The 40624-nt window shown below is 48.7% G+C and carries 13 protein-coding genes (1 of these 13 running past the window's edge); 4 read left to right on the forward strand and 9 right to left on the reverse strand.

All coding sequences use genetic code 11. The annotated features are described in order from the left end of the window. The 3 genes in view from BTA51_RS26100 to BTA51_RS26110 are tightly spaced (at most 45 nt apart) and all read right to left on the reverse strand, a layout consistent with a single transcriptional unit that may run on beyond the window. Window positions 1-2984, reverse strand: partial view of an alpha/beta fold hydrolase gene (locus BTA51_RS26100; protein WP_094712022.1) — the 5' end (the start) only. The gene continues 4669 nt to the left of window position 1, outside the view; only the first 2984 of its 7653 coding nucleotides appear in the window; it begins with the start codon at window positions 2982-2984; its stop codon lies off the left edge, out of view. A 20-nt stretch (window positions 2985-3004) separates the two neighbouring features. Continuing rightward, the gene (locus BTA51_RS26105; RefSeq protein ID WP_094712023.1) at window positions 3005-9064 is read right to left on the reverse strand and encodes a beta-ketoacyl synthase N-terminal-like domain-containing protein; all 6060 of its coding nucleotides are present in this window, start codon (window positions 9062-9064) and stop codon (window positions 3005-3007) included. Between the two features lie 45 nt (window positions 9065-9109). Continuing rightward, entirely contained in the window at window positions 9110-25756 is a 16647-nt protein-coding gene (locus tag BTA51_RS26110) for an SDR family NAD(P)-dependent oxidoreductase (protein WP_168188293.1), read from the reverse strand. 203 nt (window positions 25757-25959) lie between these two features. Between BTA51_RS26110 and BTA51_RS30285 the strand changes: the two genes are divergently transcribed. Beyond that, on the forward strand, window positions 25960-26124 hold the full coding sequence (locus BTA51_RS30285; protein WP_168188294.1) for a hypothetical protein: 165 nt from the start codon (window positions 25960-25962) through the stop codon (window positions 26122-26124). A 492-nt stretch (window positions 26125-26616) separates the two neighbouring features. Continuing rightward, a complete protein-coding gene (locus BTA51_RS26115) occupies window positions 26617-27291 on the forward strand; it encodes a hypothetical protein (protein WP_094712025.1) in 675 nt (224 codons plus the stop codon). A 107-nt stretch (window positions 27292-27398) separates the two neighbouring features. Here BTA51_RS26115 and BTA51_RS26120 read toward each other — a convergent pair whose 3' ends face one another. The 4 genes from BTA51_RS26120 to BTA51_RS26135 are packed head-to-tail and all read right to left on the reverse strand — an operon-like array spanning window position 27399 to window position 37581. Continuing rightward, the gene (locus BTA51_RS26120) at window positions 27399-28778 is read right to left on the reverse strand and encodes a hypothetical protein (protein ID WP_094712026.1); all 1380 of its coding nucleotides are present in this window, start codon (window positions 28776-28778) and stop codon (window positions 27399-27401) included. Next, window positions 28775-35095: an AAA domain-containing protein gene (locus BTA51_RS26125; protein ID WP_094712027.1), complete on the reverse strand. Its 6321-nt coding sequence runs from the start codon at window positions 35093-35095 to the stop codon at window positions 28775-28777. The genes BTA51_RS26120 and BTA51_RS26125 overlap by 4 nt, the downstream gene beginning before the upstream one ends. Beyond that, entirely contained in the window at window positions 35095-35736 is a 642-nt protein-coding gene (locus BTA51_RS26130; RefSeq protein ID WP_094712028.1) for a 4Fe-4S single cluster domain-containing protein, read from the reverse strand. Before BTA51_RS26130 ends, BTA51_RS26125 begins: the two co-directional genes overlap by 1 nt. A 24-nt stretch (window positions 35737-35760) precedes the next feature. Then, a complete protein-coding gene (locus BTA51_RS26135) occupies window positions 35761-37581 on the reverse strand; it encodes an AAA family ATPase (RefSeq protein ID WP_210404927.1) in 1821 nt (606 codons plus the stop codon). 469 nt (window positions 37582-38050) lie between these two features. Between BTA51_RS26135 and BTA51_RS30710 the strand changes: the two genes are divergently transcribed. Then, on the forward strand, window positions 38051-38365 hold the full coding sequence (locus tag BTA51_RS30710) for an NlpC/P60 family protein (protein WP_246841202.1): 315 nt from the start codon (window positions 38051-38053) through the stop codon (window positions 38363-38365). Window positions 38366-38462: 97 nt separating this feature from the next. Beyond that, on the forward strand, window positions 38463-39371 hold the full coding sequence (locus tag BTA51_RS26145) for a transporter substrate-binding domain-containing protein (protein WP_094712031.1): 909 nt from the start codon (window positions 38463-38465) through the stop codon (window positions 39369-39371). Window positions 39372-39412: 41 nt separating this feature from the next. Here the strand turns inward: BTA51_RS26145 and BTA51_RS26150 are convergent, their stop codons facing one another. Further along, window positions 39413-39907 (reverse strand): hypothetical protein, encoded by a 495-nt coding sequence (locus BTA51_RS26150; protein WP_094712032.1) that lies wholly within the window; start codon window positions 39905-39907, stop codon window positions 39413-39415. After that, window positions 39904-40467 (reverse strand): hypothetical protein, encoded by a 564-nt coding sequence (locus BTA51_RS26155; protein ID WP_094712033.1) that lies wholly within the window; start codon window positions 40465-40467, stop codon window positions 39904-39906. Before BTA51_RS26155 ends, BTA51_RS26150 begins: the two co-directional genes overlap by 4 nt. Window positions 40468-40624 lie beyond the last annotated feature (157 nt).

The raw sequence follows: 40624 nt of genomic DNA on the forward strand, positions 1-40624 counted from the left end.
CCTTCTCCACTCAGATAACCGCTAGCCTTCTGGTCAAAAGAGCGAACGCTGCTCTCGTTGCTAAGAAGCCCCATTTTTCGATTTGATATAAATGTGGTTGGGCTGAGAATCAGGTTAACGCCACCTGCCACTGCCTGCTCACATTCGCCCGATGAAATAGCTCTGACTGCCTTATGTATCGCCAGGGATGAGCTTGAACAGGCACAGTCAATGGCCAGACTTTCTCCTGTCCAACCATATATGTACGAGACACGGTTAGCCAAGATTGCATGAGTATTTCCCGTATTGGCATAACCATGAGTTCGGTCGTTGCTGTCTGTAATGAGACCAGCGTAGTCAAGGCGGGCGACACCGACATACACCCCGGTATGGCTACCATTCATGGCTTCTCGACTATACCCGGCATTTTGCAGGCACAGCTCAACGACTTCGAGAAAGATCCGCTGTTGGGGATCCATCAGTCTGGCTTCACTGGGAGAAATATTGAAATATAGCGGATCAAATAACGCTGCATCCCTGATGAAGCCCCCATAGTTGCAATCGGTTTTGCCGCTATGAGCCAAAGGGGCTCCGTAGATCTTCTTCCAGTCCCAGCGGTCCTGCGGCACCAGATTGATCATGCTATGACCTTCTTTTAATTGGCGCCAAAACTCGCCAATGTCTTCACTACCGGGAAAGCGACCGGCGATACCTACTATGGCAATGTCGTCAATCTGTCCATTCCGGGTTGGTCTTTGCTTCTGCGGGTTCGTCTGCTCCGCTTTTTGGTACTCTCGTCTTTCCTGTTCTTTCTGTTCTTCCCGGTTGTCTTGGGTATGCGCCAATTCTTGTGCGAAATCTTGTGATAAATAGGCAGACAGGGCGGAAACGGTTGGATATTCAATAAAGATTGACGGGGCGACGGCCAGATCCTTGTATCGCCGGTTGATTTCGTTGGCCAAACGAGTCAGCGATATAGAATCAAATCCAAGCGCCACAAGAGGCGTATCCAGGTTTTCTTCAGTGATATCAACCTTGAGAAGCTCATATATCTTATTGCCCAGCCAGGATAAAAAATTCGGATCATTCTCAATATTCGATCCGCTTACTTCCGCTTGGCTTTCTGTTTTATTGGAGCCTGTTGACGGTAAACCATGGTCGGATTCCGGCTCTTGGTGCTTTGCGGCGATTTCTACGACCAGTTCGTCAAGTGTAGCGTGCTGCAAAAACGCCGCTGGGCTCAGTTTAACGCAGGGAAAGCATTGATTGATCTGGTTGGCCAGCCTGGTCAATGTGATCGAATCGAACCCCATGGATAACCAGGGCTGCTGTGAGCTTATTGTGTCTGGTTCGATTTTCAGAATATCAAAGATTAGCTCTTTTAAATCTGATTTTACTTTTTTGGCGACATCACCGCTCTGCTGCCTTTCAGCTGCCTGACTTGGTTCGCCGTTGCTTACAGACAGGGCAAGATTCAGCTCGTTTTCATCAATCTGATGTGTATTGAACAAGTGTTCCAAGGTCGACTTGCCCAGTCTGCTGAGCAAGACATATTTGTATTGCTCGATCTCAGGCGTTATGAAGTTCGGTGGGCAGGTTTTTGCCTTTACTGCATCGATATGTTGTCTTGCCTGAGGCCAGGGATTAGGGCCCTGCAAGCGAAACAAGGAAGGGTAAGAAGGCATATTGAGGAGCTCCCAGTAGAGGGACCAATTCTCCCGGGGATCAGGAAACGCGCCGAACTTTTCAGCAAGAGATATAGGATAAAGTTCATCAATATTGACTCCCTCCCAACGTTCCAGAGCGTCTAACATAACGCTACGTAATGGCGGCTCCAGCTCTCCACTGAGGATATGGCTGAACCATCTGGACTGTAACTCAGTGACTGGAAAGATATTGGTCGTAGCTCTTCTGACCGGTTTGCAGACATTTCCGATATAAGCCAGTTTTGGAAGGTCTGGGTGAAAGACTCCTTCGTATAAGCCATTCTCAATTGACAACTCGGGAAGGAAATCCGGGGAGGAAAAGTGATAGCCAGTACAGAAGACAATTGCGTCAACAGCCTGACTGGATCCATCAACATAGTGAACCATGTCGCCTTCAATACGACTCACCGCTGGCTTGATATCAATGTCTCCCTTTGCAACCTTACTGACGACATTGTCATTGATATGCAGCACGCTATTCTGATGTGAGTGTTCCGGCAATAATCCACTATCTTCAAAATCCCGCATGAAGTCAGGCATGCTGGCACGCCACTTTTCCAGAACTTGATTCCGTGGAACTTTGCTCAACACTGCCCGCCTGATAGGGCTGACAGTGCAATCGTTGGGTATGAAGCCGACGATACGGGGCATGATCCAGTTTTTCTTGCGCAGGCTCCAACTAACTTGCTCAGATGTCTCGGCTACTTCAGCGACAATATCCATGCCACTGACACCGTTACCAACGATAAGAACGCGCTTTCCTTTCAGGATCTCCGTATCGTGATAATTACTTGAGTGGACGATCTCTCCGGTAAAGCTCTCCAAACCGCTGACTTCAGGTAACAAGGGCGACCAGTAGCAACCGGAACAAATGGCTACCGCATCATACGTCTCCGTTAATTCAGAGCCGGAGTCCGAACTAAATACCACCTCCCATTGAGTTCCGTCATAGGCCAGTCGACTCACTTCATGGCGATATCGTATTAACGGCTTCAGTTCAAAGGTTTCTGCATAACGATGGAGATAGCGGTTAACGTCTTTGACCGTTGGAAACGTATCAGCCTCCTCCTCAAACGGAAAATCCGAGAAGTGACTGGTAAATTTTGAGCTTTGAAAACGTGTATTTTTATAGGCACCACCGTAATGTCCGGGGCGAAAAACCCAAATTCCTCCAAGCTCATCCGTCTTTTCAAAGACTGTCACCCGATGTCCATTTTCGGTCAGACATTTAGCGGCTGCCAGGCCGGCAGGGCCCGCGCCAATGACCAATACACTGCACGATTGTCTGCTTGATTCCATGATGACTCACTCCTTTTGAACTACAGATCGGCCAGCAAAGCGGCAGTTGTTATCGATTTTTCGGACGGGACATTCTGAACTGCTTGTGTGCTTTCAGTAGCTGGAGGCTGCTGCATTTCTTTCTGTACTTTCTCCTTCTGTGCCTTCCGGTCCTTTGGTGCTGACGGCCAGAGTTCCCTGGTGGTAAAAGGATAGGTTGGCAGAGGTACCCTGTGACATTGCTCATTGCCATACAGAGCCGACCATTGGGGCAAATGCCCACTCAAGTAGTGGTTTACAAATCCTTCAATTTTCCCTGCATGATCAGCCTTCTCCAGTTCTGACGGTAAAGTGCGGGTTTGTTGTGGCTTGGCACTTGTTTCCGTGGCTCCAGTCCGACCGTCATTGATCATCAGAAGAAGCGTTTCTTTGAGTTCATCCAGACTGCTGACGACCAAAACCCGTCGGAGTGCAAAGTGACTACGACCAATTTGCAGCGTGTAGGCAATATCCTCCAGGTTGGTTTCTACCGAGCTTTGTTCAAGCCAATGAAACAGATCTTTCATTTTTTGCATTAGAGCGGTTTCGTTTCTGGCTGAGAGGGGAATAATCTGCGCCCTTCCCTGTCTGGATTTTGATTGCCTTTTGGAAGGGGCCTCTTCAACAACCACATGAGAGTTGGTTCCGCTAAAACCGAATGAGCTGATAGCTGCCCGGCGCTTTTGGTCGTTATTAGCCGGCCAGTCCTTCAGGGTCTTGTTGATATAAAACGGACTGTCATCAAGATTGAGGTGCTCGTTTTCTTCTTCGGCATTCAGAGACGGTGGGATTTGCTGATGAGCGAAGCTTAACAGTACCTTGATAAGACTCGTAATCCCGGCCGCCATTGTCGTATGTCCGACATTGCCTTTGACAGATCCAATCGCACAGAAGTGACGGCGCGAGGTAAATTCGGCAAATGCTTTGCGCAAAGCGTTGATTTCGACGGGGTCACCTAGTGCAGTGCCGGTACCATGCGCCTCTACCAGGGATATGGTGTCTGGATCGATCCCTGATTTGTTGTAAACATCAATTTCCAACTGCCTTTGGGCGTTTACGCTTGGCGCCGTAATGCCATTGGTTGCTCCATCCTGATTTACTCCGCTTCCTTTGATGACACCATAGATGTGGTCGTTATCAGCGATTGCCTGAGTCAGTCGTTTAAGCAACACAACTCCGACGCCTTCGCTGACCACAATGCCATCAGCTCCGGCGCCAAATGGCCTGCACTTTCCTGTCGGCGAGAGCATGTTCGACTGGCTTCCCTGAATATGCATTCGAGGTGAGTACATCATATATACACCGCCAGCCAGCGCCATATCGCAGTCGCCGTTGAGAATGCTCTGACACCCTGAATGGACTGCCACCAATGAAGAGGAGCACGCAGTATCAATCGCCAGGCAGGGACCTTTAAGGTTGAGATGATATGCCATTCTTGCCGCCAGTATAGAGGGAGCCAGGCCGGTAAAGGCGTGAGAAGTACGATCCAGTGATGCCGATGTAAGCACCTCGTCGTAATCACTGAAAGTTGCACCTACATAGATTCCGCAACGGGAGCCTGCCAAATCCGTGTCACTGTACCCTGCATCCTCGAAAGTTTTATAGGCTTCCTGCAAGAACAGCCTCTGCTGAGGGTCCATGATTTCACCTTCCAAGGGCGAAACATTGAAGAACTGGTGGTCGAATTGGCCGGGGCTATTTATAAATCCGCCCCATTTGCTATAGCTCCTACCATCTGCGTTCGTGTCTGAGCTAAAGGTTTCCCGATAGTCCCATCGACTAAAAGGAATTTCGGTGATACTGGCTGTGCCGGAGGCAAGATTGCCCCAGAACTCTTCTATGTTGTTCGCTCCGGGGAACCGGCCTGACATCCCAATAATGGCAATATCATTAGAGTCTTGTTTCGGAGCTTGGAACGGGTCGATGGATTGTTCCGGGGATGCCGCTTTACCCGTCGGTCTCAGCCTGACCCTAGAGGCCTTCGGAGTCTCATCAATCAGTATAGTGTCCCCTTTCTTTCGTTTTCCCCGTAACCGAATAGTGCCGGTGTTGGAGCTTGCTCTCACCGCCACAAATTCTGTGGCTGTGCTTTCTCTATTTAATGTCTCGCTCTTGTATTCAACAGGCTTTTCTACTGCAGCAGCTTCAACTTTTACCGGGGGCTCTACATCGATTTCAATAGGTGCGGGCGGCACGACATCAAGGACGTGCTGGGCTAACTTGGATATGCTTGGATAGTCATAGAGAGACGTTACCTCCAGAGTTGCATTTAGATGTTTATTCAAATCCCGGATAATTTCGACTCCGGAAATTGAGTCAACGCCCAGACTGGAGAAGTTCTCTTCAAGATCTTCCTGGCTGATGTTTTCATGCAATATCCGACTGACGATTGCCCTGATCTGTTCGATAAATCCATGGAGGTCGCCGGACCTGCTACCAGCTTTAGGTTCTGCAATCAGATTTTTCTGGTCGACCGTTTCTTTCGAATTGTTGCGTTCTTTCGGGGAAACTGAATGCAAAAGATGTTCTGCCAGCTTATCTAGCGTTGGGTAGTCATATAACGCTGTGACCTCCAACTGAGTCTGCAACGTTTTATTGATATCGCGAATGATTTCAACTCCGTTGATGGAGTCCATTCCCAAAGCATGGAAATTCTCGTACAGGTCATCGTCATTTATCTGTACCTGAATAATACGCTCAAGTATTTCTCCAAGTTGTTTGCTCAGCTGATCTTTGTCTCCCCCAAAAGAAACTGACAGATAATCTTCCGCCGGTTGCGGGTGATGGGACCGCACGTCAGAGTGGTCCTCTCTATATGAAAGCTCTTTATATGACGACTCCTTATTGGAGGTTATAATAGGCGAAGTTGACACTTGAGTTGAGACTCTTAACGGTTGCTGTACTCTCCCCTGGTTAAACTTTTTCAGGCTTTCGAAGTGAGCCTGAAGGCGGGCTTTTACCTCTGGCTGTGAGAAAGTCTGTCGATGCATCTCTAGCTCAAGGGCAATGACGTCCGGGAGTTGAGCGTTAATTTCCCTGGTTAAGCCTTTCTTCAGTGTCTCCAGAGTCAACTGTGGTTTGTCGGCAATCTGAGTGGCGATCGCGATTGCCTCAGGCAATACTTTCTCTGTAGAAAAGTACAGCAGCTCGGGAGCCATGGACCTTAACTCTTCCCCCCGATAGCTGTTTGCCGTGTACATCATCCTGGCGGACAGATTCTCACCGAATCGCCTTTTCAGGATAAGTGTCGCTCCCATTCCAGGTGTGAAACCATATTTTGTGAAGTTGGCACTATAGACCCCCTGCTCGGCCAGAATCACGATATCGCCATACAAACCGAATGCCAGCCCTCCGCCGGAGGCGTGCCCCTGAATGGCTGAAATCACCGGCACTTTACAGTCGAGCAGGCCTCGATAGACAAATGGATTGTCTGCAAAAGTGCCTTTATTCTCTGACAGATCGTTGAGCATTTCCGCAGTGCCGCCCATACAAAACACATTATCGTAACCTGTCAGTACAACCACTTTGACATTGTTGCTTTGGTTTATTTGCTGAAATATGTGGCGTAATCCAGCCAATAGTTTATCGGTTAACATATTGCGATTGACTCGATCATGCATTTTCACCAAGGCAATACCGAGAGCGTTGATTTCTACCGAAACCTCTGCGCTTTGATTATCGAACATCGGCTTTGTTGCGGTACTATTTTCCGGAGCCGGAGCCGGAGCCGGAGCCGGAGCCGTAGAGGGGATCGCAGAAGCTTCTATACGTCCTTCCGATCGTGTTGCGGGCAGCTGATCATACCAGTGACGCTTACGCTCAAATGGATACGTCGGTAACGAAATCGTGCAAGCTCCCCCGGTTTCGTACCAATGCTCCCAGGCAGTGGAATCGTGACCTTGTTCAAAGCAAGCGGCCAACCATTGAAGACGTACAAGCCCCCCTTCATCGTCCGTCTCTGTGTTTTCAACTAACAGCCGCAGTTGTTCCTCCATCATGGCTTGCACATTCTCACCCTGTTGAGCTCCTTTCAGTGCGACGTCAAAGCTGGAGACTCCATCCGGTGTTATGGCTTTTAATTGACCTGATTCGAGACATTCAGATAGCTTTTGTCTAAGCTCAGGAACGCTATTAACAACCATTCCCAAGCGTTTTTTGAAGTGCTGTCTTCCAACCATCAATGTATAAGCAATATCGATCAGCCTGTTTTGATCACCGTTATCTTCCAACCATTGGTGGAGATTCCTGATAGCGGTCATTAATCCAGTGTCTGTTCGGGCAGACAGAGATATCATCTGTGGTTTATTGACCAAAGGACTGTCTGCCGGCGATCGGCTCGGTGCTTCATCAATCACCACATGTGCATTGGTTCCACTAAATCCGAAACTGCTGATGGCAGCCCTCCTGACAGCATTGTTCTGCGGATGCCAGGGGGCCAGTGTGGTATTGACGTAGAAAGGTGTTGAGTCAAAATCGATTTCGGGATTGGCGCGCACAAAGTTCAGGGAAGGCGGCAAGGCTTTATGCTTCAATGACATCAATACCTTGAGCACACCTGCAATTCCTGCGGCGGTTACTGTATGACCAATATTGGTTTTGACTGAGCCAATCGGACACATCCCCGACTCGCCTTGTGCCCCATAGCTTTGGCTTAACGCATCGATTTCTATGGGATCGCCGAGCTTGGTTCCGGTGCCGTGGGTTTCAACATAGTTTATAGAACCAGGGAGAATGCCGAATCGCTGGTACAGTCCCTTTTGCAGTTCGGCTTGTGACTTTACGCTAGGGGCTGTTATGCCATTGGTTCTTCCGTCCTGGTTGGTCGCGGAACCTTTGATCACACCATGGATGTTGTCTCTGTCTGCGATGGCCTGGTCCAGCGGCTTCAACATGATCACCCCGACCCCTTCACCAGGGGTAAACCCATCAGCCCGGGCATCGAACGCGTAGCTACCACCGGTCGGAGATAGCATGCCAGCTTTGCTGGCATAGATGAAAAAGTCTGGTAGCGTACGGATAAATACGCCACCGGCTAAAGCATAATCACTTTCACCACTCCAGATACTCTGGCAGGCGAGGTGGACGGCTACCAGGGATGATGAGCAGGCGGTGTCCACTGCCAGGCAAGGGCCTTTGAGGTCCAACAGATATGCGACCCTGGAAGCAAGGATCGCATTCTCATTTCCCATAAATGCCTGGGCTGCATGGCTTACATTTGCCTGATGCATTTGGGTCTGATAATCACCATTCCCTACCCCGGCAAATACCCCACAACGGCGATTACCGATGCGATGACTGGCATAGCCTGCGTCTTCCATGGCTTCCCAGGCCTGCTCAAGGAACAAGCGTTGTTGAGGATCGGTCAGTTTGGCTTCCTTTCCGGATATATTGAAAAATCGCTCGTCGAACTGATCTATCTTGTCGAGAAAAGCCCCCCACCGGCTATAGCTTCTGTTTTCAATACTGTGGTCAGCATCAAAGAATTCTTCGATGCTCCAACGATCAGGGGGAACTTCCCCGATCTTTCCGGTTCCGGAGGCAAGCATGTCCCAGAACTCATTGACATTATCAGCGCCGGGAAAGCGGCCAGACATACCTATTACGGCAATATCCCGGGATTGCTGAGAAACGACGGACGTTCCTCCTGTATCCCTTGAAGTCTCTTGAAAAATGGGTAGATCAACCTGATCGGCGACATATGGTGCAAGCGCTTTAATTGAGGGATAGTCGAACATCCTGTTGGGTTTAAGCTTGATCGATAGCGCTTTATTGATTGCCTCAACCAACTTGACGAGAGTAATAGAATCAACTCCCAACTCGGAAAAGGATTTATCCAGATCATCAGCCGTCAGCTTTCGCTGCAGCACCCGCTCAAAACAAGCTTTCAGGTGGTATTCAGCCTCTTCGGACCTGTCTTGAACGCTTTCTATATCCTGGCTGTTCCCTTCTTTGGAGGTTTGTCGTGCCAGCTCCTTTAATTTTAGTGCAGCTTGTTGCGGGTCGAGTTTCTTTGTCTTTACCAGGTTCAGTACGTCCTGTGCACTCATGCGATTGCCAGTCATTGCTCACTTCCTTTTCTTTTTATTCCGTAATTTAAGTCAAACGACTTAATCAATAACCAATGTATCGAGTTGGGATAACGCATCCTCTAGAGACAGCTCATCGTTACCCAGCTCGGTCAGAAGGCGAATCAATTGAGAATCTTCTGCAACAGACTCAGGTGCTGAGACCTCTTCCGCGAATCGACTTTCTGCTGCAATATATTCAGGGAGGCTAGCTTCCGTAAAAGGGTCGTCCTGTTCAAAATTTTTTCCTGGCCAGTATTCCTTTCCGTTAAATGGATAACCGGGCAACGCGATTTTTTCGGGCGCATCCGCAGGATAAAGTTTGTTCCAGTCCATGACGGCACCCTCCAGCCAACGGGTTGCAAGCTCTAAAAGCTGTCTTTCTCCCAAAAACATGGTGGTATCCTGGCGGACCCAATCACTCTTAACCATCACTTCGCTGTTGTGGCCGCTGGCATAAGCAGATAGTTCTTTCTCCAGCTGATCTACCGACGAGACGATCACTGCAAGCCTCTCCGGCATCTGCTGACGGTTCACCTGTAAGGTGTAAGCCAGGCTATCCAACCGAAATTTCCGTTCATTGTGCCTTGCAGAATGGATATAAGTGACCAGATTTTTCGCCTGTTGCCTAAGCTGCACCGGGCCTCTGGCTGAGAGGACAATCAAGTGCTGAGGCCGCTCTTGGTATCTGGTTCTTGATATTGCCTCATACTGTTCCAATACAAGGTGTGCATTACTACCATTGAATCCAAATGCGCTGATTGCAGCTCTTCTGGGACAGCCGGGCTTGGTTTCCCATTCCCTTAGCTCTTGATTAACCGAAAATGGACTTCCGGCGAAGTCGATAAGACTGTTCGCTTCGCTGAAATGTATAGTGGGAGGGAGCTGCCGGTGCTCCATTGCCAATAATATCTTGATGAAGCTGGCCATGCCGGCAGCGATAGCCGCATGTCCAATATTGCTTTTTACAGAGCCGATTGAGCAGCTACCGGGTGGCAGGTCACCAAAAGCAGAAATCAGAGCTTCAACTTCCAGGGAATCTCCAAATCGGGTACCTGCACCATGGGTTTCCACGTATCCGATTGTGGCGGGGTCAATGTTGTGTCTGGCATAGACAGCGTTCAGCAAGTTGGCCTGGGCCTTGGCGTTCGGCGCGGTTATCCCGTTGGAGCGACCATTCTGATTTAATCCGCTGCCCTGGATAACGGCAATAATTCTGTCGCCGTCTGCGATCGCCTGCGACTTTCGCTTCAGTACAACGGCACCGACACCTTCGCCGGGGACAAAGCCATCCGCACTATTGTCGAATGGGCGACATCTTCCTTGCTTTGACAATAGCCCGGCAGCATCACACTTTTCATAAAACTCACCAGTATGGGAAAGGAATACTCCTCCGGCCAGCGACATATCGCATTGGCCGTTACGAATGCTCTGACAGGCAAGATGAATTGCCGCCAACGAAGACGCACAGGCTGCATCTATTGCCAGACAGGGACCCGAAAGATTCAGGTGGTAAGCAATGCGTGACGGTGCGACTGACGTTTCGTTCCCCCAAAAAGAAGCGGCTGACATCGGTTCCGTTCCGGCTTTCAGAAGATCGTCATAATCCCCCCCCGTTATTCCTACGAACACTCCACAGGAAAGAGCCTCTTCAGCAGTCTTGGCATATCCGGCCTGTTCCAGTGCCAGGTAGGACTGTTGCAGGAAAAGTCTCTGTTGTGGGTCTGTCTGCAGCGCATCCTGAGGAGACATATTAAAAAACTCTGCATCGAAAACAGCAGCGTTATCGATAATTCCACCATTCCTGGCGGGAGGAGACGCAAGACTACCTTCTCGCCAATGCTTAATCTCTCTTACCGAATCCACTCCTTGCGCTAGATTCCTCCAGAACTGCTCAGCATCCCGGGCTCCCGGAAACTGGCAGGCAAAGCCTATAACCGCGACTTCATCGTCGCCGGATACCCCTGAAAGTCCGGTTGTATCGCTGAATTCTGCTAAAGGCCGAGCTAGTATCGGCTGACAGCGGACAACCGCCTTGCCAATGTTTTCCCGGTTTTCAAGATAGCGATAGGCCTGTTTAATCTTTTCGAAATCAAACACCTGGCTAACGGTAGGGGTAATCCTGCTTTCCCTCAGATATTGCGACATTTCATCCAGGTATCCGGGGATTGCTGTTGAGCCCCTAAGCAGCATTTTCCGAAGATCGATGCTATGAAACGACTGGTTATCGTTCATCTTCGACAAGTCTATGGAAGTCGCCCCCCTGAGACCGGTCATGGCAATTTCGACATAACGGCCACCGTATGCCAGGCAGTTAATACCCTTTTGTATGGCATCTCCGGCGAGGGTGTTAATGACGATATCGACGCCCTTTCCAGCGGTCATTTCCATAACCTGTTCAGCAAAATCTGTTTCACGGTAGTTAATCACCCGTGAGACTCCCATTTTTTTGAGATAGTCGAGTTTGGCGACCGATCCGGCTGTGGCATATACCTCAAGACCTGCCTGCAACGCGAGCTGTACGGCAATTAAGCCGGTGCCCCCTGTCGCTGTCTGAATAAGGATTTTCTCTCCTGGATGCATCATCACGGATTTAAATATGTGATGAATGGTCAAAAAGACCACAGGAAAAGCGCAGGCTTCCTCGAAGGACACCTCTTCCGGCTTGGAGACCACAAGTGAAGCCGGGCTGTTAACCAAGTGCGCATGCCCACCTAATTCACTTCCGGTTAAAGCGATGACTGCATCCCCAATACTTACATTGGAAACATTTTCGCCAATCTTACGGACTACTCCCGCGACTTCGAAACCTGGTGTGAAAGGGTATTCCGGCATCGTAGGATATAGCCCCCTCACGCACAGCAAATCGCCGAAATTCAATGAGAATGCTCTGACTTCTACCTGAACCTCCTCCGGCCCGGGTTCGCCTATAGACAGAGGAGCCAGTGAGATGTTGGCGATATTCCCCGGTCGGGTGATCAGCACTCTACTGTTACCATTAACCGGCAGGATTGTCTCCTCAAGATTTGTCTCATTAATGACCGATGTCGATACCTTATTAGCGACGGAAGATTCAATGGGGGCGGATTGACGGCCAGGTTGCAGCGTACTCAGTGGACTGGATGGATTAGGCGGCTTGGTTGGCTTTTGAGGTGTTATTTCCTCCGTGGACAACAGGTGTCCGGCTAGTCTCCGGATGTCTGGATAGTCAAATATCGCGGTAGTCTTGAGGCTTACCCCAAACTCATCGTTTACCCGGTTCACCAATTCCACACCAGTAATAGAATCTACGCCATAGTCAGCAAACCCTTTATCTTCCGATACGTCCTGTGTCGACATCTCCATGGCGGATGCGACCAGTGCCTTGAGTTTCTGAACTATTTCATGCGAATCTGAAGTCGAAGGTACCTGCTCCCCTATTACGTCTCCCTCAGAGGAGGCAAAATCCGCAATGTTCTCGGTCACCAGATAATGTGCCAGCCCACGGATGTTGGGGTAATCGAAAATAACAGTGGTCTTCAGGTTGATGCCAAAGGCATCATTTATCTGATTGACCAATTCAACGCCGATAATCGAATCGACACCATAGTCCGCAAAACCCTTATCATCCGAGAGGTCATCTTCTTTCAACTCCAGCACGGCGGCTGTAAGCTGCTTCAACCGTGTAGCCACATCGCTGATGCCAGTGCTAGCATCTCCGGCATATGTAGTTTTTGAATAATCACGGGGTGTATGTGATGAGGCTTGGAATATTGGTCGCCCACTGATTGTGATGCTCGAGTTTTCAGCAATGATGACATTTTGGCCAAAGTCCTCGCCGCTCGAGGGCAGTGGTTGCACGACAACTGAGTCTTTGAAGCCCGCCAACTCCAATTGATGTCGCCAGCCGGCGCTACTCAATAGTGGTGAACCAGGTATCCTCGCCTGCTTGTCGTCAAACAGCCACCAGCCGGGCAAAAGTCCGAAAGTCATGGTATATGGACTTTGTGCTGCGGTCAGTTCATTCAATATCAACCAGCCGTCACTCAGCAGTAATGACTTGATATGCACAAGTGAACGGCCAATATTACGAGTGGCATGAATCACATTCGTAGCCAATATCAAGTCCAGGGTTCCAGGCTCTATGCCCTGTCCGTCTATCGGTTGATCGACATTAAACAGGGAGAATTCGACAAAGGAATATTGATCCCCAAAAGTCTTGCGACCATGTTTAGTGAACGCCAACGAAATATCGGTGTAGAAATACTGAATATGCTCGCTAAAGGGCGCAATGGCCTCCAGCACTGACCGGCTTGTACCACCTGTGCCGGCGCCTATTTCCAGAATTCTGATTTTCGGCCCACTGTCCCGACTATCTAGCCTGCCCTTCAAATAACGAACAACGGATGCTGCGACCAGTTGATTACAATGATCAGCCTGCTGGTTTCCGTTATAGATTCCTTCGACCAGGTGAAGAGAGGCGTTGGGGAACATCACATTGCTTGCCGCTACCCTGCCGGTTAATATTTCCGGGTATTGTGAAAGACAATGCTTGAGCAGTTTAACGTGCGGAATCAGGTCTGGGTAGCTCGTCAGCAGCTTGTCCAGGGCGCTGACTTCAGTCTTCTGAAGATTACTGTCGGCCACTAAAGCCGAGGTTGTGAAACCCGCTGATGTCCTTTCCAGATAACCGCCCTGAACAAGAATGTTCAGTAATTCGCCAAACAGCTGCCCATGATCAGAACTTAGTTCAAGTCTCTGTGTTAATTCGACCATCGACCATGTCTGTTCAGCCACCTGGAATACCCCCATTGACTGAAATACACTCAACAATACCGGAGGCAACGCAGAAATAAGGGCCTTGTCCTGGAGGGTCTGACGCTGCACAAATAATGTATCCGCCCTGGTTGTCAAAAGGTCCGGCGAAAGTACACGCAGCAATGATTGCTCGTCCGAAATGGAGTCTGGCTCCGGAGGTGAAGCACTGGACACTGTCCCCAAACCAGTTATCAGCGGACTTAAGAACTTCTCGGTTGCATTGATCGCCACAACCTGGCTGTGTGCACAGGCCAGAACTCTCGATATAGCTCGAATTCCATCCGGTGTACTGATGGAGAGTATACCCTGAGCAGCCAGCCGATCACGATAAGCCTGGGTGGATACGATTCCCACCTCGCCCCAGTATCCCCAATTGATAACCTTGACGGGATAAGGCTCCAGATCGTTAAGATAGTTACTGTAAGCATCTTTAAAGGCGCACCCGGCAGCATAATTACTCTGCCCTGCATTGCCCCAGAATGACTGGGCGGACGAAAAAATCAGCATGAAATCCAGCTGATGGGCGACCAGCGCCTGGTGAAGTATTCCCAACCCTTTTACCTTAGGATCCAGGGCCGAAAGTAGCTGTTCTTCGTCCATGCTAACCACAGACCTGTCCTGCAGGACGATAGCTGAGTGTACTGCGCCGTTGATGTTCCCAAAATGACCAGCCGCTTTTGCCACAGCTGCTTTCATGCTGTATTCGTCACATGCATCTGCCTGTAGATACAGGACCTCAGCACCCAGTTTTTCTAATTCGGCGACGGCTTCCTGTTTCTCCCCAGACAAGGGGGAGCGTCCTATCAATATCAGTCGTGCGGAAAAGTGTTGCGCCAGGTATCGGCTGAAAGCCAGTCCTATACCGCCAAGCCCTCCAAGGATCAAATATACTCCACGGTGTTTGTACTGGTGCATCTCACCGGAATCGCCAGGAAGTGGTGAGGGAATCAGATGTTGCTCGAACTTTGTTCCCTGGCGAAATGCTACAAGCTTTCCTGAGTAAGCGTTGTCTTCTTTAACCTGGCGAGCAATGCCTTCTGTACTGCCAGCATCAAGATCAGTGTCGATGATGCTGAGTCGCCATCTTGGAAATTCTCGACTCAGGCTACGGGCAAATCCATGGCAACTCGCGCCATAAGGATTCGAACTGAATTCTTCCGCCACTTTTATGGAATTGCCGGTAATCACTTTCAGAGAAAGTGGCACCTGCGAGTGATGCCGCCCCAGGAATCCAGCGACTCTATACAGCATGCGTACACCAAAACGCTGGCTTAGTTCAATTTTTTCTATTTCATTCAAGGTATCTTTCGGGCTGTTCCAGCATCCTCCCAGAAAATAGATCATCTCCGGGCTGTCGATTTCGCTTAACAGCAGTTCCAGGGAAACTGGATCGTTGACTCCCAGTAACCAGGTATTTTCATCTAAACGACTCGACTGATCAGACAGTTGTATCCTGGACACTCTATCGTCTTGATGCTGTCGAGCTATCGATTCTGCCAGGCCTGCAGCATTCTCCGGATAGATAAGCCATACATTTTGATGAGAGGTCGTTTGTATTCCTCTATCAGCCGGTTCCGAATGATGAGCTGCGGGTCTCCAATGTGGGGAATAGAAAAACTTCGACAGTTTGTCTTTGGATTTCCGTAAGCAAATATCAGTGATGCGTACACACAATTGACCGGCTTGATCAAGCAGGAAGGCGGTATACTGGCCGCTACCATCTTCCCTGACATAGCCGATACAACTTGAATTCAGGGATTTGAACTGCTTGATACCGCCAATAGAAAATGGCAACAGGGGGCCTTTCTGTTGGTCCTGCATGCCGGCAATCATCTGGAGAGCGCCATCCAGCAATGACGGAGACAGTTGATAATCCCCGGAATGGCCTTCTGCATCTTCGGGTACCGTCAGCACGGCCAGGGCTTCTTGATCAGAAGATGCAAGACTCTCAATGGTGGAGAATAGCGGACCGTATTCCAACCCGTTTGAGGCAAACTGCGGATATAGAAGACTTGGATCTATAACATTCGATAGTCTCCGGCGGATTTCTTCGATATCGAAATGGGAAATGTCTTGCTCAGAGACGATATTGGCCTGAAGCCTACCTTGGCTATGTAATATTTTTTTCTCACTCTCGAAGGTATAAAACTGGAAAGTACCCTCATTGCCGGTAAAGTCCAGCGCTATGTGCACCAAAGGATTGCTGTCAGTCACAACCAGTGGACGCAGCCATACCATCTGGGAAATACGATACTTAGACGTCACCTCCAGCTTGGCTAATGCTTCAGCAACCATTTCAACCTGCGCGGTACCTGCCAGCATGAAGTCTCCACCCACACGGTGATCCCGAATCAGAGGCAAGTTTATTGTCAGGAGCTTGTCGAACACGACCCCATGATCCATGCTTTGGGTAGGGTTCATGTTATCCAATAGAGGGAAACGTCCCCCCCTGGCGTTTCCGGCTTGCGGTAGTGACTGGCTGATCCAATAGCGGTCACGCGCGAACGGGTATAACGGTAGGGAGGTTTTCGCATATTGCTTCCCTTGGTGTAGATCACCCCATTCAACAAACTCACCTTTGATCCATTTCTGTGCGATTTCCCATAAGACTGTTTCTTGAGAGGGGCGATTGCGCTTGGAAACTGGTGTTGTTGTCTCTCCAATTTGTCCCGCCAGATAATTCCCGGAATCCTGCAGTGTTCGATTCAGAAAGTCGTTGAGTCCGGTCAACAATTGATCCACGTTTTCTGCCACAACTGCCAGGCGGCGATCTAGCTCAGGACGCCCGGTCTGAAGGTTATATGCCAGTTGGGCGAACTTTTGCGGAGACGAGAATGCCCCGGCATTGGCTGTGATAAAATCACAAATATTCCTGACGTATTCATTAAGCTGTGCTTCCCTCAACGCCGAGATGACAAATAATTGTGTCGTTGGCTGAACCACCTGGGTTTCGAGCTGAATATCATCCCTCGGGGTGTATTCTTCGATTATCAGATGGGCATTGGCTCCACCGGCACCAAACGAGCTGATGGCGGCTCTTCTCGGGTAGGGCGAATATGGAGAAAAGGGAGAATATGGAGCGTGCTCACCATTTTGAATCCCATCGGCTATATGCCAGGGCTCTAGAGTCTGCTGAGGTTTAAACCGGGTTTTCTGCCAGTCAATATTGCCGTTGAGTTCTGATGAGTGCAGAGAAGGAACGATTTTTTTGTGCTTTAGCTGCAACAGCACTTTTGTCAGTGCGGCCATCCCGGCAGCTGATTCCAGATGACCAATGTTGGATTTTACCGACCCGATTGGCACTGACTTTTCCTGTTGATGAGCGACGCCCTGCTCTTGCCGGGTGAATGCTCTTTCCAACCCATTAATTTCAATGGGATCGCCCAGAGCCGTTCCGGTTCCATGAGCTTCCACATAACTGATTGAAGAGGCCGGCACGCCCGCCTTTTCCAATGCAGCAGAGATCAGCTGTCCCTGAGCGACAGGATTCGGTACTGTAAAGCCATTAGTCTTTCCGCCATGATTGACTGCACTGCCTTTGATAACCGCGTGTATATGGTCCCGGTCTTCAATCGCTTTTTTCAGGGGCTTCAACAACACTGCCCCTACACCTTCTCCCGGTACATAACCGTCACCTCCGGTGCCAAAGCTCCGGCAGCGACCATCACTGGAAATAAATCTGTCTTTGGTCAATAGCTGATATTTCCAGGGATGAAGAGACAGATTTACGCCTCCGGCCAGGGCGATGTCGCAATCCCCCATGGCAATACTGTTACAGGCAAGATGAATGGCACTGAGCGAGGACGAGCACATGCTGTCCAGCGTCATGCTAGGACCATTGAAGTTATAGTGATAAGACACGCGATTCGCGATGGCGGCAAAAAAAGCTCCGCCTCGCTGGGATTTTTCATTCTCAAACAATTGATAGTGACTGTACATCGCCCCGACATACACCCCTACTACCTGTTCATTCAGGCTCTGCTTCGTATAGCCGCTGTCCTGGAGCGTATGCTCTGCTATCTGCAGAAACAGACGTTCCTGCGGGTCTATAAGACGTGCTTCCTTGGGAGAAATATTAAAAAAGAGCGGATCAAAGCAATCCACATCATCGATAAATCCTCCCCATTTACAAATACTACCCTGTTGTTGCTCGCTGGGGTTTTCATAGTCACGCCAGTCCCAGCGCTGTCGGGGGACTTCGATTATGGAATCCCGGCCATTACACAAGTTGTCCCAAAACTGATCTAAATTCTCAGCATCCGGATAGCGACCGCTAACGCCGATAATGGCTATGTCAGTGAGGTCAGACTGATCTGGAGTCAGGCCTGATTCGTCGATATTTACACTGACTTGGGATACATCATTGTTGATTTCAAGATGACTGACGTTTTCTGGACTGGAGTGGCTTCCCAAGAGCTTTTCCAGTGCCTGACCATGATTTTGTGTGATGTACCCCGCCAGTTCCTGCAGGGAGCGGTATTCAAAAAACAACGTCTTTGACATTGGCCCAAGATCAGACTCAAGCTGACGGTTCAAGTCCGTGATCATGATCGAATCGATTCCGTATTCGTCAAAACCGGCATTAACCCTGATGCGATCCAAGGGCAGCTTGGTCACATCGGCAAGCTGTTTCTTCAGGTACTCCAGTGCGGCACTTTCTGAGATTTGGCTGGACTTCATCGATTCACTTTCCTTGTTTTTGTCAGGACTGCTATCAGCGTATTCATTTGAGCTACTGGGCGGGTGAGAGATCTCTAATGACTCATGATCCAAGCTCTTACTAAAAGCCTTATGCAGTTTGTGTTCGCGGGCATTAAATAGCAGGTAGTGTCCGGGCTCATTGGCTAACATTTCGCCGAAAGCGAATAGCCCTTGAGAGGTTGCCAGGGGGGGCATGCCCAACCAGTCATCAAGATAAGCAAGAACATTGGGGGCTACCTGCATCCCACCTTCTGCCCATAGAGGCCAACCTATTGAATAGGTTCTCCCCTGCCGCTGATCCTTTTGCCTTAGCTCTTCCCTGTATGCACAGAAGTGATCCATGAAACTGTTCGCAAAGGCGTAATCCGTTTGCCCTGTATTCCCAAGTACGCCTACAAAAGAAGAAAAGCAGATAAAAAATTCAAGCGGATCCCGCCTTGTATGGAAGTCCAGCCATTGTGTGCCGGCGACTTTGGGGGCAAGCACCTGTTCTGAATGATCACGGGTTTTGTTTATGAGAAAGGCATCCCGGTTCAATCCCGCAGCATGCACTACCCCTTTGATATCGCCATATTTTTGTCGAATCTGATGTAAGGTTTCACGAACTGAGTCATGATCGGAGATATCGCAACAAAAATATGCGATTTTGACGCCTTGATCCTGAAGCTCATCAAACAGACGGCCTTTCTCTCCTTTTAACGGGGAACGCCCAAGCAAGACAACCGGTCCTTGAAAACGACCTGAGAAATACTTTGCGAATACCTGTCCCAACCCTCCCAGCCCACCGGTTACGATAATGACGCCATAAGTGGAAAACACTAGCCCGCCTACGTTGGCATCGGAAGCAGACAATGGAGATGAGAGATTATTCTCATTAGCTTCGTTGACCGAGTGCAAGTAGCTTACTTCTCTCAGATCGTGACGATACCTTACTTCAAAATCCCATTCTTCGCCGCCACCTAGCTCCGTCGATAGCCATTGAGTCACCCTCTCGACTCCCGCTTCATTCGGTGCGGCTACCGCAACCGTTTTTAACAACTGTCTTGGGTTTTCATTGTGCAGAGCGCGGGCAAATCCGCTGAGGGAGGAAAAATAGCACGACTCCAGAGACGTACTTTGCTCATATAAAAAAAGCGTCTTGCAGGCTGCTTCTGCTGGGTGAGCCAGTCGGCTTTTAAACCACAACATTACCGGATAAAAGCTTTTGTCCAATCCGGAAACTATCGTCTCTTCATTAGCTCCTTCATCAACAGACTTTGGTGAAGATGGAGAAATTGACGGGCTGAATATGGTCAGGTCAGGCAATAGCCCTGTATTTTTTAGCTCATCAACCAAGCGGATGACATGAGACTCATTGCTGAAATCGAGGGTAAAGCGATCGTCAGTTACTCGGGAATATTCCTCTCCTGGAACCGCCATCACATGACGCTTCATTCTGCTGCCCAAATCTGTCACGGCATCATGTAAAGACTCAGCTGCATCCTGCTGCATAAACGTCAATAACACCTGGCTACCAAGTTTACCCACCTTTTCCGAAACCATACTCTGATCACGCCATAGCACTTGATGGAGCCCTGCTAAGGTGGCTGAAGGCAGCTGATCCTTTGAGGATTCTTTCAGGCATATGGTGAGGCTTTTAAGACTTGCCAGAATTTGTCCGCGTCTATCGGAGATGTCGACGTCGAACTGTTTTAACCTGCTATTAAGAGCGTTTCCTGATATGTGCCTGACATGAACCAGACATTCAGCTGTTAACGGCCTATAGAGTGCAAATTCCTCTACCTGATACGGGAGATATTGATCGTTTGAACGCTGACCTTCAATTAGAAGACAGGTTTGCAACGCACCATCAATCAGCGCTGGAGGAAGACCCATTGCGGGATTGATACTGAATTGGAGATCTTCAGGTAAATTAAGTTGCGCCAAGCCCTCCCCATCACCTATTTTCAGGTGATCTATGGGACGAAGCTTTTCACCATAGGAAAACCCTTTGTTTTTTAGCCGCTGATAGCAATCACTGAATGTGAGATGCTGAGAACAGCGCCTGCGGATTGTATCCAGGCCAAGCACTTCAAGATCTTTCTTGGGAGACTTGCGGAACTCTATCTTTCCCTCAGCGAACCGACCTGCCCCATTAGAGAATATAAAGCCCAGTGGAGTGGATAAGTCACCGTTAATGTTCAGGTAGAGAATTTGCTGATCATTTTCGGCGACAAACGGTTTGAGCCACCTGACTCCACGAAGGGACATCTCGCCGACACCAGACATGATCATTGCCTGTCGAACAATAATGCTGACGTAAGCCGCTGCCGGAAGCACTTTCCTGCCCGATACCACATGATCCTTCAGGTAATATTCGGCTCCGCTAAATTGCAGTTTATATTGCCGTGCTTGATCTTTGTCGGTGCCGATAAACTGAAGCGGCCAGTGCCTGGCTGATGAGGTTTCAGGGTCAATTCTATTTGTGCGACTTTCAGGCTGACGGACATTATTACTGTCTGCCGTAAACCAATAGGAAGAACGATCGAATTGATATTTAGGAATATCTACGAAATTCCCACTGCCACTCAGGAGAGCCCGCCAATTAATATCGACACCAGAGTGATAGAGCTCCGCTACCAGGCTGTACAGTTGCCTGATTTCATTATCGATCCGTTCTGACTGGCTTTGGTCTGTCGAATTGTTGAGCGAGCGCAGGTCATGAAGGCGCGGCATAACGCCCAAAGAAAGACCATGCGTATAGGTGGATGTCGACCAATTCCTTATTGGATTGCTCAGTGACAGCCACTGCCCTGCTGAGCTGGCAAGGTTCTCCCAAAATGTGGGTTCTTGGGCGGAATCGGCAGTATTTAACTCGATCTGGGGCTTATTGAATGAGACCTTATGCAATACCTTGAGATAAGAACAGTCCTCCGATAGCAGCTCATTATGGTCAAGCATTTCGCCCAACTCGCAGACCAGGTCAAGTGTATCCTCCAGGCTGATAACGCCCGCAGCGTTCGCCGCTGCGAACCATCCTAAGCCTTCCGCCTGAGTACCTTGGGGAATAACTCCCAGTTCTTTAAACAAGGCAAACTGTGCCAACTGGATACTGCACCAAGCCGGTAGTCGATAAGAGTAATCCGACATCGGCAATTGATTCTCACCCCATAACGCCTGCGTCAATGGAACTTCAAACCAATCTTTAAGATATTGAGCACACTGGTCCAGACATTGTTTGAACTCAGACTGGTTGTCGTAAAGATTTTTTCCCGGAAACGATGTTGAACTGTGCGTAGGGACCGATTCAAAAAAGCATTGGAGTTGTATGCTCGAATCCGGGGACTTAATCGAATCAGCAGGTCTCAGTTTTGAAGTCAGGTCTTCACGGGAATTTCCATGAAAACAACGCCGAAACTCAAAATCAGCCCTGTTGACGGCCGCACTGAAACAAATATCAGCAAGGTCCATAGACCTGCTCTCTTCTCTTGTGAGGAATGCCTGATATTCTTGTATTAACCGATTCAGGCTTTTTGGGGTCCTGGCTGACAGTTTAAGCAGATAGCCACCCGCTGGTCGGTTAACATTATCCTGTTGTTTCCCCGGTTGTTTCCGCTTCGCCCTGGGGGCTTCTTCCACAATCACGTGTACGTTAGTACCGCTAAAACCGAATGAACTGATGCCTGCTATCAGTTTCGTTTCCTGCCATGGGCTAGCATTTTTACCCAAAATAGTGAGCCCGGTCAGAGACGTAATCTGTTCATTTCGGGTGTGATAATGGATCTGAGGGGGAAGCTCACGGTGCTGAATTGCCATGACGACTTTGATTAATCCCGCGAGTCCGGCAACCGCTTCCGTATGGCCTATATTGGCTTTGACCGAGCCAATGAGCATATTTTTGTCTCGGGGGGAGTTTTTGGTCTCGCCGTATACGTCGTTCAGCGCCTCGATTTCAATGGGATCGCCCAGTCGTGTGCCGGTACCATGCATTTCTACATAGGAAACCTGATGGGGCTCTATCCCGGCCGCAGTCAAAGCAGAGTGAATGACCTGTCTCTGTGCAAGGCCATTTGGCGAGGTCAGCCCATTGCTTCTACCGTCCTGATTAACGGCGCTACCCCGAATCACTGCCAGGATATTGTCCCCATCCTTTTGGGCCTGGGATAACCTTTTCAGCACAATGACGGCGCATCCTTCACTACGTACGTAGCCATTTGCTTGATGGTCGAATACCTTGCAGCGACCATCCTTGGCCAACATTCCCGCGCCGGCGAAAGCGTTTGTCAGCTCGGGGGACAAGATAAGGTTGACACCACTGACCAACGCAGCCTCACACTCATCATTTTTCAAACTTTGACAGGCTAAATGGAGCGCTGTCATGGATGAAGAGCAAGCTGTATCCACAGATAGTGTCGGCCCCATAAAACCGAACGTATAGGCGATCCGCCCTGCAGCTGTTGAGGAGGAGTTCCCGGTCGCGTAATAAATCCCGCCTCCGGAGTTCTCAGAATAGCGATTTTGCAGTAACTCATAGTCGTGAGTGAAGATGCCTGTAAACACTCCAATGGGGCGTTTTTTAAGGTCTTCAGGATCTATGCCGGCATCTTCCAGTGCCAGCCATGACTGCTCCAGTAGCAAGCGTTGCTGAGGGTCTAGATACTCAGCTTCCCTGGGCGTTACCTGAAAGAAAGCCCCATCAAACAGATCTACCTGATCAAGGAAGCCGCCATGGAGGTTTGTCAGTGAGTTTTTGGTCAAATATTGTCTTGCGATCCCGTCAGGTACTTGTCCAATGGCGTCTCCACCTTCTGAAAGCAGTTGCCATAGCTGTTGGGGACTATCGACCTGTCCAGGAAAGCGACAAGACATCCCAATGATCGCGATGGGCTCAGCTTCAGGCTTTACATCTTTTTTGACTGAACTTTCAGATGGAGACTTGGACCGGGCGAGATTCTCTACAATTTCTTCTACCGAACCATGTTTGAAGAAAAAAGTCGGTGGAATGTTGCTTCCTATCGCTTTGTTGATACGGTTTCGCAGCTGCATCAACGCCATGGAGTCTATCCCCATGTCTTTCAATGGCCTGGAATGCGCATAGCCAGTGCCTTGCTGATTTCCCGTTAGATCCAATACCTCCGACTTGATTATTTCGGATAATGCCGCTGCATCCAGGTTCACAGTGCCTGTAACCAGCTGACGATTATCCTTCCTGCCCAATGCCAGTAAATCGTATTCGATTAGGACACCGGTCCCCAGGTTTTGTTTGTCTTGAGGTCTGAACCCCTTCACTAATCCTCGAACCTGTGCTCCATGTCCTCGATGGAAAGTTACTAAAGGGTCGACAGCGTCGCCCTCAGACATTACATATTGTTCCAGTTGTGCTTCGTTAGTTCCCGTAAATGCGGTACATCGGGTAACAGCACACACTTTAGCGATCCTGTCATCAGACATGGAGATTAACAGTGCTCCCGAAAGAAGCTTGTCACCGATCCCCATTTCCCGATATTGGGGGAGTACGTTTAACGCAATCAATTGAGTGATCGGTGCGCCGTCGCGATGAATCCTATATGCATTGATGTAGTCTCCCTGATGGACGTCATCAGGTGACTGTATTCTTTGTGAGTACACCACTCCCGCGATTTTGCTGTCGATCGTTAACAGCCAGTTTCCTTCACGGCAGTATGAAAGCCTCTGCAACAGGTTATGCCGCGTAACCTGTAAGTGATCAGTCCAACATAACTGTTCCAGCTGATAGAGTTCGTCCAGGTCTTCCAATGTGGCCAGACGAACCGCGTAAGGCGCATGGCGGAAATGGCAGACGGCCTGGGTGGTCAGGCGGCTGTCTTCCGGGTAACCTCGCCAGATCTCTCTATCGCAGAACATTTGCCGTTGCGCAGCAGTAACAAGAAGATCCCAGGCGGATATTGAATGCTGGCGATCTATCGCAACGAGAGTATTCATCCGACTTAAAACAGACTGCTGTTTGATGTGCTGTAGCGAAGGGCTATCGTGACTCTGTTTGACCGAAAAGGAAGCTATACAAATAACGCCATGATGTCCCCCGACCGCTTTCCATTGCTCTACCCGTCCTGCGTGGTTAAAACCTATACGGCTATACCCAGGCAGGTGATCGATGAACAGAATCTCGTCTTCCTTGTACAGCTTTCTCGATTCAAGTTCCTGCTTTATGCTGAATAAATCAGCCTTTCCAGGTTGCAACAGAAGATGGTCGACACCCTGCTGCGTAAGCAGAGATCCGGCTCTTTCAAGATCTTTCGCGTTATTGTTAACTCCAACCAATAACGGCAGGCTTTCAGATTTGGAACCGTTCTCTTTCAGAAAACTTGAAATCCAGGCTAACATCGAGCCGTCGCCACAGTAGCAGTCAACTATGACCTTGGGTCCTGAGCCCTCCTCGTCCTCTTGAGTTACTTTCAGTGCTTCACCCAGCGCCTGCAGAGCATGTTCTGTATTGAAGCTCGGGTTCTGGTGGTTTCCGGGGAAGACCGGCAAATGGTCTGGGGGCTTGATCTGGCTACTGTCATTCTGTAAAAACTCGTCGAGTAAGAGGTATTGGCCTGCAAGCCCGATTTCCTCGTCTCCAGCGGCCATCTGTTGATATAGATCGATGCCCGTATCAGTCATGACCAGATTATTTCCATCTGGTTTTGCCCAACCCACTTTAAGGATTAATCTTTCCAATAAATCTTTTTGCCCAGAGTGAGTCAATCCGATAGAGATGTGATGTATGCCGTCATTCAAAACCTGAACCCAATGCCGGCTAACGTAACAAAACAAAGGAAGCAAGAGCGCTGCATGACTATAGGCATCACCTTCCGATGGCTTGTCGTCAAGTTCTGTCAAAACACGGGAAACAAAGGAAATCACCACGTCCGTATCTTCAGACTCACGTTGGGCAGCTGAAAGTGCGGAATCAAAGTCAATACGATAAAGTGTCAGCCACTGCTCAAGTTGGGCCATTCTCTCAGGACTGATGTGAAGGGTAAGGCAGTTATTTTGATCTGTTCCCAGACATCCCTGTGATATCAGAAAGTCAGTAAGTTGGATAAAGCGGATGAGATCAAGTCCCAGCTCAGCAGCAAGCCTGGGAGCCGTATATTTGGCTGGAGATAGGAGGAGTTCAACAACCCGCAGACGACGCAGAACGGCCACCACGGGGACAAACCCATAACCAACAACGTATTCAGACATCTTGTGTTTCATTCTTATAGTTCCCTGTCCCTGAATAACACATTTGCTTAAATTGTTTTTATAGCGCCGAGAAAAATTCGGCTATAAGCAGGCGGGCCAACCTGAGCTTCCAATAATCCTGGCCCGCACTTAGCGAGATTTAATCAGTTTTAAATCATCTCCTGTTCTCTGGAGGATTTAAGGGCATAACGGCATGCTGGCGTATGACGACTACCATCAATGGGGAGAGCGCCGTAGGTGAACTACTTGCGAAAGAAGAGTGGCCTTCGATAAACCTTAATCTGTCGCTCCAGGCAGCCGGAGAGGTAGGCGGTTTACCGATGGTGATACTGCTATTGGCCTCTTCCTTGGGCTGGTCATTGACCTAATTGGCTTACATGCCTGCTTTAAGACCCCTTTCAAGCCAGGAACAATCCTATCTTTAAAAGGAATATTTTCTAATATATGAATAATTTTTCCGTCTGAACAATGCCACTAAGGTATAAAGTATTTCTTACTAGGGAGTATTTACTAAGTAGTTCTTCGGAGTCTATCGGTAGAATTAACTGGCCACCAATTGAACCATTCTCACGTGTTTTGATATCAGACAGACCATCAAAAATGTCGCTTTAGTTCGAGAGATACGATCTATGAAATTGACAGCTATTTTAATTAATGATGTAAGTCCTATTGAAGTAGGAAAAAGTAACTAAGCATCCTTTATTGCCAATATTTGTAGCAATTGCGCATCTACCTGAACACTTTGAGTGTCTGATCACAAAACAGTCAACACCAGAAAAATTCAACTCCTTCTCTGACGGTTTTTGATCAAAAAACGCGCAATCATAATTGCACCTACATCAAATAAGGGAGTTATGATTATGCCGTACAACCCCAGTACTCACGGATCTTTCGATAAATATCTGGTCAGCAATCTGAATGAAGCCATGAAAGAATATGCTCTGGTTATTGAACCGACGCTTTCCGTTCAGGGCGGAACTCAACCTGGTATTAAGAACATGACCTTCGACCCACCAGGTGGTAAAGGCAATATAGCGGTACTAAGAGAAAAGAAGGTGGGTGACCAGACCTCGTTCAAGTGTTTCTATCTACCTTGGAAAACTAAAAGTACCACATCCTGCACGCTGAATGGCGACACTGATGCCTGCTTGTTCTTTACCTCCACTCTGAATGGATGCCGTTTATCAGTTAAATATCACGATGGCTCCAAGAAATCGGTCACTGTCCTTCATATTGCCGGTAATTTGGAAAAACAAGTTGTGGGTAAATGGGGGACTTCGAACAAAACCGGGACATTTGCACGGGACATTGATCAAAAGGCACTTATCGGCAATGGTCCCAATACTCGGAAATTCTCCATTACAGACAAGGAAGAAAAGGACTATACCAGGGATCGGGCCGCCTTTATCATCGGGATCAGAACCCCGTCAGGCGAGTGGAAGTTCTATACCCAGGTGTTTAAGGATCTGTTTATGGGAAGTTTTGACGATAAAATTGTGGAAATATTTGTACCGAAAAAGCCGATTCTTCAGTAATGCTTTGGTACTGATACTGTTGGCCTTTCACTGAATTAAGTGACTCGACCGATACCTGCATTGAACCTAAAGCCTCCCTGGATCTCCGGTGGAGGCTTTTTAATGGCCTACTTATCCCTTGAGCGTTCAGACATCGGACGGGTTGCCGTATGGGAGCTCTTCCAGTGCTCCTCATCGAAGTTGATCGTTTTCAGTTCGGCCTGGCCGGGCTCCAGTTGTCTATCAATCTCAACGTGGAGGCCTTGAGATGCAAGTCCTTCCCGAATGGTACTGAAATCGCCGCACCAGGATTCCTCTTCCGCCTTGTCTCTGGCGGGTGAGCGCTGCGAGCCACTCGCCTCATTAGCGACCACTCTAAGTTGTAATCTCTGTAAATTGGCAGGGGCACCCAGCTCTACCCCGTAGGTCGTAGCGGCATTTTTGGCAATCACTAAACGGCCGTTTTTAACGAAAGCAGTATCCATGCTCTCATTCAGCGAGTATCCCAATTTCTGAAACGCAGCAAATAAAGCCTTTCGCTTAGCCTCACTATTTCTCGCTGCCATTTCGTGTTCATAGAGTTTGGCCAAAGCGGCTGTTGCCGACTCGATTTCCTGAATCCCGGCAACCTGTGGATTCTCGATAATGTATTGCCCAGTCTTCTCCCTTTCTACCCCGAGGTTTTCGAGATCCTGACATATGGCCAGGTACAATCGAAGCTTGTTCCGCTGATTCCTGGAAGCTCTTATGAAGTCACCGATATCTATGCATAGCGTATCAATCTTCATGTCCAGTTGCTGGGATTCTGAAGACTCTAGCAGGAGGTTGGCACGGTTCAGAAACGGCTCTTTACTTTCATCATTGATATCTGCGGCTTCCAGCTCTGACAAGATGGTTTCAATCCGACGTTTGGAAGCGCTTTGTTGGACCAGACCTGAGTTATTCAGCCACGTGGAAAAGTCCTGGCTTTTGAGATCTTTCTTCAGCCGCTGACTGAATTCGCGTGACTCATCATCCTGTACATCCCTATCGGCTGTTTGCAAGAAGGTAAATGCTTCCCGAATTGCCGTTTCCAAAGCATCAATATCGAGACTGGAAAGCCAATGCCCTCCTTTTTCGTATCTACCAATTTTTTCAGGTAGTGACAAAGAACGCTTCTCATACATATAGCGCAAAGATGAAATGCTTGATGTTAAGCGCCGGGATCGCTCCCTTCGTGACAGCGATTGTTTTCTCGCCTGCGCTTCAAGCTGCTCTTTTTCGTTGCGCAGGAAATCGATCTGCGAAGGTATTTCTGTTCTGATGCGCCGATATTCGCCGGCATCCAAATTTTGATAAAGATTTAGGCGAGCCTCTATTTCGCCTAGCTGTTCCTCACTCAGTAACTGATGCTTATTTGCGTACAGTCTGATTTCCCTGACAACGGATGCCAGCCGGGAAACATGAGAGGCTTTAATTGCTTCCATTTCCTCACGGGTGACGATTCTGACTACCTTAGGTCCACTCATGTGCCAACAGCCTTTTTAATCATATCCTCGAGCTTTTGCTTTTCCTGGGCATTATCCTGATACCAGTCATAGCAATTAATGCGATGCATCAAAGGGATGGATTTCTCCAATACCCTTTGGCGCCATATGTCACGAGCTCGAGTGTTGTGAAGTAGTGAGTTTATAGGAGCATCACATTCAATTCCGAGCCCGTATTGTCCGGTCTTTGGATTAATAATCGCGAGGTCCACATTGAAAGCATCTTCGTTAGCCCCTCTCTCCGGCTGAAATCCCAGTGACCGGATAAATTGCTCAACGGATTGAATAAAAGTATCGCCGATCTCGTGATAGCCCCCTCCCCTCTGAGTTACTGACTGTGCGAACCGGAAGATACGGCGCTTGGCATGCTTGATATCGCCGGAGGATATCTTTGAGGCATACTCAAGGTAGGCCTGTATGAAGTCGCGGGGTTTGGTGGGAGATCGCCCGGTCGCCAACATGTCGGATATATCCCGCAATGGCATTGAGGTCGCTATGATCACCTTATGACGTGCCCGGGTCACCGCCACATTCAAGCGTCTTTCACCGCCTTTATGTCCCAATACACCAAAATTGCGGCGGAAAGAACCATGCTCGTTCAAGCCAAAGGTGGTACTGAACAGGATGACATCGCGTTCATCGCCCTGCACGTTTTCAACATTTTTGACGAAGAAGCCCATGTCTTCACCATTCTGCTGCCGATCCTGCTCACTCAGGTATGCCTGGTAGAAATCGGGGTTTTGCTCGGCATAAGCCTGCAATGTGTCCTCTATCAGCTCCGATTGCTTCTTGTTGAAGGTGACAACTCCCAGACTTGGCCGCTTTTTAGGTGCTTCCTTCCAGATGTCGGCAATCAGCTCGACAATTTTGTCCGCTTCTTCCGCGTTTGTCTGATCCGTATAGACGCCATTAACATGATGAACATCGATTGGTTTCTCCCGGATAACGACTTCTTCCGGGTGTAAGGCAGGAATATGCAGCTTTCCTGAATAGTAAGCAAAGTTTGAGAAGTCAATCAGCGCTCGATAGGCGGAACGATAATGAATTTCCAGCGTCCTTGTAGGAAGCACGGTTTTTCCCAATACCAGGAGGTCGGGACAATCTTTGATTTCGCGACGATTCCAGGCATCTTCGTGTTGGGATACTTCAGCCTCGGAAGCGTCTTCATCCAGCTCCTCTATACTGTCATCTTCATCAAGCTCGACACTGCTTGAAAAGAAACTGGAAGGAGGCATTTGCTTCTCATCTCCACTGATGATGACGCGCTTAGCCCGATACAACGCAGGAATGGCAAAGTCCACCATCATCTGTGAAGCTTCATCGAATACAACAACATCGAACATCCCCGCCACCCGAGGTAATGCCTGGCTGACAGCTTCAGGGCTCATCATCCATACCGGTCGCAAATCCGTGAGCCCGAGTTCGAGGCCGAGATCGATAAACTCCCGGAGTTTTTTGTACCTTTCTCCGCGTAGGCGGGTTATCTCATTCCATTGGGTTTCACTTCCCAGTGCTTCCATTGGGATGTCATGAACCAATAACGACTGGTTCAGGTGGCTTTTCTGCTCGTCAAACTCGGCGAGTGACAGGAGCTTGTCTTCCAGCTCCTGCTTGCCAATCAATAACGAAGGAATATTTTCCTCTATGCGCAGCTTCCAGCCCAGATAGGTTTCCCTTCTCACGCACTGCTTCAACTTCAAACCTAACTGGCTTGGCGGGAGACTGTTGAGTTCCCCTTCCATATCACGCAGTTCTTTAAATACATGCAGGACAATAGGATCAATAGTCTTGGTGCGTAACCGAAAACGCTGAAAGGTTTCCAATGTATTTATATCGCCAATAATCTCAGCAACGCCCTTAAGATCCGCCATATTTTTACCGATCCACTGGCGATGCTGCTCAATCCAATCAGCGTCCATCCATACGGTTAACTTATCCAGAGCATTCAGACTATCCTCGCGTGCCTTTGCCCTGCTTAGGGTTTCGCTAAAGAGCGTGACAAAGCGATCAACGGATTCTTTACTGCCTGACCGTAACATTGTTTTGGCTTCCCCCTGGATGGGGCAGACTTTTACCGCTTTACACAAGTTGACCATCATGTCCGCCTGAGTGATCACAGGGGATATCGCCCGCCTGAGAAATTTCAAAGTCTGATCGGCTCCAGATTCCAGAGGAGTGGATAGTTTTTCCAGGCAGCCATTTAAATTCCTGCGCAATGGTGCCAGCTCAAGCTCAAGTCGATTTGCGTCGCGCAACGACACGACAGTGTCCTGGTCATAGGACTCGTTCAATTTTCCGAGAAAAGAGCGAATTCTGAGTTTTCGCCAGAAGCGTATTGGGCTGAACCTGGCGAGCCCTTCAGCGGGTTCACTCAGTTGCTGACATGCTCTTAACAGCTTTTGTAACGACCCAATATCCATCGAGCTTAACGCGACGAAAAACCGGTCGTCATGAAAATCAGCATTGAGCTTGTCGAGTTCCTGGTAACTGTTTCGTAGTTGCTTGAGCGTATCCTCGCCCTCAGAGCGCTCATTCACTTCGTCATAAAAGCGATCGAACCAGATGGCCTTTTGGGCTATTTGTCTATCATTGAGAGATTTAATCTTTGGCAAATAGGTGTTGTCCCAATCAACCAGGTCCATCAGGGCTTTATTATCATAGTCGGAAGAAGTTGCCTCCGTAATCGCTGCACGCTCATGCTCTGCTTTCTGAAATTCATCGAGACTGCGTTTTATGGCATCTATCGTGGCTATATCAGTACTAAAAATTGAAAAGCAATGCAGTGAACTGTGCTCATAGTTAGAGTTCAGCCAGTCGCTAGCAAGAGAGGAGCAATGATCTTCAAGCATCCCCAAAGTTGCCGGTGTTACTGACTTCAACAATTGTCTCAGCCTGGGTTGTACCGGAATCTGATCCGAGCTCTGCGAGTCAATATCAATGAGTTCGCATATGATTTGACGATAGGTCAACCCGCTGAGTTCATCACGTTGACAGATCGCGGTATGGCGCTCATTGAGCTCCGTTTCCAACTGGTCAATAGTACCGGCGACAAGCCCCCTATTCTGCCTGATATGCCCTGCCGTTAAGCTATCGGATCGTAGGACTTCAGGGACTTGTTCCCTGATCGTGCGTATCACCGATTGGCGATCTTTACCTATATCCGTAATGGTTAATATCCGATGGCTAAGATTGACTGCCTCCAGACGCTTTTCAACCACACGTAACGCCGCCTGTTTCTGGCAAACCACGAGGACTTTTTCCTGCCTCCCGAGACAGTCAGCAACGATATTGACAATTGTCTGGCTCTTGCCGGTTCCCGGCGGCCCTTCGATCACCACGCCCGGAGCAATCCGACCCTGCAGTACAGCTTTGTCCTGTGAAGGGTCTGCCGGAACGACATTGAAGCGATCCAGCTCTGAGCTTGCTTCTGCAGTGCTTTGAACCGGTTCAGGCTCGGTGATTCTTAATAAGCTTTCCAGAGCTGTGCCCGTAATTGGCATGCGCTGCAGTTGCCGTAAATCCTCGGCAATGGCCTGTCCACTGAACTGCGCGTTGAATATGACGGCTGAACCGTGGCCCGCGACGGTTTCGTCCGGGACTTTATAGGTCGTCACAGGATGCGTCTGTAACCCTTGATGAAGTAGAGGTACCAGAGTACCAACCGCGTCCATCACTTCACTGATATTTAACTTTTCTCTTTCCAATACTTCAGAATGCAAGCTACGCCATTTCTTGATGGTTGCCCGCCCGATCAAGCCTTCGAGCGCTGGATTGATGCGCATTTCGGCACGGTCCATGTCGTAACTCAGGGTTAACCTGGCCCGCGAACCCACGGTATAGCCCATTTTGATCGGCCAGAGAAATATCGGAGCAACTCGGGGGCGCCCGCCCTGCTGCCCTGCTATCACCAGGAACGGAAATCCCAGGTACAGACTATCGATTCCTGTGTCCCGCCGATTATTGGAGGCGGCTTGATGAAGGCGCCATAGTCGACGCTCGAGAATAGAATCCTGCTGAAAGGTGTGAGGATCGACCTGCACAGGATTATCATTCCGGCTTAAAATATGATCTATCAGTGCTGTTGCCGGCTTTAATGCAGAGTTTAGTTCCGTCATGTCGATGCGGGCACTGGTCTTGGCAATCGTTAGACGCACCAGAGGTCCACGCATCACCGAATTGGCAACACGTTTTTCGAAGAAGCTCAGGATATTGGCTGCATAATCCTGTTTTGGCGGCGCAGCCCATGCGTCATCGCTCAACGATAATAAAACGATCGCACGGGAAAGGCTGATTCGGCGTTGAACTCTAAAATCATCCGCCCAGTGATTTAGTGTCGGGTGGTCACATCGAGCGAAGTCTGCGATCTTTTCGTCAATGGCATCGTAAAGTTCACGCCTAGGTAAGATAACGAGTCTGCGGATTTCATCAGACTCCATTGGCCGTTGTTCATATTTTTTCGTCAGCTCAACCGCTTCCTCCACCACCATATTCAGCGGCGTAAACTGCTCGGATTTTGCGCAAAGCAGTATCACCAGATCTTCTTCATTCAGGCGGGGTTTTTCCATCAGGTTTGCCAGGGCGTCATGTCCTGATGAAGGGTAGAGTTCCCGTAGACGGTCTCGCTCCGCTTCAAGATTCGCACGAGAGGTCGCCAGTGAAGCGGTTTTTAAACGGGTTTCATCCAGTTCGATTTCAAGCAGCCTGGCGCGCTCAAGGACACTACGGCGCCGATAATACAGTCGTACCAGCCAGGGCTCCCGTTCCATGCTTTCCAGGTGAACGGGTAGCTCCCCGGTGATAATGTCAATTCCCTCTTCGGGATGATCCAGCAACCAAGCGGGCATCACGAGTGTTCCCTGATTGACCAGGGGAAGCGCCTGATTAAGCTCCATAAGAGCCAGCGCATATTTCCATTGAGGCGCCAAATTAGCGTCCGACATCAGATGGCGAACTTTGGCCGGAATGGTAGTGTCGCCGTAGTTACTCTGTAACCAGGTGGCAAGTGCTCCGGTCTCGAAACATTGTATCCCGGCCTCCCAATGAATGTCGGTTGCCAACCCGAGAGCCAATTGCTCTGCGTTCGTATAGTTAATATCGTTAACGCAGAGCGTTTCATTTGTTTTTGCAATGTCAGCCTGTCGGTGCTCTTGGGGAACCTCAACAAGTTCATCATTCAGCCAGCGCTTGACCTGCTCCCATTGCCAGCGCTGAAGTGGGTCCCTGGCCAATAATCCCTGGAGCAACGGCTTCAGCTTTGGTGGAACAGTGTCTGGAATTTCTATCCCTCGAGTCACCACATGAATGGTAAAGGCGCGTTCGTTGATTCCCTCAAAGCAGCTACCAGCAGTTGCCTGCTCAAGAAGTATCATGCCCAGCCCCCACCAATCGGATGCGGTACTGACGCCACCGACTATGGCCTCAGGGGCGGAATAGCGAGTAATGTCCAGTGTAGCGACCGTGTCCAGGTCGAAATCAGATAATCGCGCCGAACTGAAATCGGTGATCACAAGATCCAATGGATCCGGGCGACGAATCAATATGGCTCGCGGACAAATGTTGCGGTGCCGCACCCCCATTTCAGCAAGATCATGCAATGCACGCCCAAGCTCCTCGGTAATCCGCCTGAATACCTCCAGGTCCCCCGAATGAAAGTAGTCATTCTCAACCAACGATCCACCATCAATCCACTCAATGATTTCAAAGGATCGATGGTTCCAGCGACCGGTTAGGAGAATATCCGGAACATGGTCATGGTCGGTGTTACGCAATACATCATAAATACTGGTATCAGGCTCGTATTGCTCATGGAAAAGAACGAGGAAACCGACCTCGCCGGCGGTATTTTCGACGCGGAAACAATCCCGGGACTTTCCGGTTGAGGTAATGTGCTCGCGTATGACCCAGCCTTCAATGCATTGTCCAATGAGTGGGTCTTGATGTGATTCAGCTGCTGTTGCTGTTTTATTATTTGTGGAAGCGGGCGCAGTTGCAGATCCTGATATCAGTGTCGACACCTCAGGAGCGGCAGCAACATCAGCCCCGCATTCAAGACACATAAATTCATCGTCAGGGACTATGTGCCCGTTTTCGCAAACCCTTACAGCTGTCTCAACGGTCTGTTCCTGGCTGCTGCCAGGGCTTTCCTCGGGATTAGGCTCAACAGCACGTCCCTTTAGAGTGGGAGCGACATCGGCCAGCCGCCAGTTGCAGCTTCCACCTGAAGCAGTTGTGGCGGCACAAAGCATTTCCGACATTGGACGCTCGGAACCACAGCTGGGGCAAACGCGTACTAATTCCATCAGTCCTTCTCCGGTATCCGTGTTTGAGTGTGACTGATTTCGTGTCCCTCATTTGAAAGCTCTGCGGCCAATTTATACATCAAATCCTGCTCTCCAATTCCAGCCAGCCATATCTCGTCTGTATCTATCCTCGCGTCGAGGCCCCGTTCGGACTTACAAAGGACCTCCATATCAGCAAAAGCAGCTTTACCAAGGTCAGTCAAAAGGTGCAGCTGCTGATTATCGCTCCCCATCCAGGGCTTGGTTTGCGCCTGCTGGAAATCAAATGGCCCGGATATCAGGATATCAACCAAAGGCGCTAATTTTTTTAGCTTTTCTTCTATGTCAGCAAAGTGATATCCCGAGTAAACCAATGTTGAGACACTTGAGTTTGATTTGGTAAAGCAGAGGATGCGTAAAAGTTGCTCAAATTGATCAAAGGGCTCGCCGCCGCTGACCGTGAGACCATCGGAATTCGGGAGCCAGGATAACATGGCCTCTTCTACTTCGCTGATGTTCACCTGGTTTACATCCGTCGCCCAGGTGTCCTTTGAAACACAACCTACACAATGTATTGAGCAACCCTGAAACCAAATACCGATGCGCCTACCCGGCCCCAAAGTCGTCACCGGAAAATGCATTCGGGACAGTGCAATATTCATTCATCCGAACCTTTCAGTCTGATGTTAATCCCTGCGCAGAACCAGAGTCGTATTTGAATCATTGTTGAGTACTGATTCAATGGAGAAGGCATCGCCAGGATTAGGATCGATATCAAACAATGCTCGGGATAACGGATTGATAAAATGAAATTCCAGTTGGTTTCGTATACCTCGACCGCCATTATTAAGATCTGAAATACACAGTTGCTGAAGGCTGGCTTTCGCCATGTCGTCTATTTTCAGGGTCAGCTGCAACTGGTCTTCAATCGCCGCAACATGCCCGGTGATCATCATTTCAAAAATGTCTGCGGCAATATCCTGTCTTATAAAATCAAAGACGATAATATTTTCCCCGATTCTGTTTAGAAGTTCCGGACGGTTGATCTCCAATTTGAAGTACCGCTCTATCTCAGACTTCACTTTGACTTCGATATCCCTGTGCTGATCATCTGGGGTAACGTTAGGTTCACGGATGCCTTCGACGGTATTCTTGTAGATGCCCAGATTCGACGTAAAGACAATAAAGGTTTCGGAGAAATAGACCCGGTCACCTCTCCCGCTCGTCAAGATCCCATCATCCAACACCTGAAGAAATTTATCGAGAATGCGGGGATGCGCTTTTTCAATTTCATCAAACAGTACAACACTGAACGGTTTTTCGCGCACCGCATTCGTCAGTTCTCCGCCGACATCGTATCCAACATACCCGGGAGGGGCACCAATGAGACGTTGATCGGCGTGCTCTGCGCTGAACTCACTCATATCAAAGCGGATATAGGCCCGCTCATCCCCAAACAGTAGACTGGTAATGGTCTTGGCGAGTTCGGTTTTCCCCACGCCGGTGGGTCCGGCCAGAAAAATAACGCCTCGGGGTCTGCTGCCTCTTTTGGCTGCGCCAATACCGGTGATCGCTCGCTTGATAATATCCAGTGCATGGGTGACGGCGTGATCCTGCCCTTTCACCCTTGCCTTGATAAAGTTATCGCCCTGGCGAATTTTATCTCTGTCGATCTTTTTCCACGGATCTTCTGTAACGCCGACTTTGTATCGTCGTACGGCATCACTGATATCGTCGATGCGAAGGTGTTCAATATGAGCCAGTGTGGTAATAGCCTCCAGATCCAGCAAAAGGAGGCTTTCAGTTTCATCAACAAACCGGTCAATCAGATTCTTCTGCTGCGGATGAGGTTGGTCCTGAAGACCACTTAGCAGAGTATTGGCCATGGCACGTCTAGCGATATGATCCGGCTTCCCTATGGGGATATGCCGCAGTTTAGGATTGCCAACAACGAACCAATCGGGAAGATCCCCTTCCTTGTCCACAATCCAGATAACAGAATTGTAAAAACCACGACGCTCCTCACCATGAGGTTGCAGCCTGGCATGTTGGGATAACACCAGCGCCCGGGTAAAAGCATTGTGCTCGGCTTTGGATAAATGGTCCGGTGAAATACTGTATTGGGAGGCAAAATCCGCGATAACTGCAATCGGAGCTTCTTTGTAATGTGTCAAATGCTCAAGTGATTGAGTGAATGCATCAATATTGTAGTTCGCCTGCTCAGGCTGTGTGATTGACCCCAGATTACGAAGTAGCTCCTGCTTTTCTGTCTGGGTTCCTGAAAAGAAGGCGATATCGAATCCAATAGCAGGGTTGTAGTACACGACGTGTTGATAGCCCAGCGATTGAAGCTCTAAGGTCAAATGCTCTCTTAAGGCATACCACCCCAACTGTCCCTGTCCATGATCATATAGTTGCCAGTCTTTGATATTGCCTGATAATACAAAATGACTTTTTAAGGGTAAGAATCTGATTAGGTCACGCAGCCAGCGGGGTTTTTCGTACACTTCCATATTCCGGATTTATCGTTGATTAACAAGGGATATTGAGATATTCAGACCTAACAGATTAGATCATATTGTACTGAGCTCCAAGACAAACGATGACCTGTTGGTCTGCTTAGTCTTAAGCGACTTCGTTTGAGTAATCGTCCTCACCGACGTTTTCGGGTAAAAGCGTGCTAACATGCTTCACTTCAAACTAGTGATGAGAAGCTGTGCAAAAATCGAGCATCGCGTGCAGGATTTACTTCCAGAATGGTCTAAACTTTTTAAGATGAAAGCAGTTTTTTCGGCTATATCCCTATTGTTGTTTTGTGCTGTTTTGGCCGCATGTTCCACTACGCCTGAAAGAAACTATCAGATCGCTATTGCAAAGCCGTCTTCCTTGCCCTCTTCCTCCTCTGCCCACGTTTCTCGCGATGTTCGAGCTCTTCTTGTAGACCATTATCAGGGATGGCGTGGTACGCCCTATAAGATGGGAGGACTGAACAAGTCAGGGGTCGATTGTTCTGGATTTGTTTACATTACCTATCGGGAAGTCTTTGGAATGACTTTGCCCCGTTCTACAAGGGGGTTATCCAATATCGGTAGTGGGGTTTCCTTGTCGCAGGTAGCGCCGGGCGACCTGGTGTTTTTTAAGACCGGCACCAAACAAAAACATGTCGGTATCTACCTGGGAAAAGGTGATTTTGTTCATGCATCTACCTCTAAAGGCGTCATAATCTCAAATATACATACTCCCTACTGGACTGACGCCTACCGTGAAAGTCGACGAGTTGCAAGGTTCTGATTTCGATATCTCCCCCTTACCCCTCCCGGCCTTCCCATGCATAAAAGTCATTTTCGACTATAGTTAATTACACTTTGTTGTATTTAGGCGTATAGAAATGACCGCCCTTAAAGCCTGTTTGAAAGCTATACAGGCAGGTCTGTTGTGCCTGGCCTTTCAGTGTTCTGCTGCCGATAGTGACGCCAAGCATAAAATCCACTGGCTGATGGTGGAGTGGCCTCCCTACACATATATCGACCAGGACAAGCAATGGCGGGGGTATGGCGCTCATTTTCTGTATAAGATTATCGAGCAACTCCCTGAGTATCAGCATGAACTCCTCCAATCCAAATTTTCCTACCTGACTAGCGGAAAATTCGTCAGGGACCGCAACGTTTGCGCCATTGGGCTCTATCCAACTTTAGAGCGCGAAGAGGTATTAACGTTCTCTCTTCCTGATCAGATATTTCCGCCCATGCAACTATGGATGCGGGATGACACATTTATCAGACTAGGTAAACCAAACTATCTTTCTCTGAATCGCTTAATGGAGGGACATCTTGGGATCTTAGGAGTGAAGGCGGGAGTTGCATACAGCCCTGAACTACGAACCGTCATAACCAGATATGAGAATACTGATAGTGTATTGCGCCTTACCCAAGCAGAAATGACGGGTCCTTTGGTAGGAATGCTTCACCACGGCCGAATCGATTTCATGATTGAGTACAGTGACATGATGCAATATACGCTTTCCGAAGCCGAAAATCGGCATATGAAAAACATTGTTCCTGTATCAATTGAGGAGGAAAAAGATAATTTCCACTATACAAGAATAGGTTGCCCCAAGACCTCATTGGGGCAGGAGATCATTGATAAGATCAACGTCATACTCCCTTCCCTGTATGTTGATAAATCATACTGGGAGCCTTTTATGAAGTATATGACGCCACAGCAGCTGGTTGATTTTGACTCTTACCTGAAGCGACTTATCAAATCTCCTGAGGACTGGCGCTATAGTCCTCCATAGGAACCCTAAGATGACTCAGAGATTAGGGAAGCAATATGATCTCACAAGGCATGCTCTCGTGACCCGATACAGGAGGCTACTTGGTTGACCAACATGTCTTTGAAACGTTTCGCAAAGGTCTCGCATTCGGACAAACTAAACTTATCCCCTGATGAAGGAAAAAAGACTCGCACATCAGCTTTTTCTATATCTGAAGACTCTAGTTTCAAGTAGGTTAAACCAACCCTTCTCCCTTTAAAAATATTGCTTTGCTCTGATGTGAGTGTATCCAGTTTCACCTTCGTGATAATTCTGCATCCGTAACAGTTTTGACGAAATTTTGTCAGAATTCTATCTGCAGCTAATTCCCAGCCGACAGACCTGTGAATTTTTCCATACGTCATAATAACGTCTGCATAATTCTCTGCCGGCTTTGAATAAATCAGCTGAAAATACTCATATTCATCCGCATTGTACTTAATAAGGCAGTTGATGGTTATAACAGAAAAGAGTGCTGCCAAAATCGCAACGATCACCCTTGGTGTTAGAATTTTCATTCTGTATCTCGCTTCAGTTGACGAGAATGTCGTACCCCCAACACACAGCTAGCGGTAGAATTTCTATCAATTATCTCTTGGAGGTAAGCAGCTTTTCTTTTGCACAGGTTTTCATCGAAAAAAGTTCCAAGAGAAGGATAATATATCCTAAGATCGAGCACATCTTTTCCTTTAGAATCAATCTTTACGTAATTGAAACCAACTCTCTCGCCGTTAAGTATATGAGCCTGCTCCAGCGAAGGGCTCTTGACCTGGAGCTTTGCAATAAATTTACACTTACTACACCGCTCTTTTTCAATGGATTCTGTAAGGTTGGCCCCTATTTCCCATCCATTTCCATTCTTCACTTTTCCTAACACTGCAACAATACTGTAATTTTCCTCCGGCGGGCGTATATAAACCAATTGAAAATATTCTGTGCTATTGAAGTGAATATAGATTGCTATTATAAATATAATCTCAGCGAGAATTATTAACCTATATATCGCCTTTCGGTTCTTTTTCCATTTCATAAAATCATTAGCCTGTATGCTGAAGGACATTATAAGAGCTGAATTCATGAATAAACAGCCAGGAAGACTTTCCAATAACTAGGGAGAGTCTGAATAACCCCAAGGTTCTGAGGTGATTTTTACTCTCGACGATATATGGCCGAATATTCAGAGTGTTTTTCCGGCCATTTTGGATCTTACACCCCTGCGGGGCGTCATCTGGGCC

The organism is Hahella sp. CCB-MM4 (assembly GCF_002260525.1).
Classification (GTDB): Bacteria; Pseudomonadota; Gammaproteobacteria; order Pseudomonadales; family Oleiphilaceae; genus Hahella.

Bases quoted from the DNA above. Each gene is read 5' to 3' on its own strand.
- BTA51_RS26105 (WP_094712023.1), bottom strand. From the start codon at position 9,064: ATGACTGGCAATCGCATGAGTGCACAGGACGTACTGAACCTGGTAAAG.
- BTA51_RS26110 (WP_168188293.1), bottom strand. From the start codon at position 25,756: ATGTCTGAATACGTTGTTGGTTATGGGTTTGTCCCCGTGGTGGCCGTT.
- BTA51_RS30285 (WP_168188294.1), top strand. From the start codon at position 25,960: ATGACGACTACCATCAATGGGGAGAGCGCCGTAGGTGAACTACTTGCG.
- BTA51_RS26115 (WP_094712025.1), top strand. From the start codon at position 26,617: ATGCCGTACAACCCCAGTACTCACGGATCTTTCGATAAATATCTGGTC.
- BTA51_RS26120 (WP_094712026.1), bottom strand. From the start codon at position 28,778: ATGAGTGGACCTAAGGTAGTCAGAATCGTCACCCGTGAGGAAATGGAA.
- BTA51_RS26125 (WP_094712027.1), bottom strand. From the start codon at position 35,095: ATGGAATTAGTACGCGTTTGCCCCAGCTGTGGTTCCGAGCGTCCAATG.
- BTA51_RS26130 (WP_094712028.1), bottom strand. From the start codon at position 35,736: ATGAATATTGCACTGTCCCGAATGCATTTTCCGGTGACGACTTTGGGG.
- BTA51_RS30710 (WP_246841202.1), top strand. From the start codon at position 38,051: ATGGGAGGACTGAACAAGTCAGGGGTCGATTGTTCTGGATTTGTTTAC.
- BTA51_RS26145 (WP_094712031.1), top strand. From the start codon at position 38,463: ATGACCGCCCTTAAAGCCTGTTTGAAAGCTATACAGGCAGGTCTGTTG.
- BTA51_RS26150 (WP_094712032.1), bottom strand. From the start codon at position 39,907: ATGAAAATTCTAACACCAAGGGTGATCGTTGCGATTTTGGCAGCACTC.
- BTA51_RS26155 (WP_094712033.1), bottom strand. From the start codon at position 40,467: ATGAATTCAGCTCTTATAATGTCCTTCAGCATACAGGCTAATGATTTT.